This window comes from Pseudomonas sp. LBUM1653 (genome assembly GCF_059716115.1).
In genome coordinates, this window is sequence record NZ_CP166803.1 from 1,383,062 (window position 1) to 1,440,292 (window position 57,231).

General features: G+C 59.7%; 54 protein-coding genes and 1 pseudogene (2 of these 55 only partly in view). 23 read left to right on the forward strand and 32 right to left on the reverse strand.

Features of this window, described 5'->3' with window-relative positions; translation table 11 throughout:
- Positions 1-663: the 3' portion of an RNA polymerase sigma factor gene (locus ACA054_RS06215; protein WP_497688621.1), read on the forward strand. 573 nt of this gene lie to the left of the window's left edge; the window shows 663 of its 1,236 coding nt (coding positions 574-1,236); its start codon lies off the left edge, out of view; its stop codon occupies positions 661-663.
- A gap of 125 nt (positions 664-788) precedes the next feature.
- Here the strand turns inward: ACA054_RS06215 and ACA054_RS06220 are convergent, their stop codons facing one another.
- Positions 789-1,643, reverse strand: a complete 855-nt coding sequence (locus tag ACA054_RS06220; protein ID WP_497688622.1) for a LysR family transcriptional regulator — start codon at positions 1,641-1,643, stop codon at positions 789-791.
- 89 nt (positions 1,644-1,732) lie between these two features.
- Here ACA054_RS06220 and ACA054_RS06225 point away from each other — a divergent pair, with 89 nt between their 5' ends.
- Entirely contained in the window at positions 1,733-2,170 is a 438-nt protein-coding gene (locus ACA054_RS06225) for a multidrug/biocide efflux PACE transporter (RefSeq protein ID WP_497688623.1), read from the forward strand.
- A 165-nt stretch (positions 2,171-2,335) separates the two neighbouring features.
- Here ACA054_RS06225 and ACA054_RS06230 read toward each other — a convergent pair whose 3' ends face one another.
- Both ACA054_RS06230 and ACA054_RS06235 read right to left on the reverse strand, forming a co-directional pair.
- Complete coding sequence (locus ACA054_RS06230) at positions 2,336-3,949, reverse strand: inorganic phosphate transporter (protein ID WP_497688624.1); 1,614 nt, start codon at positions 3,947-3,949, stop codon at positions 2,336-2,338.
- 123 nt (positions 3,950-4,072) lie between these two features.
- Positions 4,073-5,095: a transporter gene (locus ACA054_RS06235; protein WP_497690253.1), complete on the reverse strand. Its 1,023-nt coding sequence runs from the start codon at positions 5,093-5,095 to the stop codon at positions 4,073-4,075.
- Positions 5,096-5,368: 273 nt separating this feature from the next.
- On the opposite strand from ACA054_RS06235, the gene ACA054_RS06240 reads away from it, so the two are divergent.
- On the forward strand, positions 5,369-6,994 hold the full coding sequence (locus ACA054_RS06240; RefSeq protein ID WP_497688625.1) for a methyl-accepting chemotaxis protein: 1,626 nt from the start codon (positions 5,369-5,371) through the stop codon (positions 6,992-6,994).
- 85 nt (positions 6,995-7,079) lie between these two features.
- Here the strand turns inward: ACA054_RS06240 and ACA054_RS06245 are convergent, their stop codons facing one another.
- The 10 genes from ACA054_RS06245 to ACA054_RS06290 form a co-directional block, all read right to left on the reverse strand.
- Complete coding sequence (locus ACA054_RS06245; RefSeq protein ID WP_130905159.1) at positions 7,080-7,385, reverse strand: PepSY domain-containing protein; 306 nt, start codon at positions 7,383-7,385, stop codon at positions 7,080-7,082.
- Between the two features lie 88 nt (positions 7,386-7,473).
- A complete protein-coding gene (locus tag ACA054_RS06250; RefSeq protein WP_497688626.1) occupies positions 7,474-8,601 on the reverse strand; it encodes a glycerophosphodiester phosphodiesterase in 1,128 nt (375 codons plus the stop codon).
- A gap of 89 nt (positions 8,602-8,690) precedes the next feature.
- Positions 8,691-9,986, reverse strand: coding sequence for an MFS transporter (locus ACA054_RS06255; RefSeq protein WP_497688627.1), 1,296 nt, complete (start codon positions 9,984-9,986; stop codon positions 8,691-8,693).
- A complete protein-coding gene (locus ACA054_RS06260) occupies positions 9,983-12,427 on the reverse strand; it encodes a lantibiotic dehydratase (protein ID WP_497688628.1) in 2,445 nt (814 codons plus the stop codon). The genes ACA054_RS06255 and ACA054_RS06260 overlap by 4 nt, the downstream gene beginning before the upstream one ends.
- Positions 12,428-12,430: 3 nt before the next feature.
- Positions 12,431-13,234: a peptidyl (S)-2-mercaptoglycine synthase subunit TglI gene (gene tglI, locus ACA054_RS06265; protein ID WP_497688629.1), complete on the reverse strand. Its 804-nt coding sequence runs from the start codon at positions 13,232-13,234 to the stop codon at positions 12,431-12,433.
- Complete coding sequence (tglH, locus tag ACA054_RS06270; protein WP_497688630.1) at positions 13,224-14,105, reverse strand: peptidyl (S)-2-mercaptoglycine synthase subunit TglH; 882 nt, start codon at positions 14,103-14,105, stop codon at positions 13,224-13,226. The genes tglI and tglH overlap by 11 nt, the downstream gene beginning before the upstream one ends.
- A gap of 97 nt (positions 14,106-14,202) precedes the next feature.
- Entirely contained in the window at positions 14,203-14,358 is a 156-nt protein-coding gene (gene tglA, locus ACA054_RS06275; RefSeq protein WP_497688631.1) for a 3-thiaglutamate biosynthesis pearlin carrier peptide TglA, read from the reverse strand.
- 10 nt (positions 14,359-14,368) lie between these two features.
- Positions 14,369-15,514: a M50 family metallopeptidase gene (locus tag ACA054_RS06280; protein ID WP_497688632.1), complete on the reverse strand. Its 1,146-nt coding sequence runs from the start codon at positions 15,512-15,514 to the stop codon at positions 14,369-14,371.
- Positions 15,511-16,428 carry a class I SAM-dependent methyltransferase gene (locus ACA054_RS06285; protein WP_497688633.1) on the reverse strand — a complete coding sequence of 306 codons (918 nt, stop codon included), beginning with the start codon at positions 16,426-16,428 and terminating at the stop codon, positions 15,511-15,513. The genes ACA054_RS06280 and ACA054_RS06285 overlap by 4 nt, the downstream gene beginning before the upstream one ends.
- Positions 16,429-16,441: 13 nt before the next feature.
- Positions 16,442-17,188, reverse strand: coding sequence for a methyltransferase domain-containing protein (locus ACA054_RS06290; protein ID WP_497688634.1), 747 nt, complete (start codon positions 17,186-17,188; stop codon positions 16,442-16,444).
- A 429-nt stretch (positions 17,189-17,617) separates the two neighbouring features.
- Here ACA054_RS06290 and ACA054_RS06295 point away from each other — a divergent pair, with 429 nt between their 5' ends.
- The gene (locus ACA054_RS06295; protein WP_497690410.1) at positions 17,618-17,740 is read left to right on the forward strand and encodes a hypothetical protein; all 123 of its coding nucleotides are present in this window, start codon (positions 17,618-17,620) and stop codon (positions 17,738-17,740) included.
- 23 nt (positions 17,741-17,763) lie between these two features.
- On the opposite strand, the gene ACA054_RS06300 is transcribed toward ACA054_RS06295, so the two are convergent.
- The gene (locus ACA054_RS06300) at positions 17,764-18,093 is read right to left on the reverse strand and encodes an antibiotic biosynthesis monooxygenase family protein (RefSeq protein WP_497688635.1); all 330 of its coding nucleotides are present in this window, start codon (positions 18,091-18,093) and stop codon (positions 17,764-17,766) included.
- A complete protein-coding gene (locus ACA054_RS06305) occupies positions 18,090-18,797 on the reverse strand; it encodes a CTP synthase C-terminal region-related (seleno)protein (RefSeq protein ID WP_497688636.1) in 708 nt (235 codons plus the stop codon). Before ACA054_RS06305 ends, ACA054_RS06300 begins: the two co-directional genes overlap by 4 nt.
- Before the next feature lie 15 nt (positions 18,798-18,812).
- Between ACA054_RS06305 and ACA054_RS06310 the strand changes: the two genes are divergently transcribed.
- Positions 18,813-19,754 (forward strand): LysR family transcriptional regulator, encoded by a 942-nt coding sequence (locus ACA054_RS06310; RefSeq protein WP_497688637.1) that lies wholly within the window; start codon positions 18,813-18,815, stop codon positions 19,752-19,754.
- A 5-nt stretch (positions 19,755-19,759) separates the two neighbouring features.
- On the opposite strand, the gene ACA054_RS06315 is transcribed toward ACA054_RS06310, so the two are convergent.
- Both ACA054_RS06315 and ACA054_RS06320 read right to left on the reverse strand, forming a co-directional pair.
- Positions 19,760-20,293: a DUF1003 domain-containing protein gene (locus tag ACA054_RS06315; protein WP_497688638.1), complete on the reverse strand. Its 534-nt coding sequence runs from the start codon at positions 20,291-20,293 to the stop codon at positions 19,760-19,762.
- 125 nt (positions 20,294-20,418) lie between these two features.
- On the reverse strand, positions 20,419-21,030 hold the full coding sequence (locus ACA054_RS06320) for a TetR/AcrR family transcriptional regulator (protein WP_497688639.1): 612 nt from the start codon (positions 21,028-21,030) through the stop codon (positions 20,419-20,421).
- Between the two features lie 215 nt (positions 21,031-21,245).
- On the opposite strand from ACA054_RS06320, the gene ACA054_RS06325 reads away from it, so the two are divergent.
- Complete coding sequence (locus ACA054_RS06325; protein WP_497688640.1) at positions 21,246-22,307, forward strand: MBL fold metallo-hydrolase; 1,062 nt, start codon at positions 21,246-21,248, stop codon at positions 22,305-22,307.
- A gap of 43 nt (positions 22,308-22,350) precedes the next feature.
- Here ACA054_RS06325 and ACA054_RS06330 read toward each other — a convergent pair whose 3' ends face one another.
- From ACA054_RS06330 to gap, 12 genes and pseudogenes are all read right to left on the reverse strand, one after another.
- Positions 22,351-22,668, reverse strand: a complete 318-nt coding sequence (locus ACA054_RS06330; protein ID WP_497638283.1) for a helix-turn-helix domain-containing protein — start codon at positions 22,666-22,668, stop codon at positions 22,351-22,353.
- A 146-nt stretch (positions 22,669-22,814) separates the two neighbouring features.
- The gene (locus tag ACA054_RS06335; RefSeq protein WP_497688641.1) at positions 22,815-23,783 is read right to left on the reverse strand and encodes a hypothetical protein; all 969 of its coding nucleotides are present in this window, start codon (positions 23,781-23,783) and stop codon (positions 22,815-22,817) included.
- A 4-nt stretch (positions 23,784-23,787) separates the two neighbouring features.
- Positions 23,788-25,134 (reverse strand): CoA transferase, encoded by a 1,347-nt coding sequence (locus ACA054_RS06340; protein ID WP_497688642.1) that lies wholly within the window; start codon positions 25,132-25,134, stop codon positions 23,788-23,790.
- 46 nt (positions 25,135-25,180) lie between these two features.
- Positions 25,181-25,936, reverse strand: coding sequence for a methyl-accepting chemotaxis protein (locus ACA054_RS06345; RefSeq protein ID WP_497639870.1), 756 nt, complete (start codon positions 25,934-25,936; stop codon positions 25,181-25,183).
- 102 nt (positions 25,937-26,038) lie between these two features.
- Positions 26,039-27,385: pseudogene (locus ACA054_RS06350) on the reverse strand (methyl-accepting chemotaxis protein); the annotation flags it as partial.
- A 123-nt stretch (positions 27,386-27,508) separates the two neighbouring features.
- Positions 27,509-27,910, reverse strand: a complete 402-nt coding sequence (locus ACA054_RS06355) for a YbaN family protein (RefSeq protein ID WP_497688643.1) — start codon at positions 27,908-27,910, stop codon at positions 27,509-27,511.
- A gap of 156 nt (positions 27,911-28,066) precedes the next feature.
- Positions 28,067-28,669, reverse strand: coding sequence for a biliverdin-producing heme oxygenase (locus tag ACA054_RS06360; RefSeq protein WP_497688644.1), 603 nt, complete (start codon positions 28,667-28,669; stop codon positions 28,067-28,069).
- 115 nt (positions 28,670-28,784) lie between these two features.
- Positions 28,785-31,349: a TonB-dependent receptor gene (locus tag ACA054_RS06365; protein ID WP_497688645.1), complete on the reverse strand. Its 2,565-nt coding sequence runs from the start codon at positions 31,347-31,349 to the stop codon at positions 28,785-28,787.
- Positions 31,350-31,473: 124 nt separating this feature from the next.
- On the reverse strand, positions 31,474-32,439 hold the full coding sequence (locus ACA054_RS06370) for a FecR family protein (protein ID WP_497688646.1): 966 nt from the start codon (positions 32,437-32,439) through the stop codon (positions 31,474-31,476).
- A gap of 65 nt (positions 32,440-32,504) precedes the next feature.
- Positions 32,505-33,065 (reverse strand): RNA polymerase sigma factor, encoded by a 561-nt coding sequence (locus tag ACA054_RS06375; protein ID WP_497688647.1) that lies wholly within the window; start codon positions 33,063-33,065, stop codon positions 32,505-32,507.
- 77 nt (positions 33,066-33,142) lie between these two features.
- Positions 33,143-33,607 carry a methylglyoxal synthase gene (locus tag ACA054_RS06380; RefSeq protein WP_497688648.1) on the reverse strand — a complete coding sequence of 155 codons (465 nt, stop codon included), beginning with the start codon at positions 33,605-33,607 and terminating at the stop codon, positions 33,143-33,145.
- Positions 33,608-33,762: 155 nt separating this feature from the next.
- Complete coding sequence (gap, locus tag ACA054_RS06385) at positions 33,763-34,764, reverse strand: type I glyceraldehyde-3-phosphate dehydrogenase (RefSeq protein WP_497688649.1); 1,002 nt, start codon at positions 34,762-34,764, stop codon at positions 33,763-33,765.
- A 220-nt stretch (positions 34,765-34,984) separates the two neighbouring features.
- On the opposite strand from gap, the gene edd reads away from it, so the two are divergent.
- The 11 genes from edd (at position 34,985) to ACA054_RS06440 (ending at position 48,753) form a co-directional block, all read left to right on the forward strand.
- Positions 34,985-36,811, forward strand: a complete 1,827-nt coding sequence (gene edd / locus ACA054_RS06390; RefSeq protein ID WP_020797044.1) for a phosphogluconate dehydratase — start codon at positions 34,985-34,987, stop codon at positions 36,809-36,811.
- Positions 36,808-37,758: a glucokinase gene (locus tag ACA054_RS06395; protein WP_497688650.1), complete on the forward strand. Its 951-nt coding sequence runs from the start codon at positions 36,808-36,810 to the stop codon at positions 37,756-37,758. The genes edd and ACA054_RS06395 overlap by 4 nt, the downstream gene beginning before the upstream one ends.
- 155 nt (positions 37,759-37,913) lie before the next feature.
- Positions 37,914-38,645 (forward strand): response regulator, encoded by a 732-nt coding sequence (locus ACA054_RS06400; protein WP_020797042.1) that lies wholly within the window; start codon positions 37,914-37,916, stop codon positions 38,643-38,645.
- Complete coding sequence (locus tag ACA054_RS06405; RefSeq protein WP_497688651.1) at positions 38,635-40,104, forward strand: ATP-binding protein; 1,470 nt, start codon at positions 38,635-38,637, stop codon at positions 40,102-40,104. The genes ACA054_RS06400 and ACA054_RS06405 overlap by 11 nt, the downstream gene beginning before the upstream one ends.
- A gap of 263 nt (positions 40,105-40,367) precedes the next feature.
- Positions 40,368-41,627, forward strand: a complete 1,260-nt coding sequence (locus tag ACA054_RS06410; RefSeq protein ID WP_497688652.1) for a D-mannose isomerase — start codon at positions 40,368-40,370, stop codon at positions 41,625-41,627.
- Between the two features lie 117 nt (positions 41,628-41,744).
- Positions 41,745-43,043, forward strand: a complete 1,299-nt coding sequence (locus ACA054_RS06415) for an ABC transporter substrate-binding protein (protein WP_497688653.1) — start codon at positions 41,745-41,747, stop codon at positions 43,041-43,043.
- A 155-nt stretch (positions 43,044-43,198) separates the two neighbouring features.
- Positions 43,199-44,107, forward strand: a complete 909-nt coding sequence (locus tag ACA054_RS06420; protein WP_497688654.1) for a carbohydrate ABC transporter permease — start codon at positions 43,199-43,201, stop codon at positions 44,105-44,107.
- Positions 44,100-44,945 (forward strand): carbohydrate ABC transporter permease, encoded by an 846-nt coding sequence (locus ACA054_RS06425; RefSeq protein WP_497688655.1) that lies wholly within the window; start codon positions 44,100-44,102, stop codon positions 44,943-44,945. The genes ACA054_RS06420 and ACA054_RS06425 overlap by 8 nt, the downstream gene beginning before the upstream one ends.
- A gap of 3 nt (positions 44,946-44,948) precedes the next feature.
- Positions 44,949-46,109 carry an ABC transporter ATP-binding protein gene (locus tag ACA054_RS06430; RefSeq protein WP_497688656.1) on the forward strand — a complete coding sequence of 387 codons (1,161 nt, stop codon included), beginning with the start codon at positions 44,949-44,951 and terminating at the stop codon, positions 46,107-46,109.
- Between the two features lie 223 nt (positions 46,110-46,332).
- Positions 46,333-47,679, forward strand: coding sequence for a carbohydrate porin (locus ACA054_RS06435; protein ID WP_497688657.1), 1,347 nt, complete (start codon positions 46,333-46,335; stop codon positions 47,677-47,679).
- Positions 47,680-47,898: 219 nt separating this feature from the next.
- Entirely contained in the window at positions 47,899-48,753 is an 855-nt protein-coding gene (locus tag ACA054_RS06440) for a D-hexose-6-phosphate mutarotase (protein ID WP_497688658.1), read from the forward strand.
- A 108-nt stretch (positions 48,754-48,861) separates the two neighbouring features.
- On the opposite strand, the gene ACA054_RS06445 is transcribed toward ACA054_RS06440, so the two are convergent.
- A complete protein-coding gene (locus ACA054_RS06445) occupies positions 48,862-49,722 on the reverse strand; it encodes a MurR/RpiR family transcriptional regulator (protein WP_497690254.1) in 861 nt (286 codons plus the stop codon).
- 226 nt (positions 49,723-49,948) lie between these two features.
- Here ACA054_RS06445 and zwf point away from each other — a divergent pair, with 226 nt between their 5' ends.
- The 4 genes from zwf to ACA054_RS06465 all read left to right on the forward strand — a co-directional run bounded on the left by zwf (position 49,949) and on the right by ACA054_RS06465 (position 53,779).
- Positions 49,949-51,418 carry a glucose-6-phosphate dehydrogenase gene (gene zwf / locus ACA054_RS06450; protein ID WP_046816620.1) on the forward strand — a complete coding sequence of 490 codons (1,470 nt, stop codon included), beginning with the start codon at positions 49,949-49,951 and terminating at the stop codon, positions 51,416-51,418.
- Positions 51,405-52,118: a 6-phosphogluconolactonase gene (gene pgl, locus ACA054_RS06455; protein WP_497688659.1), complete on the forward strand. Its 714-nt coding sequence runs from the start codon at positions 51,405-51,407 to the stop codon at positions 52,116-52,118. The genes zwf and pgl overlap by 14 nt, the downstream gene beginning before the upstream one ends.
- A 17-nt stretch (positions 52,119-52,135) precedes the next feature.
- Positions 52,136-52,801, forward strand: a complete 666-nt coding sequence (locus tag ACA054_RS06460) for a bifunctional 4-hydroxy-2-oxoglutarate aldolase/2-dehydro-3-deoxy-phosphogluconate aldolase (protein ID WP_497688660.1) — start codon at positions 52,136-52,138, stop codon at positions 52,799-52,801.
- Positions 52,802-53,062: 261 nt separating this feature from the next.
- Positions 53,063-53,779: an intradiol ring-cleavage dioxygenase gene (locus ACA054_RS06465; protein ID WP_497688661.1), complete on the forward strand. Its 717-nt coding sequence runs from the start codon at positions 53,063-53,065 to the stop codon at positions 53,777-53,779.
- 2 nt (positions 53,780-53,781) lie between these two features.
- On the opposite strand, the gene ACA054_RS06470 is transcribed toward ACA054_RS06465, so the two are convergent.
- The gene (locus tag ACA054_RS06470) at positions 53,782-54,963 is read right to left on the reverse strand and encodes an aminotransferase class V-fold PLP-dependent enzyme (RefSeq protein ID WP_497688662.1); all 1,182 of its coding nucleotides are present in this window, start codon (positions 54,961-54,963) and stop codon (positions 53,782-53,784) included.
- Between the two features lie 24 nt (positions 54,964-54,987).
- Positions 54,988-55,224 (reverse strand): DUF3820 family protein, encoded by a 237-nt coding sequence (locus tag ACA054_RS06475; RefSeq protein WP_003213031.1) that lies wholly within the window; start codon positions 55,222-55,224, stop codon positions 54,988-54,990.
- Between the two features lie 203 nt (positions 55,225-55,427).
- On the opposite strand from ACA054_RS06475, the gene ACA054_RS06480 reads away from it, so the two are divergent.
- Both ACA054_RS06480 and ACA054_RS06485 read left to right on the forward strand, forming a co-directional pair.
- Positions 55,428-55,895 (forward strand): ferritin-like domain-containing protein, encoded by a 468-nt coding sequence (locus ACA054_RS06480; protein ID WP_497688663.1) that lies wholly within the window; start codon positions 55,428-55,430, stop codon positions 55,893-55,895.
- Positions 55,896-56,132: 237 nt separating this feature from the next.
- Positions 56,133-57,231, forward strand: partial view of an FUSC family protein gene (locus tag ACA054_RS06485; protein WP_497688664.1) — the 5' portion only. Its footprint extends 890 nt past the window's final position; only the first 1,099 of its 1,989 coding nucleotides appear in the window; its start codon is at positions 56,133-56,135; its stop codon lies off the right edge, out of view.

The window sequence follows — 57,231 nt, forward strand, 5'->3', positions numbered from 1 at the left end:
CTGGTGTTCAACGAAGGCTATTCGGCGTCCGTCGGCGCGCAAGTGACCCGCGAAGACTTGACCCGTGAAGCGATTCGCCTGGGGCGTTTGGTGCTGGAGTTGCTGCCGGAACCGGAGGTAATGGGCTTGTTGGCACTGATGTTGTTGCACGAGTCGCGACGGCTGGCCAGGACCTGCGCGGACGGCGACTTGATTTTGCTGGACGACCAGGACCGCACGTTGTGGGACGCGCAGATGATCGCCGAAGGCTGTGGGCTGGTCGAGCGGGCATTGGGTACTCGACGATTCGGTCCGTATTGCCTGCAAGCGGCGATTGCGGCGGTGCACGCTGAAGCGCCGTCGATCGAGGAAACTGACTGGGTGCAGATCGTTGGGCTGTATGAGGTGTTGCTGCGGGCGTGGCCGTCGCCGGTGATCGAATTGAACCGGGCGGCGGCGATCTCCAGGCGCGATGGCCCGTTGGCAGGGCTGACGCTGGTCGAGGCGATTCTGGCGCGTGGTGAGCTGCTCGATTACCACCTGGCGCATTCGGCGCGGGGGGAGTTCTGTCGGCAGTTGGGAAGGGTGGAGCAGGCGCGGGCGGCCTATGAGCGGGCGCTGGAGTTGACGCAGCAAGAGCCGGAGCGGCGGTTTATTGAAGCTCGACTGCGGTCGTTGGAGTGATGTGATTTTCGCTGGCCTCATCGTCGGAACGCCGCCCGGAGCAAGCTCGCTCCCACAGTGGTTTGTGGTGCACGCCATTCTCTGTGGGAGCGAGCCTGCTCGCGAAGAGGCCAGTAGCGACACCCCTATTCCAGCATCTTGCCGAGCAACCAGCTACCCGCCGGCCCGGGCGGATGCAAGCGTGACCACAAGGCATCCACCGACACCGTTTTCGGCCAGCCGCGCACCTCCAGTTCCTGCAACGACCCTGCGCCGAAACGCCCTACCAGCCAGCGTGGCAGCGGTGCCCAACCGAATCCGCCCTGAGCCATTTCCAGCAGCATCAGGTAGCTCGGTGCCGACCAGACCCGTCCCTTGGCGCGGCTTTCGTAGGGATTGACGATGGTCGCCAGGCGCAGTTCGCGATGCTGTTGCAGCGTGTCCTGGTCGATGTTTTTCTGGTTGGCCAGCGGATGCTCGCGGGACACAAACAGGGCGAATTCCGTGCGCTCCTCCACGGTCGAGCTGACCAGGTCCGGTGGATAGCTGTCCTGCATTTCGGCGAAGGCGACGTGGGCCCGGCCGCTTTGCACCAGTGCCACCAGGTCTGCGCATTCGGCAATCAGGCATTCGAGCTCCAGGTCTGGATAACGCGGCTCGAATGCACTGAGCGCCGCTTCGAAGCGGTCGGACTGGTAAGTGTCGGAAATCGCCACGGTCAGCTTCGCTTCGACGCCTTGGGACAGTTGGCTGGCGGTCATTTCCAGGCGGCTGGTGGCGGCCAGGATCTCTTCGGCCCGTTGCAGCATGACGTGCCCGGCGGGGGTCAGGCTGGGCTTGCGGCTGCTGCGGTCGAACAGGGTCAGGTTCAGATCGATTTCCAGGCTCGCTACGGCAGCACTGATGGTCGACTGACTGCGGCCCAGCTTGCGCGCCGCCGCGGAAAACGAGCCTTGGGTCGCTGCCTGGACAAACGCCTGCAACACTTCCTGGGACGCCATGAACTATCGCCTTGATCGATGGTTATTGGTTATGAAGTATCGGTCTGAAGTTGGATCATGGCAATCATCGTCACTCAAGGAGTCAGGCCATGAGCGCCAATAAATCCATTACCGAACGTATTTTCCAGGCCATCGGTTTCGAACTGCTGGCCATCCTGATCTGTACGCCGTTGCTGGCCTGGATCATGGACAAACCGATGTTGGAAATGGGCGCTGTCACGGTTGTCATTGCCGTATTGGCCCTGGCCTGGAACGTGGTCTTCAACGGCCTGTTCGACCGCGTGCTCAAGTGTTTCGCCATTGCGCACAACGCCTGGGTCCGCGTGGTGCACGCGCTGTTGTTCGAAGGCGGACTGGTCGCCCTCGGCGTACCTTTGATTGCGTGGTGGCTGAATGTCAGTCTGTGGCAAGCGTTCCTGCTGGATATCGGCGTGCTGCTGTTTTTCCTGCCGTACACCTACGTTTATCACTGGGGGTATGACGTGGTGCGCGAGCGGTTGGTCATTCGCGCCACGTCCAACGCTTAACCCCGTAGGAGCCAGGCTTGCCGGCGAACCGGACGCTGCGGTGTATCTGCCGCACCGCATTACCGTTCTTCGCGGGCAAGCCTCGCTCCTACAAAGCGACGGCGGCGGCACATCCAGCATTGCGGTGTCAGACAGTCCGTCATCGCGGGCAAGCCTTGCGGTGTTTCAGAACAGTTGGGTGAACAGCCAGTACAAACTGCCCGACAACACAATCGCCGCCGGCAAGGTCAGCACCCAGGCCATCAGCAGGTTGCGGATGGTCTTCATCTGCAAGCCGCCACCATTGGCAACCATGGTCCCGGCCACCCCTGAAGACAGCACGTGGGTGGTCGAGACCGGCAAGCCAAACATGTCGGCGGCACCGATGGTCAGCATGGCCACGGTTTCCGCCGAGGCGCCTTGCGCGTAAGTCAGGTGGGTCTTGCCGATTTTCTCGCCCACGGTCACCACGATGCGCTTCCAGCCGACCATGGTGCCCAGGCCCAGCGCTATCGCTACGGCGATCTTCACCCACAACGGGATGAAGCGCGTGGCGTTGTCGATCTGTTGCTTGAACAGCTGCAGTTTGCTGGAGGTGTCGGCGTCGAAGTTACCGACCTTGTTCTTGTCCATCAGGCGAATGGTTTCGCTGGTCAGGTACATGTCGTTGCGCACGTTGCCCATGGCCTCGGCCGGGACTTTGGACAGCGAACCATAACCCTTCACTTCGTTGCCGATGTTGCCGGCCAGTGCCGCGAGGGCGGGAATCAGTTGCGGCGTGACTTCCTTGCTGCGTACGTAATCGGACAGGATCGGTCGCGGATCGGCCGGTGCCGGCAACGGCGCACTCTTGACCAGCGCTTGTTGGGTCACTTCGGCCACCGCGGCAAACTGCAACGCCTGATCCGCGGGCATGGTGCGGTTCAGTGCATAGGCCATCGGCAAGGTCCCGACCAGAATCAGCATGATCAGCCCCATGCCTTTCTGGCCGTCATTGGAGCCGTGGGCGAAGGACACGCCGGTGCAGGTCAGGATCAACATGCCGCGAATCCACCACGGCGGCGGGGTGTTGCCCTTGGGCTCCTTGTACAGCGCGCGATTCTTGACGAAGGCACGCAGGGCCAACAGCAGCAGCGCAGCGCAGCCGAAACCGACCAGTGGTGAGAGCAGCAAGGCGTAGCCGACCTTGGTCGCCTGCGCCCAGTCCACGCCGCTGGTGCCGTCACGCCCATGCATCAGGGCATTGGCCACGCCGACACCGATGATCGAGCCGATCAGGGTGTGCGACGACGATGCCGGCAAGCCCAGCCACCAGGTGCCAAGGTTCCACAGGATCGCGGCGATCAGCAGGGCGAAGATCATGGCGAATCCGGCGGAGGAGCCGACTTGCAGAATCAGCTCTACAGGCAACAAGGCAATGATGCCGAACGCCACCGCGCCACTGGACAGCAGTACCCCGAGGAAGTTGAAGAACCCGGACCAGACCACCGCGAAATTCGGTGGCAGCGAGTGCGTATAGATCACCGTGGCGACGGCGTTGGCGGTGTCGTGGAAACCGTTGACGAACTCGAAGCCCAAGGCAATCAGCAAGGCCACGCCCAGCAGCAGGAATGGCGTCCAGGTGGTCACCACCGTGCCGAGTTCGTTCATGTCGTGCATCAGGCTGTAGGCGGTGAACAGCAGCCCGATACTCAGCACTGCAAAAAACATAACCAGGGTGAGCACACCGGGTTTTTTATCGAATTGCGGTTTGGCGCTACTGGCGGGCGCCGGGGCGGCGGTAAAGGAGGGGGTAGCCATGCCGGACATTCCTGAGGAGGGAAGGAGTGTCGCCCATGATCGTTGCAAAATGTTACAGGGAGACTGCCCTGGATCAGGGTTTGGTTTTTTCGCGGCTAACACCGATCGAAAGATCGCTGGCGCCTACAAATCCTGGCGCTTGCGAAACGCCCAGCGCCCTGCAATCACGGTAAACGTCGCGACCAGCGCCACCAGAATCCAGAACCCTTCCGGGTCCTGTGAGAGCGGCACCCCGCCGACGTTCATGCCGAAGAACCCGGCAATGATGTTGATTGGCAAGGCCAGCACCGTCACCACCGTCAGGGTGAACAGGGTTCGGTTACTCTGTTCGTTGAGGTTGGCGGCGATTTCCTCCTGCAGCAGCTTGATCCGTTCACCCAGTGCCGTTAGGTCGTTGATGATCAACGCAAACTCCTCGGTGGACTTGCGCAGCTCCTTGACGTCTTCCTTCTGCAACCAGGGTGGCGGGCGATTGAGCAGGCGCAGCAACGACCCAGGCTCCAGTGCCAGCAGGCGTTGCAGCCGCACCAGCACCCGGCGATTGGCCCCCAGTTCAGCGCGGTTGGTCGACAGGCGCGAGGACAGCAGTTCATCTTCGATCTGATCCACGCTCAGGCTGGTCTTGCGCACGATCTGGGTCAGTACTTCGCCCTGGTCGCGCAGCAGATGCACGAGCAACTCCAGCGGCGAGCGGAAGCATTCACCGGCCTTTACCGACGAACGCAACTTGTCCACCGAATGCAGCGGTTGCAGGCGTGCGCTGATGATCAGTCGACTGCGGGCGCAGACCCACAGCGTCGAGACATCGGAGGAGGTCATGCTGCTGAGGTTGAACACCACGTCGTTGACCACCGCCAGCAACGCCGAATCGACATGTTCGATGCGCGTCGACCGAGAGCCTTCATGCAGGGCTTCAAAAAACTCGTCGGGCAGTTCCAGATGGCTCTTCATCCAGCGCTCGCACGCGGCATGGGCGAGGTTCAGGTGCAGCCAGAGAAATTGCTCGGCGTCTTGCGGTTGTTGCAGGTACTGCAATGCCCTGGCCGAATCGATCTCCTGGCCGCGCTCACCGGGGCGAAAGCTGAAACCGTAAAGCAGGCCGAACAGATCCGGATCGCGATGGCTGTGATCGATGCTGTGGTTCATGAGGGCTCGCATGGGGGGCGCCTGTCGCGTGTTTTACAGGTTCACGTGAGCCGCATCATTGCAAGGCTGGATGACGGTTTTGTGACAATCAGTTGCTGCAAAAAATTGTGCTGCCGGTGGTCGGATTTATCTCAAGAACCGCTCTGGCACGCCGATCACGCTTGGGTTAAGTTGCGCGCCCTCGGCCCTCAGCCAGGGTCGCGGACAGGGATGTCTGGACCTATTTCACGCCATTACCCGGGCGTGCCTCATTCCTGCCATGAGTACCCTTCGATGCTTTTGCAAAAGTCCTTGAGAGCGCAAGTTCTCGCCCTGCTCAGCGGTAGCCTGTTCGCGATGCTGTTGATCGCCCTGGCCTGCTTTCACTTTCTGTCCAGCGGAGTCCAGAACTACGCCAATCTGATCGAAGGCCCGCTGCACACTTCGCAATTGATCGATGAAGCCAACCTGCAGTTCAAAGTGCAGGTGCAGGAGTGGAAAAACGTCTTGCTGCGTGGCAAGCAACCGGCGGACCTGGACAAGTACTGGAAGCAGTTCGAAGACCGTCAAGGTGATGTGCAGCGCATTCTCGGTGAGCTTGCCGGACAGAAAGGGATCGAGCCGCTGCTCAAGACGCGCATCGAACGCCTGCGGGACGAACATCGCCTGCTGGGCGCGGCGTATCAGAAAGGCCGCGATGCCTTCGTGGCCGCCGGTGCCGACCCAACGGTTGGCGACAGTGCGGTCAAGGGTGTGGACCGTGCGACCAGCGATCAGATGAGCGAACTGGTCAGCGCGTTGCGCAAGCAGGGCGCCGAGCAAGCCACGTTGATCAGCGCCGCGGCCGACCGCACGGTGTGGCTGGGGATCATTGTGATGCTGGCCTCAGGGCTATTGATCGGCCTGTTGAGCCTGTGGCTGGTCAACCGCTATCTGGTCGAGCCGATCCGTCAGTTGATCGAGTACGTGGCGCAACTCAGTCATGGCCGTTTTGCCGAGCATGTGGACAGCAGCCGCCAGGACGAACTGGGGAAGCTGGCGATGGCGGCCAACACGCTGCGCGATTTCCTCGCCGAAACCTTCAGTCGTTTGCAGCGCAGTGCTTCGGACCTGGACAGCGCCAGCGGTGAACTGAACTCGATCGCCACCTTGATGGCCGGTGGCACCCACGAACAGTTCAACCGCACCGATCAGGTCGCCACGGCCATGAACGAAATGTCCGCCACTGCACAGGAGGTCGCTCGTCACGCGGTGGATGCCGCGCGCGCGGCTGACGACGCCGACCAGTCGGCCCAGCAGGGCGAAAAAGTCATGCAGGGCACCATTCACACCATCACCCGGATGCGCGGTGAAATCGCCAACACCGCCACGGTCATTCGGCAGCTGGAAACCGACAGCGGGCGCATCGGCAAAGTGCTGGAAGTGATTCGCGGCATCGCCGAGCAAACCAACCTGCTGGCCCTCAACGCGGCCATCGAGGCGGCCCGTGCCGGTGAAGCCGGGCGTGGTTTTGCGGTGGTGGCTGACGAAGTGCGCAGCCTGGCCCAGCGTACGGCGGCATCGATCATCGAGATCAACCAGATTATTGAAACCGTGCAAACGGGTGCGGTACACGCTGCCCAGGCGATCGAAAACGGTCAGGCGCGCAGCGACGAAAGCGTCGAGCAAGTGACCCAGGCCGGCGCCATGCTGGAGCGTATTACCTTGGCCGTGGAAGCCATCCGCGACATGAACCGCCAGATTGCGACCGCCGCCGAAGAGCAGACGTCAGTGGCCGAAGACATCTCGCGCAACCTCACCGAGATAACCAGCATCGCGAGCACCAATCTGGACAACGTGCAGCGCACCGAAACCGCAAGCAACAACCTGCACGGGTTGTCGGGGCAGTTGAACGAGGTGACGGCGCGGTTAAGTGCGTGATGGGTGTTGCGGGCGTCTGATCTGCACCTGGTAGATGCAAAAAAGCCGCACGATGGAAACATCGTGCGGCTTTTTGCTGTGTGCATCAGTCGTCTTTTTTGTTCTTCAGGACTTCGCCGGTGGCGGCATTCAGGTCCACGTCCCATTCAACATTTTTGGCGTCGCGCAACTCGACTTCGTACTCGTAGCCGTTGAAGTGGTTGTCCAGGTCACTGTCGGTAATCGTGGCGCCCGGGTGCAGCTTCAGCACGATCTGATTCAGTTCTTCCAGCGGTTTGATCTTGCCATCCTTAACCAACTGAGGGATCTGGTCGACGGGAACATCAGCTTGGGCCAGGCCAGCGGTGAGGGTCAGGGCGGCAGCGGTGAACAGAGCAGTCAGGGTTTTCATGGGGTTCTTTCCTTGGGTGAACTGTTTAAGTGGGATCAGATTAACTGTGGCAACTTAATTCACGCTTAAATTCCCTTGAGTCGAATGATCAATACCCGTTATTGCGCAGCACCTGCGCCACAGTCACCGCCGCCGGGCGTTTGTAGAATTTCAGCAATTCACTGGCGCGGTTGGTGAAAATCCCGTCGACGCCAGCCTCCATGACCTTCTGGTAATCCACCGCCTCATCGATGGTGTAGACGTGCACCAGCAGGCCCTGATCGTGGGTGTACTGGTTCATCCACGGTTGCACCAGGTCGGCGTAGCTCTGATCGCCACCGTGGGTCAGCGCGGCGGACGGGCCGGTGCCGATCGCGCCCTGGGCCTTGGCATAGTCGACCCAGCGCTGGAACTCGGCTTTGTCTTTCGGTTGCTGTTTGGCGTAGTAGGCGGCTTTGTCCTTGTCTCCGGATTCGGCAAAGGTCACGGTCGATTTTGGCTCGATGTTGCCTTCGCCAACCCACAGCAGCAGGATCTTCGGCACCTGCGGCATTTCCTTTTGCAGCAGTTCGAGGCTGCTCTTCTCGAACGTTTGCAAGACCACTTTGCCTTTGCCCTGACCGACGCCCAGTGCGCTTTTGGCCAGTTTCGAACCCGCGGGGCTCAACCACCCGCGATCCTGGAGTTTTTCCTTGAGGTCGCGTTCGATGCCGGGGAATTGCTTCGGCTCCTTGGTTTCGATGTACAGGCCAGGCTTGTGCAGCGGATTGCCTTGGGCGATGTCGATGATTTCATCGAGGGTGAGGATTTTCAGGCCGGCAAACCCAGGCTGCGCGCGATCCGGGTAGGCCGCGTTGAACCAGCTGCCGGCGTCCAGGGTTTTCAGCTCGGTCATGGTGAAGGCATTGGCCGGGCTGTCCTTGCGCTCGGGGAACTTGCTGGCGACGTCGGTGGTGCGTTGCAGGTTGTTGTCGTGCAGGGCGAAGAGCACGCCATCCTTGCTGCGCTGCAGGTCCAGCTCCAGGTAATCGGCGCCCAGGTCACGGGCCAGTCTGTAGGCGGCAGCGGTGGATTCCGGTGCATCGAAAGACGCGCCACGGTGGGCGATCACCGCCGGGTGTGGAATGCCCACGCGGGTGGCCAGGGCGGCGGGGCCGGGTTCGCTGGCGGCCTGGGCTTGGCCGAGGCCAAGCAGCAAACTCAGGAGCAGGGCGCTTTGGGTGAAGGTGGCCGGCATGGTCGAGATCCTTTCGCGATAGGTTTCAAAGAGGTCTCTTTTAACAATTGAACCGGACAAGCGCTATCGCCAGACCGACATAAACCTGTTCAAAGCAGGTTTTTTGCCGCGCTGCCGCGATTTTTCAGTACCCACGGTTTAAAACTCAGCCACAACAAGACCCCCGGTACCTGCAACGCGATCATCACCCCAAGTGACCACCGATAAGCCTCAACCGGGTGCCCTTGCCCATATGCTGGCCACAGGTTCAGAATTTCTCCCATCAACCACTGCAAGACGAACGCCAGCACGAATACCACCAGGTTGAACGATGAACTGACCCGCCCGGCAAGCTCAGGCGACACAGACTGAGCCACGATCGCGTAGTTCATGGTGGTGGAGGTGCCGAAGAAGCTGAAACCCATAGCAATCAGTAACGGCGATACAGGTAGTCCGCTGATCATTAGTAATTGAAATGCGATGAAGATTGAAACCCCGCCACCACACACCATGATCGGTTGCACACCAAAGCGCCGCAGGTAGTCGGTGATTGAGCCGAAGACCAGCGAACCTGCCACCATTGCCACGGTACCCCAGAGCAGGGCTTTAGCCATGTTGGACTCATTCAACTGGGCTACATCGCGTAGCCAAGGCCCCATCCATAGCGACAACACTGACATGTAGATCGCATGGGCAAATACCGAGTACAACGCCAGCCGCCAGAATACCCATGAGGAGTAAAGTGTCCCCACGGCCTTGGACATTTCGCCGAGGGTGGTGTGTTTGGGCTTGTAGGTGCGCGGCACGCTCCGATGAATGACTACGCAGACGAACAAAGTCAGCAGCGCCAGAATCAAGAACGCTTCACGCCATGTGATCCACTTGAGCAGCTCATGCAACGGCGTGGTGGACGCCATTGCGCCCAGGCCGCCCACTGATAACAGGCATGCTGTACTCAATGGCAGACGTTCGGCAGGCAACCAGATGGCACACGCCTTGATCGCGCTCATCAGCGAACCAGCAACACCTAGACCGATCAGGCCGCGACCAATGATCAGTCCCAGTTCGGTATGGGAGAAGCTGAAAATCAGCGAGCCCAACACAGCGAACAGCAACATGGGGGCCTGCACGCTGCGCGGACCGTAGCGGTCGAGCATGACACCCAGCGGAATCTGCGCTGCGGCGAACGTTAGAAAGTACACGCCGGTCAACAGGCCCAGGCTGCTGGCGGGAAGAAGCAGCTCCCGTTCCAGATCCACATAAATCAAGGCGTTTACCGTGCGAAACAGGTAGGACACAAAATGACCTAAGCCAAAGGGGATGAATATGGTCAAGAACAGGTACAAAAACGAATGTTTGGCTTCCTGATCGGCTTTTGCGCAAGAGCCTGAATTCTCATTACTCATGTCGCAATAGCCTCGCATGTGGAAAAGGTTGTGCGTATTTCACAGCAGAAACGCCCCCGCTCTTCTTCAAGCCAAAGCTCATCAGGGCACGGTCGCATTTCTGAGAACTTTACGTGGACAGCGTTCTTCAGCGCATTGGTTATGCCGTCTAAGGACAACGGGTTATCAAAGTCGAGGAAGAGCGGTTTGGGTTCGGTATCGATCTTGACGAACGCATAACGGGGCAAGCCATGATCGGCAGCCCAGGCACGCCATTGCAGAGTGTGTTCGAGCTCGTCGACCGAGCCTTTCGGCGTTGGCATGTCATCTCTGGTAAATATCCAGGAAGCGCGCTTGTAGAGGGTGCGGCCAAACCAGACACGTCGGTGCTCGTGTTTGGTCACGGTGCTGCCAGCCAAGGCGAAGCCTAGCCGGTGCATGGGAGTCGAATATACGCACAGCAAGTCTTCGTTGAACTGCCCGAGGGCGTCGATCACTTGCAGGCGATCATTCGCTCGCAGCACTTGTGCCCTACCGGCAGCAAACCGCTGACTCGCCGCGACACAACCGCCACCCGATGGCAGCACCAATTGCAAGTAAGAAGATTGCAACGGCCAGTCGATGTGCGAGCGTTGATAACTGGTAGGTGAATCCGCCAGTATCAGACGCGGTTGTTGGAAAATCGCCTCTACCTGCTGGTGTATCTGAGTATTGAACGGTCCGAACGGCGCGGCTACGGGTTGACTCAGAGTATGGACTGCCGGATGCACTTCACCCACGATGATTTCATAGTCACCGTGATTGAAGGCCTTCATCGACGCACTGGAGATCATGATGTCCGGGGAGTGGTAGTCGCTGCCAAAGACCTCGAAGCCAGTTACATCCATATCGGCGTTCAACAGGGTGATCAGACGTTCGATGTCCGCGGCACAAAGATGTACTTCAGGATGCTCCGGGAAGTCCTGCAGCAGTTGCGTCCAAGCCGTTTCCAGGCGCAGATCGAGGTCCAGGATGATTTGCGCTTCAAGTGCCGGTAACAGTGGAGCAAGGGTGTTGAGCAGGTCGAGAAAATCAACCGGCTTGCCGGGCCTGGCAGCCTGGCGCTGCTCCCAGACATCAATGAAAGCCTTATTGAGTTGATGAGCGATGGCTTTGATCAGCCACTGATTGATGCGCATCAACGGCGCCAGCTCTTCATTGACGTGGCTGAGCATGGCTCGGCCGAGGCTGATGTCCATGTTTCTTGAACAGTCCTCGTACACCGGGTAACGGCCGACATACATGGCGCCGGTCTCCCGGCTGAGGTCGACCCCTGCCTCGCCCAACAGTTGGTTCAAGCCCTCCAGGCATTCGGTCCGGCGCAACAGGTCGCCGTGAGCATAGTTATGGCGCAAGCCCTCCAATGCTTCAAGGCGCGCTCGCCAGACCTGGCTGAACTCATCGGATACCCGCGCATTGGCCAAGTATCGTTGCAGCTGCAAGATGGGGTTACGTTCACGAGGAGACATTTGCCAGCCGCGACGCACGATCCGTTTGCTCACCAAATGTTCCAGCAGCTCGTGCAGTATGCTGACCTCGACTTCAGAAAAGACGCTCAACATCTCGGCAAAAGTTGGTTCTTGACCCTGTTGTTCGCTGATGTAATGCAGTACCTGAGCGGTTTGTGGGCTGAGGCGCTGGCTTTTGCCAATCGGCATGAACAGGGTCTGTTCCTGCAGGTAGCATCCGGTATTGAGCTGCAAGGGCATACGGTCGGTGTCAGGACATTGTTGGTTGATCTGTTCAACCAACCGCTGCACCACCCAATTCTCGAAGAGGGTGTGGCGATCCTTGATCCACGCCGTGTCATCCTGGGTCAGCAGGACATTGTCCATCTGGCGGGTATCGAACCGGCCCCAGGCCAAAGGACCGAAAAAACTTGAGGTATCGTTCTTGGCACAGAAACGTTGCGCGTAACTCCAACCCAGTCGCAGCTTCTGTTTTTTGCGGGTATCGTTTCTGCCGTGCCGATCCCTGATCAGCTCACGGATACGTGTCAACGCCGACGGGTTGGATATGAACAAAGCCTCGGCTACCGCTTCGTCGTCCAGGAAGTCGATCAGCCCTTGGCGAGCGCTCTCCAGATAGGTGCTGTATTCATGATCCGTATCTTCTCGCGCCGCGGCCCGCTCCAACAAGCCGTTCCAGCGTTGCAAAGCCTCACTCAGTGGTTCACGCAGTGCTTGCGGCAGGTCTGAGGGTTGCAAGGCTTGGCCATCGTTGAGTTTGCGGATGAGTTTGCGGCAGGCCTGGGGTGAGTGTGAGTTGGCCTCTTCAAGCAACGTCGCCTTCAGCGCTTGCATTGAGCGGAAGTTTTGTTCAAAGGCGCGGCACAATGGCAGCTCGGCGAATCGGCCCAGATCCGTCAAGTGATGAATGGGAAAACCGGTCGAGCGCAGCCAGAAGTACTGTGAGCTTTCCATGGTCTAGACCGGCATCCTAATTGCGTTGAGTTGATGAAGTTTGCCGAACAGTGCAATGTCTTCGCCGCTTGGTTGGGCGGCTGTGGAACCCAGTATCTGCGTCAAGGTGACGAGTGACTGTGGTTGCTCAAGACATCTATAGAGATACGCCGCGCGCTGGCTTATTAGCGTGAATTTATGGCGGGTCTCAGGGTTGGGCAAATACACCAGGATGTGTTGGCTGGTTTCCTCCGGGCTGCTACGCCCCAGCAGGCTTTTATCACGCAACCACTGCGACAACGCATAGCTGCTCTGGTAAATGCGTGCACTGTCGGTGCGCTGATATTGGCCCGGCACCACGGCGCTGGCTTTCACCAGTCCGGTGTAGAGGTGCACACATTCGCGTTCAAGCCCCATCAGGTCACGAATCTGCGGGTAATCAGCGAGCTCCTGGCGCTTGAGTAGAAAGTCCAGGGCCGCATCGCAATAACCATAAACTCTTGGCCCAAAATCGAACCACTCTTGTTGACGCAGGAATGCCCTGGACAGTGTTGGCAGATCCACCCCGATGTTGAGCAGTGCGCGCAAAGTCAACGGGGCGCCGGTTTCCAGCGCATTGATAAAGGAATTGACCAAGCGAAATTGATAGTTTTCTACGAACCATTTCACCCTTTCAAACTGACAGGCATAGGCCTGCAGAATCACCCGCTCGTTATCAGGAAAGTGTTCCAGCCATTGGGACGCGCCCTGAGCTTCGTACAACTGCTGCTGCAGTGCTTCATCGCGTAGCAGGCGTCGCCATAGCTTCCAGACCTGCTCAGCATCCATGCGTCAGCTCCTGTACCGGTTTGGTGTAGTGGTTCCAGATTTTCTGAGCACGCCGCACATCGGTGACAATCATGTGTTCGTCGTTGGCGTCCATCACTCGTGTCAGCGCATGGTGGGCCTGCCCCTGGTATTCCAAGATGATCGCCGAGGGGCGGGTGCGAGACATGAGTTCCTGGTACAGATCCCAAACAGGTTCAGGCACACACGAGTCATGCCAGTCGTGGTAAAGCCCCTCGTGCCAGCTGCCACCCGCCAGATGCACCGAGATCACCTTGTCCAATGGCAAGGTGTCGAAGTAGTCGTGCAAGTCGAAGTTTTTCAGGTTCAGATGGTTGGTGTAGATGTTATGCAAGTCCAGGTGCAAAAAGGTGCCGGACTGCTGCACGAGCCGGGCCAAGAACTCGGCTTCACGCATTTCAGCGCCTGGGCATTGCAGGTAATAGGCGGCGTTTTCATGGGCCAATGGCATCCCATAATGCGCCTGCAAAGTCTTCGCGCGTTCGGCGCAGCGGAGCACCTCTGCATTGGAAAACTGCAGCGGGCTGCTCCAGATATCCAGCCAGGAGTTGTCGCCATAAAAACAATGGTTGGCGCCCCATGGACTGTTCAGCATCTTGGCCAGGGGCACATGACGTTGTACTGCGGCGGTTTCTTCGAGAGGGCTGAAACCAAAGTCGCAGCCGTAATTGGAATGCGCCAGTAATGTGAATTTCTCAGCCAACCGATTGATCATCGCCTGGGCCGAAGGCCTGATAATCTGCGGGCCATCCATGGGGGCCATGATGTTATCGAGAAGGATTTCCAGCACATCAACTTCGATGTCCTCAAATGGAAACCAGTCGAGGATTTCGGGGTTGTACTGGATACCCACACCAATCGGTTCGGGCTTAACGAAGTGAGCCATGTGGTTGCCCAGTCTGAGGAAGGGGGCGGCTCCCTCGATGTGAGGCCGAGGAAGCGCGGAGTGATCAGGCGAAAACTTTGCTTTCGATGATTTCGATATCGTCGAGGTCGAACTCCTCGAACGGCGCATCGTCGAGGGATTGCGGCGTGATGCTGGCAGTGGGTTCGGTGGTGAGTTCATCCGTGTTGGCGATAGCCGGGGGCACTGTAGGTTGGGTCATGACATCGTCCTTATGGGTGGTTGAAAAGGCGAATCAGGGTGGCTGCGGTGAAGCACCAGGCGATTACCCAGCCCAGGCAGGTCAACAGGAATGTGCCCCAGTAGAGCCTGCGTAATGCAGGGGAAACCGCTTCAAGCGGCGCGGTGCGCCAATGGCGCTTTACATAGTTGAAAGCGCGCTGGCGCAGACGCGGTTGCCCGAGAACCTCGGTAATGGCCAGGTACGTGTCGCCATTGAAGATGGGCAGCAGCGTCGGTACGAGGGAAATAAACGAAGCCACGATCATCACCACAAAAAGAGCGGGCAAAACCCCTTGGGTGTCACGGAACATCGCCCACAGGACAATGCCCACGCCTGCATACAGAAGGCTGACCAAGGGGCCTGCCAGAATGGTGATCACCCGTTGGTTCAGCAGCAGCTGCGACCATTGCGTCTGAACCGGACGTACCCAGCCGGTGGCCAGTAACAAGTAGATGCCGATTCCGAAATCGTTGACCTTGACCCCGTAGTGACGACAGGCCAACGCGTGCCCCAGTTCGTGAAGGGCGATAGAAGTCAAAATGACCGGGAAGTGCCAGAGCAACCAGCGGTAGCTGTGGATATAGGTCTCGCCAGCATCGGCCATGAACGTACTGAAGTGCACGCCCAGGTATACGAAACTCGCCAGGGTCATCGCCATCAGCGGAAAAATGAATGCCGCGCGGCAGCACCAAGGCGACAACCGGTAAATATGATCGAGCAGTGGCTGCGGGTTGGTTTTCACCAGATTAATCAGCAAATACTCTTTCAGCGGGCCGTAGGTTATGCCCGTGGCTGGGTCACGCAGGTCCTTTTTATGAGCGGTTTGCTCGCTGCTCAGCAGTTTCAGGTTGAGCAATTTGCGCTCGAACTGCGCAAGCTTCTCAGGACTTACCTTGATTCGATACTGAATAAGGGCGGCGCTGGCAATCTCTCGCAGGTTTCGCTGGCCATCGAAGAGCAAAGCAAGGGAGTACTCGGCCTTGCCCAGTTCAAAGCCGATATCATTGCTGGGATCGTAGAGGTTATAGCGCCAAGTGACCGAGTCTGCTGGCGGTGGCGTCACAACCAAGTCAACCCTAAAGCAGGAATGAACTTGGGCGCTCGAGTTTTCGAGAGCATGGACCGAGGCACTCATGCGCGAGCTCGCAACGCGTGGAGGCTTGGCATGTAGGATTTCTGAAGGGCCATGCGGCCTTGGGTCTTAATGCTTTCGAGGTGCTCAGTGGCACGCTGGGTACAGGCTCGCCCCAGTACGTACACCGCCCCCGGCCGAGTCGGCCCACATATGGGCTCACGGGTGGTCCGGATCGGTTCCCAACCATGCTGGCACATCAGGTACTCGATGCTGCTGGCACTCAAATAACGGCGATGGTTATGGGTTAGAAACCCTTGTTCAAGGCCATAACCTAGCGCGCGACCTTCAATCAACAGCAACCCATCCTCGGCACTGGCCCGCCGGCAAAGTTGCATGACTCGGTTGACATCATGAACATGTTCCAACGAACCATTTATGATGATCAGGTTGTAATCACCACTGGGGCTCATACGTTCGGCCCCTATCAGATCGATGTCCAGGCCTATATTTTTGCCGTATTCCACGTAGGCCCGGTCGGGATCATTGCCTCTTACTGTCCAGCCCCGTTTCGCGAAGGGAATCATCAGGCCGCCGGCGGAACAGCCGACATCAAGCATTTTGCCTTTGGTGGGAACCACATCTTGCAAGTACCGGCAAAGGTGTTCGCCGCGGCGTACCTGGTCCAGAAAGAACGCGCGCTCAGGTTCCGTATTGCCGAACAGGCTCAGGCGGTAGTATTTGTCGTAGTAAGCGTCGTAGAAAGCTTGATCGAAGCGGTATTGCTGGAAAATATGGCCGCAGTCCTGGCAACCGAGTACTGGCAATGCCACGGTTTGGTCACCGGGCCCCTGGACGCTTTCCAGCAAAACCCAATGGTCTTTGGAATTGCACAGTTCACAATTCATTTTCTGCGCGCGAAACGTGTCTGGCATCTGCAAAAGTTTCAGGTATTGTTGTTCTATAGTTGCGTTCACGATCACATTCCAGTCACTTGATGCAGAAGAAGCCTTCAAAGCAAATATACTTGAAAATACTGGTTATATCCTTGAAGCCGGCGCGAGATAACATTTCGATATTGCCGGTCGTGGAAAAAGGCTCAAGTACACCTTTCAAGCTTCTGGTTTTCGCCAGGATTTCATCGGCGCTATAGCCTTGGTCCCGCTTATAATCTATATACAGGTTGCTGAGGATGTCTTGAAAGCGTGCGTCTGGGCCGCGTACTTTTTCAAACATGATAAAAGTACCACCCCAGTTTAAAGACTCATAGATGCGATCGAACAAGGCTTGGCGAATACACGGGTGCACAAACTGGATAGTGTAATACGAAACTATCAGATCGCTTTTTTCATAGGGGAAATTCAGAATATCATCGGTAATGAAACTGACGTTATGCTGCGGCGATGCGCTCAAAAGCTCATTCGCCTTACGGGTCATGGCTTCTTCCACATCAATGCCCACCCACTTCGTCGATGCGCCATGACGCTGCGCAAGTTGCCGAGTCAGGGTTCCGGTGGAACTGCCAAGTTCGTAGCAGGTGCTATCGTTTTTTACAAAAAAGTCGCTGAGCGACAGCACGATATCGTGGCCATCCTTATATTTTGGTACGGATTTCGATACATGGGAGTCAAAGTGCTCAGGTGTCGTGCCTCCAAAACTCCATGAGGCATTGCTGGACTCTACACCATCACCAACGGTTTCATTGGGAGTGCCAAGAGATGTCGTTAGAGCAGACATGTATGTAAATTCCTTATCCGATAGTATTCGTGCTCGCCAGTGCAGCTGAGTTTTCTGTTGAAGTAAAGGCTATCCAGTTCTAATCAGTGTGTCATCATTATGCTTGTGGGAAATTAATGTTTGTTTTGTAGGGGATTTCCCAAGTCATGATATTTGACGCATTGAGTAGAGGGTTTGGTGATCTGCCACTGTTCCGTCAACGAATTTAACACCCTGGTATTGGTGAAGAGGATTGTCAGGATTCTGCTAGTACAACCCGTGCTGAATGAGGCTGAAAAATAGAGGGCGCGCCGACAGTCCGCTAAAGGCGTTACGTACCGAGGCCGGGTGATGATATTTCTAACGCCACGAAGAGGCTTTCGGGCGAATGTAGATTCGAAGTGGGCAGAAGTTCTAGCGAGGTTTGAAAAAAAGACACCAGCCAGTGTCATGGTCAAGTTGGCACTGGAACACGCCATTCCGGCGGAGTGGGTTGATCAGGTGTTCGAAGAACACCGTCAACGCCAGTACCTGCGCGGGCTTTTGTTTTCGACCATCGTTGAACTGCTGTGATGCGGCGATCCGACAAGCATGACCTACAAGTTTTGCGTGAACCCATACGCCCGCTCAACCCGACACACCCGCGTATCACACTGCGCATACCAGGTCGAACGCCCACGCTCACGAATCGCCCGGTGCTCGGGATGCTGCTTCCACGCCAGGATCGCCGCCTCACTGTCCCAGTACGACACGGTGATCCCCAGCCCGTCTACACCCCGGGCCGACTCCACACCGAGGAACCCCGGTTGTTCCCGCGCCAGCTCGAGCATCCGCTCGGCGGCGTCGCTGTAACCCTGATCCCCCTCGGTACGCAGTGAGGTGAAGATCACCGCGTAGTACGGCGCCGGCGGCGCATTGGCGATCATGACTGCTGCACCGCGCAGGCCTGGACCAGCGCCCGCACCAGCGGCGGTAGGGTGCCCTTGAGTGCAGCGCGCTCCGGTTGGAATAGTGTGGCGACAAAGAACGGATGACCGCTGAGCTCGACCGCGCGCAACCCTTGCCCGGCATCATGGCCGACAGCGTGAAGTGCGTGCTTGAGCAGTTCCCGTTCGAATTCAGGATTCACACCGTAGCGGCAGCGATAGCCCTCACGAATTTCCGAGGTTTCATACGCCTTGGCGATCTTCGAGCCTTCCAGCAAATGAATAGTGTCCACCGTCTCCACCAGTGAACACGCCAGCGGCGTGAGCAATGCCCGCGTTGCATTGGGTGCCGTCTCGCCATGTTCAGCATCCGACCAACCGAGCACGTTGCGCGCATATTCCAGGACCGCGTGTTGAAAACCGCCGCAGGTGCCGAGGAAAGGCCGCCGCTGTTCACGGGCAAAACGAATCGCCCGCAACGCTCCGTCCATGCTGCGATAAGGGCTGGCGGGCACACACCAGAAACCGTCGAACCCGCTGAGTGGCGTGTCGGCATGCAGGCTATCGGTGGCCAGCCACTGGCCTTGCACGTTTCGGCCGCTGTATTCGGCGGCCATGTCGAGCGCCACAATGATGGCCTGGTGGGCGGTGACTTGCGGGTCGTAATCGCCGATCAGGGCGATGCGAATGACGCGGTTTTCCATGGTTGACCTCGGCGCTTGTTGATTCCCGGCACCCACTATAGATTGGCGTTCACGCACTCAATATGGGCGGTTTCCCAAGTGATCAATGCAGCGACGCACTATCGACTGGACTTCCCGGACCTGGCCCTTGTTCTCGCATTGGTGCGCGGCGGCTCTCTGGCTCGGGCCTCGCAGCTGCTGAAGGTGGATGTCTCGACGGTTTTTCGCGCTGTGCGCCGACTGGAAGCCGCACTGGGCCAGCAATTGTTCGAAAAAAGCCGCGCCGGCTACCTGCCCACCACCCTGGCGCAGGCCCTGGCGGAACAGGCCGAGCGCGCCGAACAGGCATTGGAAGCGGCGAGGGTCGGCGTGGAGCAGGGCGGCGAAGTCGTCAGCGGCACCGTGCGCCTGACCTGCACCGATTCGGTCCTGCAAGGTTTGCTGTTGCCGGCGCTGGCGCAGTTCATGCCAAATTATCCGGCATTGACCCTTGAGCTCAGCACGTCCAACGACTTTGCCAACCTCAGCCGCCGCGATGCCGACATCGCCCTGCGCCTGACCCGTACGCCACCGGAGCATCTGGTGGGGCGACGCCTGGCGGGGATTTCCTACCGAGTGTGTGCCAGTGCCGGTTATCTGCAAGCGGTCGATGCGACCGATCTGGTGTCACTGACCTGGATCGCCCCAGACGACTTCCTGCCTGATCATCCGACAGTGGCCTGGCGACGCCAGGCATTGCCGGGGGTGATGCCGGGATATCGCTGCAACAGCATGCTGTCGGTCACCGAACTGGTGCGGGCGGGGTTGGGCGTGGCGGCGTTGCCGGACTTTTTGATCGGTGATGGATTGCAGCCGCTGGGCGAGCCATTGCATGGATACGACACCGCGCTGTGGCTGCTGACCCGCCCGGATTGCCGCGCCCTGCGCTCGGTGGTGACACTGTTTGATGAGTTGGGGCGGGCGCTGAAGTTGCCGTAGGCCGATCAGGCCTTTGGCGCGTCCTTGCCCACGAAATGCTGATGCATTTCCGTGGTCAGGTTTTCGATGCGCTCGGTGAGGGCTTTGGTCATTTCTGTAAGGCGGGTGTTTTGCTCAAGCAGCGCCAGCAGTTGCGCGGTGTTTTTCGCCGCTTCTGCCTGTCGTTCACTGTTGGCGATCGCCAGCGCTTCGCGGTGTTGCGCATCGGCATCGGATTGGGCTTTGTCCCGCGCTGCCTGACGGGTCTGGGCCAACAGGATCAAGGGTGCGGCATAGGCCGATTGCAGGCTGAAAGCCAGGTTGAGCAGGATGAACGGGTAGGCATCGAAGTGGGTGAAACCGGAGAGATTGAGGCACACCCAGATCACCACGATCAGCGTTTGTGCGCCGAGAAACATTGGTGTGCCGAAGAACCGCGCAAAGGCCTCGGCGCGCAGGGCAAACTTGTCATTGCCAAAGGTCGGCGCCAGATGAGCATGACGGCGATGGAAACGCAGGTGATCGACGGGGGCGTGGGTTTCGTTGCTCGTGGAGGTCATGATGCTCTCTGCAGGGCGCTGGGACTGAGGATCACTATAGCCTCAGCGCGAGTTTCATTCTGAAACACATTGCCCCGTAAAAATTGCAGCGATCAATCGTTCGAGGCCGCCGTCGAGATTGTCATTTATTGCAACTCATAGCAGGCCAGAAACATGTCCAGCGCCGACTCCACCACGGTGCCTTGCATCTCGGGCGACAAACCCGGCAACCCCATGGAAATCTGCGGCCAGAAGGCAAAGGATTTGAGCATTCCATAGACCTGTTGCGCGGCAAACTCCGGGTCGACTGCTTTCAAACGCCCATCGGCCAGGGCGGCACGAATCCACAGGGTCAGGTTTTCTTCGCGCTCACCCATTCGGGTCACCATGCTTTGCGCGCGCTCGGGAGAATGGATGGTCGCAGCGATGGCCACCCGCGCCAGATCGAGCAGATTTTCATCGCTAAGCATCTGCAGTTTTGCCGTCAGCAGGTGACGCATCTGGTCACGCAAGGGCAGGTCGGTGCGGTAGGGCGCTACCTGTTCCGCCGATACCCGGACCCATAATTGATTGAGGATTTCGGCGAACAATTCTTCCTTGCTGGGGAAGTGGTTGTACACCGTGCGCTTGGACACACCGGCAGTGGCGGCAATCTTGTCCATGCTGGTGATGTCGAAGCCATTGGCACGGAATTCGACAATCGCCGCCTGAATGATGGCTTCGCGTTTACGGTCGGTGAGGCGCTGTGGAGCTGTCATAAATACGCTTCGGCAGGAAGAAAGGAAAATTACACTCAGCAGTTTACTTGTGAAAGGCTTTGCTGCAACCTTGAAACTACACTGTGCAGTGTAATGTTTTGTTAATCCTGCCCGGTAAAAAATAGAGTGTTCGGCTGATGCGTGCGTGCCTTGGCCATTTATCGTCCCAAAATGAAAAATCGTGAAGCGTGCGGTTTTTCTGGAGTCATTCCTTCATGGCCAAATCAACTCCCCCGGCGAACAGCGCCTCCAGGCCTGAAGCTTCCCGACAGGCTCAAGGGCAGTTTCAAAACCATCGGCCGATACAGCATTTGAGCCTTGGCAAAACCCGGCGCATTCTCTGGAACGCGATGTTTCACAAACCGAGCAACACCCGCCCGACGGCGCCTGTGCCGGTGCAACCGCTGACACAAGCGGCGTTGATGGCAGCGCCCAACCACAGCGTCTATCGCCTGGGCCATTCCACGGTACTGCTCAAGCTGCGGGACAAATTCTGGATCACCGACCCGGTGTTCGCCGAGCGCGCCTCCCCCGTGCAGTGGGCCGGTCCCAAGCGTTTTCACCAGCCACCGATTAGCCTCGACCAATTGCCGCCCATTGAAGCGGTGATCCTGTCTCACGATCACTACGACCACCTGGACTATCAGGCAGTGCTCAAACTCGCCGACAAGACCAGGTATTTCCTCACCCCGCTGGGCGTGGGCGATACCCTGATCAAGTGGGGCATAGACGCTCGCAAAGTCCGCCAACTGGACTGGTGGCAGGGCACTGAGGTCGACGGCATCCAGTTCGTCGCCACCCCCTCGCAGCACTTTTCCGGTCGCGGCCTGTTCGACGGCAACAGCACCCTCTGGGCCTCGTGGGTGATGATCGACGGCGATACGCGGATCTTTTTCAGTGGCGACAGCGGCTACTTCGACGGCTTCAAACGCATCGGCGAACAATACGGCCCTTTCGACCTGACCCTCATGGAGACCGGCGCCTACAACGTCGACTGGCCCCATGTGCACATGCAACCTGAGCAAACCCTGCAAGCCCACCTCGACCTCAAGGGGCGCTGGCTGCTACCGATTCACAATGGCACCTTCGATTTGTCGACGCATGCCTGGTACGAGCCCTTCGACCGCGTCCTGGCCCTGGCCTGGGAACGCAATGTCTCGATCACCACGCCACGGATGGGCGAGGCGTTCAATGTGATGGCTGCGCAGCGTGGCACTGCGTGGTGGTATGAAGTCGAAGAGCAGGTCTACCAGGAGTGTTCAGGCCGTAGTTTCTAATCTGTGAAAGTCGGGTCGTAGCTCCAGTGCTAAAGTTGCGACCTCACTCAACCATCGCAAAATCCGCCCGCCCCACCGGATTCGGCGTAGACCCTTTCACATTCATCCCTCTACCCGGCGCAAACCCCGGGAAGAACACCAGCCCCTCCGATTCAAGCCGATACGCCAATGTCAGGCGAGTGACATCCAGCACATCCTGCCGCGCTTCGAAGCGCTCAATGGCCTGCACCGAAACCCCGGCTTCGCGGGACAACGCTTCCACGCTCCAGCCCAGCATCGCTCGGGCCTGGGCGCAGTGGGCCGGGGTGAATTGGAAGAGGGCGATACGTTCCAGGGTGATTTTCATCGCTTGAGAGGCCATGGGGTTCTCCGGGCTCGAGAGTACTGGTTTGAAAAATACTGTGTTTTTGTACAGTTGTTTTCGATCCGGATCAAACGCATTTTTCGATTTTTCTGTTTCGTACCCCTTGGCCAGACGGAAGGTCACTGTCTGTGTGGTGGGTATGACTAGTTCTCCAACCCCGGCGCCTCCCGCACAATAAAGTGATCCAGATTCTCGATGTTGGCGCTGAACACGCCGAACCTCTGCTCGGGGTTTTTCTTGCTTGGCACCTGCTGCAACGCAGGCTGGACGCCATAAAAGAAGCAATACAATTGCCGCCCGCTCTCGATGGCGTGCTTGATCTCCTCCAGGAACGCCTTGCGTTTGCGGTAGCTGTCGATCAGCTTCTTGCTCAGGTAAACGTTGACCGGGTACGGCTTCTTCTCGAACCAGACCTTCTGCTCGAAATCGATGCGAAAGCTCTGGGTGTAATCCTTGATCTGCTTGATCTTGCCCCAGTAAATCAGCCCCTTGTTGTCTTGCAGGTACTCGATCTTCTTGAAAAACGAGGCATAAGGCGCTGTGTGCTCGCCAATCTTCAGCGGCATGCGCTTGAGCAGCGCCTTGTCCTCGAAGTTCGACACGAAGCATTCCACCGGATGGGCGAAGACACTGGTCTTGTCCGGTGCCGGCTCGCGGCCGGGCTGCTCGACGCTGCCGACCGGCGAAGCCGCTGATGGCGCAGCTCTTTGCAGATCGGCAACCACAGTCGGGTGCGACGACTTACGCACATACTCACGCCGACTCAGCAACAATTCCGACGGGAAATGTTCCTCGCGACTGTCGTCCGTTTCCTCGCCGTCCGACGCTACAGCCGAAGGCGGGGTCTTCAGGCTCACATAAGGACAGCCTTCGACATGCCGCGTACTTGGCAGATTCTTGAAATGCGGCGTGCGCACGTAGTTCACGTTTTTGGCGTTGAACGTGCCCAACACGTTCGCCCCATCAAACGTCAGGCGACAAGTATCGTTGGGGCACTGGAAATGTTCTTTCGCGGAATCGAACGCCATCGTCTCGTCGAAATTCAGATCGCGCACGTCATAGATCGACAGTTTTTCGTCGAGGCCGAGGCAATAGGCGAGGTCGAATTTCATGCTGTTACCACTGCGCGCGATGTGAACCCAATTCAGACGCCGCCAGCGTCCACTGCACCGGGGTCCCGGTGATCTTCAGCGGCACGTGCAAGCGATGTGCCGGGCCCCATGGAGTTTGCTCGAGCAGCATTCCCTGATCGTGCGCATCTTCGGCCCGCAACGGCTCGTCGCTCCCCAGGCCATTGTCGATCAACAGCTTCGCCGTACGCGCCAACGACAGCCGCGCCGAACCACCCTGTCCGTTGTTCAAGCGTCCAGCCAACAACTTGATCGCACTGGCCGCCATCAAATAGCCGGTGGCGTGATCGAGTGCTTGCAGTGGCAAGGGCGTCGGTTTGTCCGCATGCGTAAGGTGCATACCCGTGTCAGCGATGCCGCTGCTCATCTGCACCAGGCTGTCGAAGCCACGACGGTTCTGCCACGGGCCGCTCCAGCCGTAGGCGTTGAGGCAAACGTCGATCAGGCCAGGGTTGCGTTGCTGCCGTTCAGCGACACCGTAACCCAGACGCTCCAGGGCATCGGCGCGGTAACCGTGGAGCACGATGTCGGCGTCCTTGAGCAGGCTTTCGAATACACAGCGATCGGTTTTATCGTGCAGATCCAGGCGTGCGCAACGCTTGCCCAGCGTCATCTCCGGCACCACCCCCGGTTCGATCCAGGAGGGTGGGTCGATGCGCAGTACATCAGCGCCCAGGCCCGCGAGAAAGCGGCTGGCGACGGGGCCTGCGAGCACGCGGGTCAAGTCCAGCACCTTGATCCCGGCCAGTGGTTGCGCCACCGAACCTTGCCAGGGTGTGCTGCGCGGGTTGTGGCCGGCGATGAACTGAATCAGCGGTTCGGCGTTGACCGCGAGCCCTTGCGGATGGACTTGCCACTGTTCCCAAGTGCGCATTTCGGCGGCACAGCCACCGGCATCGACCACGGCCTGCTCCAGATCGCTCTTGGACCATTGCGCCACTTTGCTTGCCACCGCCTTACGGTCGATGCAAGCGCCCAGCACGGATTCAACGGCGGCGCGGTGATGGGGTGCATTGGTGTGCAGGCGGATCCAGCCATCCTTGGCGGCGTAGTCACCGGCGATCGGGTCCCACAGCGGCGGGACTTTCCAGCCTAGCGGGCGGATCGAACTGGAGAACCAGAAGGAGGCCAGGCGCCGGTCGACTTCAAGGCCGGGCAAGCGTCCGGTTTGCTGGTGCAGCAATTCGCTGACAGCCTGGCCGGCGGCGGCGATGCTGGCGCAAGCCAGGTCGGTGACGGCAAACGCCGAGGGCAGGGCGCCGCTGGAGGTGAATGCAATAGGGGTATGCGGCATGCCGAGTTCGGCTTGAATGGACGTGAGTAAATCAGTCATCGAAGGGCCCTCCGGAACGAGAGCCCGAGCATAAATCAAAAAACGGTCATACCCGGAATTGATCCATCAATTTCATCTGCTGGGTGGTCAGGGCATTGAGCTGGCTGCTGATCTGCGCCGATTCGGTGGCTTGTCCGGTCAGGGTTTCGGTGACGGTACGGATTGCCGAAACGTTGCGGTTAACCTCTTCGGCGACCGCGCTTTGCTGTTCGGCGGCGCTGGCGATCTGCAGGTTCATGTCGCTGATTACCGTGACCGCGTCACTGATTTTGCTCAAGGCCTGGACCGCTTGCTGGATCTGCCCGGCGTTGCTGTGGGCCTGGGTCTGGCTCGAGTGCATGGTGGCGACCACGCCGCGGGTGCCGCTCTGGATGCGTTCGATCACCAGGCGAATTTCTTCCACCGAGTCCTGGGTGCGTTTGGCCAGGTTGCGCACTTCGTCGGCGACCACCGCAAAACCGCGACCGCTCTCGCCGGCACGGGCGGCTTCAATCGCCGCGTTGAGCGCCAGCAAGTTGGTCTGTTCGGCAATGCTGCGGATGACTTCCAATACCGAACCGATCTGCTCGCTGTTGACCGCCAATGCCTCGACTTCAGTCACGGCCTTGCTGACTTCGTCGGCCAGTTGATTGATGTCGCGTGTGCTGCGCTCGATGATCTGCATGCCATCGCGGGCCGACTGGTCGGCACCCTTGGCCGCGCTGGCGGCGTTCGACGCGCTGTTGGCGACATCGTGGGCGGTGGCGCTCATTTCATTGGACGCGGTGGCGACCTGGTCGATTTCGCGAAATTGCACCTGCATGCCTTCGCTGGTCTGGCGGGCGATTTCCGAAGACTGGTCGGCGGTGCCGCGCGCATCGGTAATGCTCTGCTTGATCTGCGCGATGGTCGGCTGCAGCTTGTCGAGGAAACGGTTGAACCAGCTGACCAGTTCGCCCAGTTCATCATTCTTGCTGTAGTGCAGGCGCTGGGTCAGGTCGCCGTCGCCACTGGCAATCGCCTTGAGCATTTGGGCCACGCTGTCGATCGGCCGGGTGATGCCCGTGGCTGTGAGCCAGATCAGCAGCAGACCGATCAGCCCGGCAATAATCGCCACGCCCACCGCTTTGATCGTGCCGCTCTGCTGGGCGTCGTCGAGTACCGCTTGCAGCTTTACCGAATCGGCTAGCAGCACTTGCTTGGGCAGGTCGATCACCACGGCCCACGCCTTGGCGTCGGCAATCGGACTGACCGGGTACACCGCCCGAATCAGGTCGCCCTGTTCGAGAATCTTCGGCGCACCGCTGGCGAGCAATTGCAGGATGTCCTTGCCGTCCGCACCCAGGGTGTCACCGATGCTCTTGCCCACTTTCGCCGGGTCGACACTGTATGCCGCCATCACCCCGGTGCCGGAAACGATAAGCATGTGGCCGGCGTTGTTGAACAACTCACGCTGGGAGTCGACCGCCGCCGCTTGCAGCGCGTCGAGGGCGATGTCGATACCGACCACGCCGATGGACTTGCCATCCACCAGCAACGGCACGGAAATGGTGGTCATCAACACTTCCTTGCCGCCAACGGTATCGGCATAAGGGTCGAGCAGGCAGGTGCGCTTGCTGTCCCGAGGGCAGGTGTACCAGACGTTGTAGGGCGTGCCGCTGAGGTTCAGGGTGGTTTTGGTCATGTCCTCTTCGACCATGATCGTGTTCAGCGCTTCCCCCCCGGCACGGCTCCAATAGGTCGCGAAGCGGCCGATCTCGTTGGACTGGCGGGCGGCGTCACTAACGAACTCGCTGTCTCTGCCGTCCAGGCCGTTGGGTTCGAAAGCCAGCCAGATGCCCAGCACTTTGCCGTTGCGTTCGAAGGCGGTTTTCAGGCTCTGGTTCAACTCTTCGCGCAGGGCACCGGGCTCAAGCGAACGCTTGGCGGCCATGTCGCGCATGTCCTTGATCTGGTCCGCCAGGGCGGTCACCACCGTCAGGGTTTCACCGAACGTCTTCTGCACCCGCACCGCTTGCTCGGCAGCTTTGGCCTGGAGCAGGTTCTGCACACTGTCGGTGAGCATTCTGCTGCTGGAAGCGCTGACCAGTTCATCGTTCTGATTGGTCTGGTAGAGGTTCATGCCTACTATCGATGCGACCACGCCAAGCAGGCACAGACCGGACAGCAGGACGATTTTCAGGCGGATGGACAGTGAGTCGAACATAGGGCGAGCTCGCGAATGGATGAAGGGTTGGCTGTGAGCCTTTGCGGCTCGACTCGCCAAATCCATTCAGCGCCATTCAATGCACATCGGCTTGGGGCACAGATTGCATGAGGGGGCTGCCGACGAACGGTCATGGTTGAACGTTTGCGCGGAAAAATGTGCCGAAAAGGGGACTGAAAACGGGGAATATCACGGCGAGGTTGACCGGGGTTGCGCCAGTGATTCCGGTCGCGACCAGATCCACAGATTGCCCAGGCCCATGCCGGCCATCGCCAGGTAGATCGGCCAGCCGTGATCGAGCATTACCAGCATCAACGTGGCGCATAGCAGCATGCTGACGGTGGCGCTGACCTTGGCCCGGCGCGCGATGATTTTGCCGTTGCGCCAGTTACTGAGAATGGGGCCGAACAGCCGATGGTTTTCCAGCCAGGCACTCAAGCGCGGCGAGCTTCGGGTGGCAGCCCAGGCGGCCAGCAGGATGAATTCGGTGGTCGGCAGGCCGGGTATGACGATGGCGACCAGGCCGATTGCGAGGCTGACGTAGGCCAGCAGGCCGAAGAGGAGGCGGGCGATTTTGGAGGAGGCTGGCATGGGCTCAGGGGGCGTGAGGCGGTCGGGATCTTACAGACTTGCTCGGTCCATTGTGGGAGCGAGCCTGCTCGCGAATGCGGTGTGCCAGTCGACATAAATGCCGGAGGTGCCGTCCTCTTCGCGAGCAGGCTCGCTCCCACAGGGGATGGTGTTTCTTCAGGCGAGTTCTGGGGCGTAAGCCTGCTCCAGCAATACCGTAAAGCGGTTGAAGGCATCGATGGCGCCTTTGTCCAGCTCGGCTTCTTCCTGCGTACTGAGCTCGAGCCCGTCCAGAGTCTTGACGAAGCGCTTCCAGCCTTCAGCGCGGCCACCGGCCGGTTCGCCAAGGTGGCGGGCACCGAAGGTTTCGCTCAGGCCAAGGCCCACGGCACGCTTGATCAGAAACGCCGCACCCAGCTTCGAGCCTTCGGAGACGAAGATCCAGCCCAGGGCCTGGGCCTTGGTCGGGTTCTGCAACGCACCGGCAACCGGCGCCGGCACTTCGGTGTCGAGGTCTGCCAGGTCCGCCTTGGCCGCATCGGCACGGCAACGGGCTGGCAGGTCCGGAACGATGGCCGTCAGTTCGGCGTCGTTGTACAGCGCCACCAGTTCCGACTGGAACAGGTATTGCGCCACCACGAAGCGGGCGAAACTGGCCTGGGTTGCAAAGGGTGCATGGGCTTTGACCAGTGCATCGAGCTTGCTGTGCGGCTCGTTGGTGACCTGGTTCAAGCGTTGCGAACGCAGGGTGGGGCGTTGAGCGGTGTCCTGGGTGATCATGGCAAATCCTTGGGAAAGAAGAGGCGCTTGGTAACGAGACGAATGAGCAGGTGCATGACAGTAAAAAATCCTCACCGAGCGGCTGTTACAGCGCCGCGCGGTGAGGTGCACGGGTTCAGATGTCCCAGACCAGATTGATCGCGAAGTTGCGTCCAGGCTGAGTCAGGCGATCGAGGTTGGCTGGCTGTGTGACCGAGGCTTCGCCGACGGTGTCGTAGCCGCGTACGTCATCCCACTGCCAGTACTTCTTGTCGGTCAGGTTGTACAGGCCGGCGTTGACGGTCAGGTCGTCGGTCACCTTGTAGAAGCCCGCCAGATCGAGCACGCCGTAACCCGGTGTCTTGAACTGGGTGCTGGTGCCGTCAGGGGTGTTGAAGCTGGTGCTGTCGACCCGGGTCTTGCGTTTGACCAGGGTCCAGCTCAGCAGCGCGCCGTATTTATCCTGGTCATAGCCCAGGCCGAATACACCGGTCAGCGGGTTAATGCTGTTGAGCGGCTCGCCGCTGTCATCGTTGCGACCATACAGGTAAGCCACCGAGCCCTGGGTGTAGAGGCCACTTGGCGCGCCGAAGGTATCCAGGTTCAAGCGTCCCTTGAGCTCCAGGCCCTTGATGGTGGCGTGCTTGATGTTGTTGCTCTGGAAGGTGGTCTCGGTGTAACCGGGGGTAATGGCGTTCTCGTCGATGAAGTCGCGATATTTGTTGTAGAACACCGCGACATCGAAAGTGCCGGCCTCGAACTGCCCGCGCAGGCCGGTTTCATAACTCTTGCTCTTTTCCGGTTCGAGGTCGGGATTGGGCGCGACCTGATAGCCGCCAGACAGGTTTTCGAAGCGTCCATAAAGGGCTTTGGCACTCGGCGTACGGAAACCTTCAGCGTACTGGCCATACCAGGTGTAGTTGTCGTTGAAGCGGTAGGTGGTGCCGAATTTCGGCGACAGACGATGCCAGGTCTTGGTGTCCTCGTTGACCTCGCCGTTACCGCTCTGGTCGGCCGTCGCCAGGAACTCATCGGTCAGGTGTGGCTTGAGCTGGGTGTAGTCGTAGCGCAGGCCGGGCATGAAGGTCCAGTCGTTCCAGGCGATCTGGTCCTGGGCGAACAGGCTGTAGGTGTTGATGGTCGGGTCCGGAAAGTCGCTGGCCGGGGTCAAGGTGTCGGCAGCGCTCGCAGCGCCGATGACGCGGCAAGCACCGGCTACGGTCAGGCAGGTGCCGCTACCGGTACGCAGGCCGGTGACTTTGTCCTGCTTGATGGTGGTGCCGTAAGTGACGACATGGTCCGTGTCGGCAATGGCAAACGCCTTGTCAGCCTGGGCATCGAATACCCATTGGCGGTCCTTGTAGGTGGTATCGCGGTGACGCAGCACCGTGCGCGCCGGCGCGTAGATTTCTTCGGTGCGCTGGTCGGTCTTGGCGATCTGGTAATTCAACGTCCACTTGATGCTGTCAGCCAGGAGGCTGTCCAGCGCGAAGCGGTGATCCAGGCCGAAGCGCTCGCGGGTGATGGTGTCGTTGCCGGTGCGCGATTGGTAGAAGCCGAAGCCGCTTCCTGCGTTGAACGGGCCACCCACGGCGCTCAGCTGATTGGTGTCGCGATCGTCTTTGTAGTGCTCGTAAGTCAAGCCAAAGCGCGCATCGTCGGCGTAGTTCCAGCCCAACTTGGCCAGTACGTTGGTGGTGCGCACGTCCTCGGGGTTGGCTTCAGTGCGGTCCAGGCCGGTTCCACCAGTCTCGCCGTAGGACTCCGTTTCATGGCCGTTGCGCTGGCTGAGGTGCAACAGACCGTCGAAGTCGCCGGTGCGCCCGGCCACGGTGCCGGAGGTGAGCCAGCTGTCATCGGCCGAGCTGTAGCCGGTCTTGAGGCGTGCACCGACGTCCTGGCCTGGCTTGATGATGTCGTCCGGGTCCAGCGTGTAGTAGCTGACCGCGCCACCAATGGCGCTGCTGCCATACAGCACCGAAGCCGGACCGCGCAGGATTTCCACGCGCTTGACGATTTCCGGGTCGACATAGTTGCGGTTGGTCTGAGCGTACGGACCATTGAAAAAGCCGTCGGGGACCTGGACACCGTCGACCTGGGTCAACACGCGGTCACCGTCGATGCCGCGAATGTTGTAGCCGGAAAGGCCCGCGCGGGTTCCGGTGCCGCCTACCGACACGCCCGGTTCGTAGCGCACCAGATCCTTGATGCTGTTGACGTTGTTGTGGTCGAGCTCTTCGCGGGTGTGGACGGTGACGGTGCTGGGCACGCTGCTCACGTCCTGTTCCTGGCGCGTGGCGCTGATAGTCACCTGTTGCAGGTTGAGCGTGCCGGCATAATTGCGCGGCTCGAGAATAATGTTGTTGGTGCTCAGGATGCGATAGCTCAGGTTGGTCCCCACCAACAGGCGCTCAAGGGCTTTTTCCGGCGGCAGCGATCCGCGCACGCCCGGTGAGTCCATGCCTTGCGCCAGTTCGGCCGAGAAGCCGACCTGCCAGCCGGTCACGGCGGTAAACGCATTGAGTGCCGACACCAGTGACTGTGGCGCAATGGTGAACGCGTAATCGCCCATTTTGCGCGCCGGCTGCTCGGAGGCCGTGGCGGCCATGACCGGCGCAGCACCGGCCATCAGGATGGCGGCGGTCAGCAGCGACAGTACGCGGGAAGGTGAAGTGGCTGGGCGGGTAAGGCGAGAGGACATCGATAGCGCTCCGTGTCGCACGAATCTTTATAGGTGCTGATTGGCATTCATAGAGATGCGAATCAATTGCATTGGCTATAACGAGACGTACGAGCTTTGGCTATCGAGTAAAAATAATTCTCATTTAGTTCAGGATGACCAGCGCAGGGTATTCCTTGAGCTGTGCCGAGGTGATGTGAGCCAGCGAGCGGACCACGTCCAGCGGCTGATCGAGACGGTAATTTCCGGTCACGGCGACATTCGCCAACTGCTCGTTGTTGTTGATGATCCAGCCCGGATAGTAGCGACGAAGCTCCGCCAGCACCTGGTTCAGCGGGCAGTTTTCGAACACCAGCCGACCCTGCACCCAAGCCAGATCGGTGGCGGCATCCAGTTTGGCCGGGCGGTCGAAACCGTTAGGGCCGATGCGGATACTTTCCCCGGCTGTCAGACGCACCTGCGCATCATCGCGGGTGGCGCGCAAATCGACATCCCCACGCTGCACCCTAACCTGTGTCACGCCGTCGAGATAACGCACGGCAAATGCCGTATCTCGGACACTCGCCGTGACCAGACCCGCGTCGATCTCCAGCGGCAGACCGCGATGAGGCTGGACTTCGAAAAACGCCTCGCCCTTATACAGGCGGGCCACGCGCTTCTGATCGTTGATGGTGCTGGAAAATGCCGAATTGGTGTTGAGCAGGACTTTCGAGCCGTCCTCCAGTTGCAGGCGCTGGCGTTCCCCGACCACGGTCAGGTGATCGGCCTGCAGGCGCATCGGCAGATTGCTGAAGCTGAACAATCCGAGGATCAGCACGGCGGCTGTGGCCAACGGCTTCCAGTGCGGGCGCAGGCGCGACAGCACGGTGACTTTTGCTGGCCGCGCCGCCAGGCTTTGCGCGCATTGCGCGACTTGCACACCGTTCCAGATCGCCTGGGCCTTGGCGAACGCCTCGGCGTGCGCCGGGTCGGCTGCGAGCCATTGGTGGAATTGGCGGGTCTGTTCTTCGCTCGGGCTGTCCAGCACGATCAACCAGTCCAGGGCCTGGTCCATCGCCTCGGCAGTGACCTGCGCCGGTGAGGGCGAAGGGGAGCGGTGGGTGTCCGTCACGGTGTTTCCTCGGCGTGTCTGTTGAGGAGCAGTTTCAAGCTACAAGCTACAAGCTGCAAGTACGGTTAGGCGTTCGGCTCGCCGTTTTTCGCTTGTGGCTTGTAGCTTGAAGCTTGCAGCTGCCTCTCTGCGACGCCGATGCAGATGGTCATGATCAGCTTCAGCTCCTTCTGCACCGTACTGAGCGAGACGCCGAGTTTCTCGGCGATCTCCAGATAGCTGTGGCCGTGCAGGCGGCTGAGGATGAAAATCTGCTGCTGGCGGGCGCTGAGTTGACTGAGGCGCACATTCAAACGCTCGAGCAGTTGTTCGGCATGGGCGGCGTCCTCGGCGCTGCTGGCGGGGGCGGCGACGCTTTCCACAACCTCCAGTGGCACATCGTCGACCATGGTTCGCGAGTGGATGCGCCGCGCACGCAAATGGTCCAGCGCCAGGTTGCGGGCGGTCTGGAAAACAAAGGGTTCCAGGTGATCGATGGCCCGCTCGCTGAGCGCACGAGTCACGCGCAGGTAGGTCTCCTGCAAGAGGTCTTCGGCGGTGCTGTGATTGTTGACCATCCGCTCCAGCGTACGCAGCAGAGAGATTCGCTGGGTGATGAAGACGTCGTTGAAGCGCGATTGACTCACGGGAGGACCTGATCCATTTCGAGCTAATGATAATGCTTATCATCCGCTCGAGGGGTCAAGTATTGATTTGTGAAGGTTTATGCCCGACCCTGCAAATACATTGCGTAATCCGGAATCCGATGCCCGTGCGCCTGATCCATCAGCGGGCTGCTGAGCAGGTAGTCGGCACTGCATTCGTTGCACGCCACCGGGATGTTCCAGACCGCTGCGACCCGTAGCAATGCCTTGATGTCGGGGTCGTGTGGCTGTGGTTCGAACGGGTCCCAGAAGAACACCAGCATGTCGACCCGTTGCTCGGCGATTCGCGCGCCGAGCTGCTGGTCACCGCCCAACGGGCCACTGATCATGCTCTCCACGGGCAGGTCCAGGCGTTGTTGCAACAACAATCCGGTGGTGCCGGTGGCGACCAGTTCATGCTGAGCCAGTTGGTCTTTGTGCCGCTCGGCCCATTCCAGCAGAAACACTTTGCAGTGGTCATGGGCGACCAGGGCGATGCGCTTGCGCGCCGCGATGGTCTTTTGGGTAAAGCTGATACCGATCATGGGTGCTCCAAAGGCGAAAACGATCTCGATGACGCCATCACTTTGTAGGAGCGAGGCTTGCCCGCGAACCAGACGCTGCGGTGTGTCTGTAATACCGCGTTATCGTTTTTCGCCGGCAAGCCTGGCTCCTACGGAATCGGGTGTGACGTGCAGAATTATTCCGCGTTGCACAGCGCCAGGCAGTTATCGAGCATGCGGTTGGAGAAGCCCCATTCGTTGTCGTACCAGGCCAGCACCTTGAGCAGCTTGCCGCTGGACTTGGTGTGGTTGGCGTCGAAGATCGACGACAGCGGGTTGTGGTTGAAGTCGCTGGAGACCAGCGGCAAGGTGTTGTAGCCGAGGATTTTCGAGTGCTGGGCGGCTTGCTTGAGCAGTTCGTTGACTTCTTCCTTCGATGCTTCGCGCTTAAGCTGCACGGTCAGGTCGACCAGGGAGACGTTGATCACCGGCACGCGCACCGCCATGCCAGTCAGTTTGCCCGCCAGTTCCGGCAGCACCAGGCCGACCGCTTCGGCAGCCCCGGTCTTGCTCGGGATCATGTTCTGGGTGGCCGAACGGGCGCGGTACGGGTCGCTGTGGTAGACGTCGGTCAGGTTCTGGTCATTGGTGTAGGCATGGATGGTGGTCATCAGGCCGCTTTCGATGCCCAGTTCGCGGTGCAACACCTGGGCCACCGGGGCCAGGCAGTTGGTGGTGCACGAGGCGTTTGAAATAATCTGGTGCGACTGGCGCAGAATGTCGTGGTTGACCCCGTACACCACGGTGGCGTCGGCGCCTGTGGCCGGGGCCGAGATGATCACTTTGCGTGCACCGGCCGTAATATGTGCGGCGGCTTTGGCGCGGTCGGTGAACAGACCGGTGCATTCGAACACCACATCAATCTTTTCTGCGGCCCAGGGCAGGTCGGCCGGATTGCGGATGGCGCTGACCGAAATGCGGTCGCCGTTAACGGTCAGGCTCTCCTGATCATGCTGGACATCGGCTTCGAACGTGCCGTGAACCGTGTCGTACTTGAGCAAGTGCGCATTGATTGCGCTGTCACCCAGGTCGTTGATGGCGACGATCTGCAAATCCTGGCGATAGCCTTGGGTATAGAGTGCTCGGAGGACGTTACGACCAATACGGCCAAAACCATTGATTGCGATTCGTAGAGTCATTTATCAGCGCCGCCGTCGTTTTGTTGTTGGAATTACAAGATTATTCGCAAAAAAATAGAAAACAAGCCTTTTTAATGGCAATATTTTGTTCAATCTACAACGAGTGACCTGAATCAACTGGTCCAACCGATCAAGAAAACCGTCTGTCATCCCATCGACACCGGCTTTTGATCAGCATAGACAATCAGGTCGCCACATCCGTTAGCCTGGAGTTCTACACATGCATCCCCGCGTCCTTGAGGTCACCGAACGGCTTATCGCCCGCAGTCGCGCCACGCGTGAGGCTTACCTTGCACTGATTCGCGATGCCGCCAGCGACGGCCCGATGCGCGGCAAGCTGCAATGCGCCAACTTCGCCCACGGCGTGGCCGGTTGCGGCAGCGACGACAAGAACAGCCTGCGGATGATGAACTCCGCCAACATCGCAATTGTTTCGTCATATAACGACATGCTCTCGGCGCACCAGCCGTACGAAGTCTTTCCTGAGCTGATCAAAAAAGCCCTGCGCGAAATCGGCTCCGTCGGCCAGTTCGCCGGCGGCACCCCGGCCATGTGCGATGGCGTGACCCAGGGCGAGCCGGGCATGGAGCTGAGCCTGCCGAGCCGCGAAGTGATCGCGCTGTCCACCGCCGTGGCGTTGTCCCACAACATGTTTGACGGCGCGCTCATGCTCGGCATCTGCGACAAGATCGTCCCGGGCCTGATGATGGGCGCGCTGCGCTTCGGTCATCTGCCGATGATCTTCGTGCCGGGCGGGCCGATGGTGTCGGGTATTTCCAACAAGCAGAAAGCCGACGTGCGCCAGCGCTACGCCGAAGGCAAGGCCAGTCGCGAAGAGCTGCTGGAGTCGGAAATGAACTCCTATCACAGCCCCGGCACCTGCACCTTCTACGGCACCGCCAACACCAACCAGTTGCTGATGGAAGTCATGGGCCTGCATTTGCCGGGCGCTTCCTTCGTCAACCCGAACACGCCGTTGCGTGACGCCCTGACTCGCGAAGCGGCGCATCAGGTAACGCGTATTACCAAACAGAACGGCGACTACCTGCCGATCGGCGAAATCGTCGATGAGCGTTCGTTGGTCAACTCCATCGTCGCCCTGCACGCCACCGGCGGCTCGACCAACCACACCTTGCACATGCCGGCGATCGCCATGGCGGCAGGTATCCAGCTGACCTGGCAGGACATGGCCGACCTCTCCGAGGTGGTGCCGACCCTGAGCCACGTCTACCCGAACGGCAAAGCCGACATCAACCACTTCCAGGCCGCGGGCGGCATGTCGTTCCTGATCCGCGAACTGCTGGATGCCGGCTTGCTCCACGAAAACGTCAACACCGTGCTGGGCCACGGGCTGCGCCGCTACACCATGGAGCCGTTCCTCGATAACGGCGAACTGGTCTGGCGCGAAGGCATCACCGAAAGTCTCGACGAAAGCATCCTGCGTCCGGTCGCCCGGGCGTTCTCGCCAGAGGGCGGTTTGCGTGTGATGGAAGGCAACCTCGGTCGCGGCGTGATGAAGGTTTCGGCCGTGGCATTGGAAAACCAGATCGTCGAAGCGCCGGCCATGGTGTTCCAGGATCAGCAGGACCTGGCCGATGCGTTCAAGGCCGGTTTGCTGGAGAAGGATTTTGTCGCGGTGATGCGCTTCCAGGGCCCGCGTTCCAATGGCATGCCGGAACTGCACAAGATGACACCGTTCCTCGGCGTGCTGCAGGATCGCGGCTTCAAGGTTGCACTGGTCACCGATGGGCGCATGTCCGGTGCGTCGGGGAAAATCCCGGCGGCCATCCACGTCAGCCCTGAAGCTTACGTGGGCGGACCTTTGGCGCGGGTGCAAGAGGGCGATATCATCCGCGTCGATGGCGTCAAAGGCACCCTGGAGCTTAAGGTGGACGCCGAAGAATTCGCAGCGCGCACGCCGGCCAAGGGCCTGTTGGGCAACAACATCGGCACCGGTCGCGAACTGTTTGGTTTCATGCGCATGGCCTTCAGCTCGGCAGAGCAGGGGGCCAGCGCCTTCACTTCTGCCCTGGAGACGCTTAATTGAAACTGGCTTTGGTCGGTGACATCGGTGGCACCAACGCACGGTTCGCGTTGTGGAAAAACCAGCAGCTGGAATCGGTCCAGGTGCTGGCGACGGCCGACCACGCCAGCCCGGAAGAGGCAATCAGCCTCTACCTGAGCGGGCTGGGTTTGGCGCCGGGTTCGATCGGCTCGGTGTGCCTGTCGGTGGCAGGCCCCGTGAGTGGCGACGAATTCAAGTTCACCAACAATCACTGGCGCCTGAGCCGCAAGGGATTTTGCGAGACCTTGCAGGTGGAGCAGTTGTTGCTGGTCAACGACTTCTCGGCCATGGCCCTGGGCATGACCCGTTTGCAGCCGGGCGAATTCCGCGTGGTGTGCGAAGGCACGCCGGAGCCGTTGCGCCCGGCGGTGGTGATTGGCCCGGGCACTGGTTTGGGTGTCGGCACTTTGCTTGATCTCGGTGAGGGGCGTTTTGCCGCGCTGCCGGGGGAGGGCGGTCACGTCGATCTGCCGCTGAGCAGTCCGCGCGAGACTCAACTGTGGCAGCACATCTTCAACGAGATCGGGCATGTCAGCGCCGAGACGGCGTTGAGCGGCGGCGGCTTGCCCCGAGTCTATCGGGCGATTTGTGCTGTGGACGGTCATGAGCCAGTGCTGGAAACCCCGGAGGCGATTACGGCTGCCGGGTTGGCGGGCGACCCGATTGCCCTGGAAGTGCTTGAACAGTTCTGTTGCTGGCTTGGTCGCGTGGCTGGCAACAACGTGCTGACCACCGGTGCGCGCGGTGGTGTGTACATCGTTGGCGGGGTGATTCCGCGCTTCGCCGATTTCTTCCTCGAAAGTGGTTTCGCCAGGTGCTTTGCCGACAAGGGTTGCATGAGCGATTACTTCAAGGGGATCCCGGTGTGGCTGGTGACGGCGCCGTATTCCGGGTTGGTTGGTGCGGGGGTAGCGCTGGAGCAGACCTGACACCGAGTCGCCCCATTCGCGAGCAGGCTCGCTCCCACAGGATTGTCGACAACCTTGTGGGAGCGAGCCTGCTCGCGAAGAGGCCCGCACAGACACCAAAGATTTACGCTCGATCAGGCATAATCCGCCCAATTCAAACAACAAGGACGCCGCCCGTGAGCTCAGTCAACAAGTCGATTTTGTTGGTCGATGACGATCAAGAGATACGCGAGTTGCTGGACACCTACCTGACCCGCGCCGGTTTCCAGGTGCGTACCACGCCCGATGGCGCAGGTTTTCGCCAGGCCCTCAACGAGGCCCCCAGCGACCTGGTGATCCTTGACGTGATGCTGCCGGACGAAGACGGTTTCAGCCTGTGTCGCTGGATTCGCCAGCACCCGCGCCAGTCGCAGGTGCCGATCATCATGCTCACCGCCAGCTCCGACGAGGCCGACCGGGTCATCGGCCTGGAACTGGGGGCCGACGACTACCTTGGCAAACCTTTCAGCCCCCGCGAATTGCAGGCGCGCATCAAGGCCTTGCTGCGCCGGGCGCAGTTCGGTCAGGAGCGCTCCGGCAGCGAAGTGCTGGCCTTCGATGACTGGCGCCTGGATATGGTCAGTCACCGCCTGTTTCACATTGATGGCGAAGAGGTGATTCTGTCCGGTGCCGACTTCGCCCTGTTGAAGCTGTTTCTCGATCACCCGCAGGAAATCCTCGACCGCGATACGATCGGCAACGCCACCCGTGGCCGGGATCTGATGCCGCTTGACCGCATCGTCGACATGGCGGTCAGTCGTTTGCGCCAGCGCTTGCGCGATACGGAAAAACCACCGCGACTGATTCGCACCGTACGGGGCAGCGGCTATCAGTTGGCAGCCAGTGTGGTTGCCTCCAATGGTCACTGATTTTTTGCGCAAGCTTGCCGGCCGCGTGCCGGTGCCGCGCTCGCTGCTCGGGCGCATGTTGCTGCTGACGTTACTCGCGGTGTTGTTCGCCCAGACATTGTCGAGCGTGATCTGGGTCTCCCAATTGCGTGCGACCCAGCTTGAGGGCCTGGTCACCAGCGCGCGCAGCCTCGCTCACTCAATGAACGCCAGCGTCAGTTACCTGCGCTCGTTGCCGGTGGCGTATCGCCCGTTGGTGCTCGACCAGCTGCGCAGTATGGGCGGCACGCGGTTCGTGGTGACGCTCAATGACAAACCCTTGGGCATGGAAGTGTTGCCGATCACGCCACGCAAAGAGGCGGTGATCAAGGCGGTGGATCAGGTGCTGCGCCAGTCCCTCGGGCAGGACACCGACATCTCGGTGACCTTTGTCAGCCCCGAAGACCTGCGGATCTTCAATGGCGGTCTCAAGCTCGACGAACTGCCGCGCTCCTGGGCGCACTACGCGTTGACCCTGGAGCCGGTGAACCCGCCGGTGCTGGTCACGCAGATCCAGATGGCGCCGGGAGAATGGCTGTACATCGCCTCGCTGTTGCCCGAACCCTACACCAGCCTCGAAGAACAGGGCCTGCCAGCGCAGCAAGTGTGGTTCATCGTGCTCACCAGCGGCTTTTTGCTGTTGTTCATCGGCCTGCTGGTGCACTGGCAAAGCCGGCCGCTCAAACGCTTGGCGCGGGCGGCGCGGGACCTGTCACTGGGTGCCGACGTCGAGCCGGTGGCCGAAGGCGGCGGCAGTGAAGTGGTCGAAGTCGGCCGCGCCTTCAACACCATGCGCGAGCGCATCAGCCGCTACCTGACCGAACGCAGCCAGTTGTTCAGCGCGATTTCCCACGACTTGCGCACCCCCATCACCCGCTTGCGACTGCGCGTCGAGTTGTTGGAAGACGAAAAGCTGCAAGCCAAGTTCGGTCGCGATCTGGATGAGCTGGAGCTGCTGGTCAAGGGCGCACTGCAATGTGTGAAAGACACCGACATCCACGAGAACATCGAGCAGGTGGACCTCAATCATGTGCTTGAGTGTCTGGTGGAGCCGTACCTGTCACCCAACGGTAACGGCCGCGTGACCCAGCAAGGACGTGCCCTGGCGGCCTATCCGGGCAAACCGCTGGCGCTCAAGCGTTGCATAGGCAACCTGATCGACAACGCCTTGAAGTACGGACAGAACGCCCACCTGCACATCGATGATGACGACAGTGCGTTCGTCCTGCATGTCGATGATGAAGGGCCGGGGGTTCCCGAGCAGCGGCTGGAGCAGGTGTTCGAGCCGCACTTTCGTTTGGCCGGGCAGCAGCAGGGGTATGGATTGGGCTTGGGGATTGCGCGCAATATTGCCCATAGCCATGGCGGTGAAGTGAGCCTGCAGAATTTGCGTGAGGGCGGGTTGCGGGTGACCCTTCAATTGCCCCGCAGTGTTGACTAAAACTGTGGCGAGGGGATTTATCCCCGTTGGGCGGCGAAGCCACCCCAAAGTCTGCAATTGAGGTGTATCAGGTAAACCGAGTGCAATGGTTTTGCGACTGCTGCGCAGCCGAGCGGGGCGGTGCGACGTTTCGCTAAATCCCCTCGCCACAATTCGGGGGTGATTGTCACAACTTGGTGACATAACTCGCCCCCTTCGTTACAAGCCCGCCACCGCCCGTTGTTTAGACTGCCCCTCAGTCATAACAACAAAAAAGGCACCTCATGGACTCCTCTCAACCCGCCTTCAGCAGTTGGCTGAACGCACCGGCCCATCAGCAATGGCTCGCCGCCGAAGGCTTGCGCCTGCTGGCCTTCGCCAAGGCATCAAAACTCCCTGAGGGCTTCGGCAACCTTGATGAAAAGGGACGCTTGCCGGCCGACACGCAAGCACAAACCATGAACACCGCACGCATGACCCACAGCTTCGCCATGGCGCACATCCAGGGCCTGCCGGGGTTTGCCGAGCTGGTGGATCACGGCATCCAGGCCCTGCGTGGTCCGTTGCGCGATGCCGTGCACGGCGGCTGGTTCGCGGTCGCCGGACACCGCGACGGCAACACCGGCAAGAATGCCTATCTGCATGCCTTCGTGGCCCTGGCCGCCAGTTCCGCGGTGGTCGCACGCCGGCCCGGCGCGCAGGCCTTGCTCGATGACGCGATCGACATCATCGACAGCTGTTTCTGGAGCGAAGAAGAAGGTGCCATGCGCGAATCCTTCAGCCGCGACTTCAGCTGCGAGGAAGCCTACCGTGGCGCCAACAGCAATATGCACGCCACCGAAGCCTTCCTCGCCCTGGCCGATGTCACCGACGACAAGCGCTGGTTGTGCCGCGCCCAGCGCATCGTCGAGCGGGTGATTCATGGTCACGCCGCCGCCAATGATTATCTGGTGATCGAGCATTTCGACTGCGACTGGCAGCCACTGCGCGAGTACAACCACGACAACCCGGCCGACGGTTTCCGTCCCTACGGCACCACGCCGGGTCACGGTTTCGAATGGGCCCGATTGCTATTGCATCTCGAAGCAGCGCGGGTGCGCGCCGGCATGCTCACCCCGGGATGGCTGGTCACTGACGCGCAAAAACTGTTTGAGCAGAACAGCCTCCTCGGCTGGAACATCGACGGCGCACCGGGCATGGTCTACACGCTCGACTGGGACAACAAGGCGGTGGTTCGCCATCGCCTGCACTGGACCCATTGCGAAGCCAGCGCTGCTGCCAGTGCCTTGCTCAAGCGCACGGGCGATGAGCAATACGAACACTGGTACCGACTGTTCTGGGAATTCTGTGACCGTCATTTCATCGACCGCGAATGCGGCAGCTGGCACCACGAACTCGACCCCTTGAACCGCCCAAGCGGCGATATCTGGGCCGGCAAACCCGATCTCTATCATGCCTGGCAAGCTGTCCTGATCCCGCGCCTGCCGCTGGCGCCGAGCATGGCCAGCGCGCTGGCAGCATTGTCCCAGAGCGGTTCTATGTAACCATGCGGTGACATTCGCGCGTCCCTTCGTTACCTGCGAAGGGGCGTCTCCTGTTTAAAATCCTCTGCAGCGCAAGCACCAGACTTGCATGCATAACAACAAGAAAGGTACTCCTAGATGAATGCGATTTCTCGCCTCGCTACTGTCATTTCTCTCGCCTCCCTGTCGGCGCTCCCTCTCAGTGTGCTTGCCGCCGAATCCAAAGGTTCCGTGGAAGTCGTGCATTGGTGGACGTCGGGTGGTGAAAAAGCAGCGGTTGATGTCCTCAAGGCTCAAGTCGAAAAAGACGGCTTCACCTGGAAGGATGGCGCAGTCGCCGGTGGTGGCGGTTCCACGGCCATGACCGTTCTCAAGAGTCGCGCCGTAGCGGGTAACCCGCCGGGCGTTGCGCAAATCAAAGGGCCGGACATCCAGGAATGGGGCAGCACTGGCCTGCTCGCCACCGACACGCTGACAGAAGTCGCCAAAGCGGAAAACTGGGATGGCCTGCTGTCCAAAAAAGTCTCCGATACTGTGAAGTACGAAGGCGACTACGTGGCCGTGCCGGTGAACATTCACCGCGTCAACTGGCTGTGGATCAACCCCGAAGTGTTCAAGAAAGCCGGGATCGACAAAGCCCCAACCACCCTCGAAGAATTCTATGCCGCAGGTGACAAGCTGAAAGCCGCCGGCTTCATTGCGCTCGCCCACGGCGGCCAGCCTTGGCAGGACAGCACCGTGTTCGAAGACGTGGTGCTCTCGGTCATGGGCGCCGACGGTTACAAGAAAGCCCTGGTAGACCTGGATCAGAAAACCCTCTCGGGCGCCGAGATGACCAAGGCCTTTACCGAGCTGAAAAAAATCACCACCTACATGGACCCGAACCGCGCCGGTCGTGACTGGAACATCGCCGCTGCCGACGTCATCAACGGCAAGGCCGGCATGCAGATGATGGGCGACTGGGCGAAAAGCGAGTGGACCGCGGCGAAGAAAGTCGCCGGCAAGGATTACCAGTGTGTGGCGTTCCCGGGCACCGAAAAAGCCTTCACCTACAACATTGACTCCCTGGCAGTGTTCAAGCTCAAGGCTGATCGCAAGGGCGACATCGCTGCCCAGCAGGACCTGGCCAAAGTGGCGTTGGGCACCGACTTCCAGAAAGTCTTCAGCATGAACAAGGGTTCGATCCCGGTTCGCACCGACATGCTGAACGAGATGGACAAGCTCGGTTTCGATTCCTGCGCCCAGACCGCCGCCAAGGACTTCCTGGCTGACGACAAGACTGGCGGCCTGCAACCAAGCATGGCGCACAACATGGCCACCTCCCTGGCCGTGCAAGGCGCGATCTTCGACGTGGTCACCAACTTCATGAACGACAAGGACGCAGACCCGGCCAAGGCCAGCGCCCAACTGGCGTCGGCGGTCAAAGCTGCCCAGTAATCCCTGACGCCGAGCAATCCCTGTGGGAGCGAGCCTGCTCGCGAAAGCGGTCTGACATTCAACGTGGATGTCGACTGATATACCGCCTTCGCGAGCAGGCTCGCTCCCACATGGGATCTGCGTGCGCCTTCATTTCTCTAACCTGGATTATCCCGATGAGCTCTGTGGCGGTTTTCAGCAAAGCCTCACCGTTCGATGCGCTGCAACGCTGGTTACCCAAGTTGGTACTCGCGCCGAGCATGCTGATCGTGTTGGTTGGCTTCTACGGTTACATCATCTGGACATTCATACTGTCCTTCACCAACTCCAGCTTCATGCCGAGCTACAAGTGGGTCGGCCTGCAGCAATACATACGCCTGATGGACAACGACCGCTGGTGGGTCGCGAGCAAGAACCTGGCCCTGTTCGGCGGCATGTTCATCGGTATCAGCCTGGTGCTGGGCGTGTTCCTCGCCGTGCTCCTGGACCAGCGCATCCGCAAGGAAGGCTTCATCCGCACCATCTACCTGTACCCGATGGCGCTGTCGATGATCGTCACCGGTACCGCGTGGAAATGGCTGCTCAACCCAGGGCTCGGCCTGGACAAGATGCTGCGTGACTGGGGCTGGGAAGGCTTCCGCCTGGACTGGCTGGTGGATCAGGATCGCGTGGTCTATTGCCTGGTGATCGCTGCTGTGTGGCAAGCCTCCGGGTTCGTGATGGCGATGTTCCTCGCCGGCCTGCGCGGTGTCGATCAGTCGATCATCCGTGCCGCGCAAGTCGACGGTGCGAGCCTGCCGACCATCTACCTGAAGATCGTTCTGCCGAGCCTGCGTCCGGTGTTCTTCAGTGCCTTCATGATCCTCGCGCACATCGCGATCAAGAGCTTCGACCTGGTGGCGGCGATGACCGCCGGTGGTCCCGGCTACTCGTCCGACTTGCCAGCGATGTTCATGTACTCCTTCACCTTCAGCCGTGGCCAGATGGGCATCGGTTCGGCCAGCGCCATGCTGATGCTCGGCGCCGTGCTGACCATTCTCGTGCCGTATCTGTATTCCGAGCTGCGAGGCAAACGCCATGACTAATCAACTCGGCAAACCAACCCTGAGCTTCAGCCGCATCGCAATCTACGCCACGCTGCTGTTGGCCGCTGCGGTGTACCTGATTCCGCTGATCGTAATGCTGCTGACCAGCTTCAAAACCCCGGAGGACATCCGCACCGGCAACCTGCTGAGTTGGCCGACCGTGATCGACGGCATCGGCTGGATCAAGGCCTGGGACGTGGTGGGCGGCTACTTCTGGAACTCGGTGAAAATCACCGTGCCGGCGGTGTTGATCTCGACCTTCATCGGCGCGATGAACGGCTACGTGCTGTCGATGTGGCGCTTCCGTGGTTCGCAGTTGTTCTTCGGCCTGTTGCTGTTCGGCTGCTTCCTGCCGTTCCAAACCGTGCTGCTGCCAGCCTCGTTCACCCTCGGCAAGTTCGGCCTGGCCAACACCACGACGGGGCTGGTGCTGGTGCACGTGGTCTACGGCCTGGCGTTCACCACGCTGTTCTTCCGCAACTACTACGTGAGCATTCCGGACGCGCTGGTCAAGGCCGCGCGGCTCGATGGCGCGGGCTTCTTCACGATCTTCTGGAAGATCCTGCTGCCGATGTCGATCCCGATCGTGATGGTCTGCCTGATCTGGCAGTTCACCCAGATCTGGAATGACTTCCTGTTCGGCGTGGTCTTCGCCAGTGGCGATGCCCAGCCAATTACCGTGGCCCTGAACAACCTGGTCAACACCAGCACCGGGGCCAAGGAATACAACGTTGATATGGCCGCCGCGATGATCGCCGGGCTGCCGACACTGCTGGTCTACATATTCGCTGGCAAGTATTTCCTGCGTGGGCTGACGTCCGGCGCGGTCAAGGGGTAGAAGATGGCAACTCTCGAATTACGCAACGTCAACAAGACCTACGGCGCCGGTTTGCCGGACACCCTGAAAAACATCGAACTGAAGATCGATGACGGGGAATTCCTGATCCTGGTCGGCCCGTCCGGCTGCGGCAAATCCACCTTGATGAACTGCATCGCCGGCCTGGAAACCATCAGCGGCGGTGCGATCCTGGTGGACGATGCCGACATCAGCGGCATGAGTCCGAAAGATCGCGACATCGCTATGGTGTTCCAGTCCTACGCGCTGTACCCGACCATGAGCGTGCGCGACAACATCGCCTTCGGCCTGAAGATCCGCAAAATGCCAACCGCGGAAATCGACGAAGAAGTCGCTCGGGTTTCCAAGCTGTTGCAGATCGAACACCTGCTCAGCCGCAAGCCGGGCCAACTGTCAGGTGGCCAGCAACAGCGCGTGGCGATGGGCCGTGCGTTGGCGCGGCGGCCGAAAATTTATCTGTTCGACGAACCGCTGTCCAACCTCGACGCCAAGCTGCGGGTCGAGATGCGCACCGAAATGAAACTGATGCACCAGCGCCTGAAAACCACCACGGTGTACGTGACCCACGACCAGATCGAAGCCATGACCCTGGGCGACAAGGTGGCGGTGATGAAGGACGGGATCATCCAGCAGTTCGGTACGCCGAAAGATATCTACAACAACCCGGCCAACCTGTTCGTGGCGAGCTTCATCGGCTCGCCGCCGATGAACTTCATTCCCCTGCGTTTGCAGCGCAAGGACGGTCGTCTGCTGGCGTTGCTCGACAGCGGCCAGGCCCGTTGCGAGTTGCCGCTGGGGATGCAGGACGCCGGTCTGGAAGACCGTGAGGTGATCCTCGGCATGCGTCCTGAGCAGATCGTTCTGGCCAACGGTGAAGCGAACGGTTTGCCGACCATTCGCGCCGAGGTCCAGGTCACCGAACCGACCGGTCCCGACACCCTGGTGTTCGTCAATCTCAACGACACCAAGGTCTGCTGCCGCCTGGCGCCCGATGTCGCACCGGCTGTGGGCGAGACCCTGACGTTGCAATTCGATCCGGCGAAAGTGCTGCTGTTCGATGCCAAGACCGGTGAACGCCTGGGGGCTGCCGGCCTGCCGAAAACCGAATCACACACTGCCAACGTCGCCCAATTCAAAGGCCGCTGAAGATCAAGAAATGTGGTGATCAATGTGGGAGCGAGCCTGCTCGCGAAAGCGGTGTGTCAGACGACATCTGTGTTGAATGCCAGACCGTATTCGCGAGCAGGCTCGCTCCCACAAGGGGCACCTCCCACCTGTGGAATCCGTGGTGCGTGACCTGTCGTGCATTGCAACCGATGTAACCGCGTTAAATAAAAACAGTTAATAACAATAAGACGAGGAAATAGGGATGAAGAAGAACAACAACGCTCAGCTTATCTGCCAGTTGTCAGCCGTTGCGGCAATGATGCTGGCCGGTAGCGTGCACGCGGCTGATGCGTTTAGCGCCGACTCCGAATGGATGACCGGCGATTGGGGTGGCGAACGAACCAAGCTGATCGAACAAGGCATCGACATCAAGATGGACTACGTCGGTGAAGTAGGCGGCAATCTCCACGGCGGGTTCAATGATGACAAGACCGCGCGCTACAGTGATCAGTTTGGCCTGGGCGCGGCATTGGACTTGGAGAAACTGTTCGGCTGGGACAACACCCAGGCCAAGATCCAGCTCACCAACCGTAACGGTGAAAACATCTCCAATGACCGTATCGGCGATCCGCGTGCTGGCACCTTGAGCTCCTCCCAGGAAGTCTACGGCCGTGGGCATATGGTCCGGCTGACCCAGCTGTGGATCAAGCATCAGTTCTTCGACAATAAACTCGACATCAAGGCCGGTTACTTCGGTGAAGGTGAAGACTTCAACAGCTTCCCGTGCGAATTCCAGAACCTGGCGTTCTGCGGCTCCCAGGTGGGCAACTGGGCCACCAACATCTGGTACAACTGGCCGGTCAGCCAGGCGGCGATCCGCGTGAAGTACAACATCTCGCCTGAGTGGTACGCGCAGATCGGCGCGTACAACCAGAACCCCTCGCAACTGGAGCACGGCAACGGCTTCAAGCTCAGCGGTAGCGGTACCGAAGGCACCGTCCTGCCGGTCGAACTGGTGTGGTTGCCTAACCCTGGCAACCTGCCGGGCGAATACCGTGTCGGTTACTACAAAAGCACTGCCAGCGCCGATGACGTCATTGAAGACGACAACGGCAATGATGCGGCCACCAGCGGCAATGCCTATCGCAGCCACAGCAGCAAGCACGGCTACTGGTTCGTTGCACAACAGCAACTCACCAGCCATAACGGTGACGCGACCCGCGGTCTGAACATTGCCGCCAACGCCACTTTCCACGACAAGGACACCAACATCGTCGACAACTACCAGTCGCTGATGTTTGTGTACAAAGGGCCGTTTGATGCGCGTCCGAAAGATGACCTGGGGATCGGTTTCGCCCGTATCCATGTCAACGATGACGTGAAGAAAAATGCCGAATTGGTCAACGCTTCCAATGGCGTCAGCGACTACAACGATCCGCTGTTCTCGCCGCTGCGTGACACCGAATACAACTACGAGCTCAACTACGGTTTTCACGTTACCAACTGGCTGACCGTGCGTCCCAACCTGCAATACATCACTCACCCAGGTGGCGTGGATGAAGTCGATGACGCTTTGGTCGCCGGCCTGAAAATTCAGTCGGTGTTCTAACGCGACTGCGATAAGCTCCTCTCTATGTGCGCATTTTGCGGACGGCCATGGCTGTCCGCTTTTTTTTGTGTGGCGAGGGGATTTATCCCCGTTGGACTGCGCAGCAGTCCCATTTTTCAGGGCCGCTTCGCAGCCCAGCGGGGATAAATCCCCTCGCCACAGTAGACCGTCACTACATTGATTCGCTGAGTACCTCCATGATTTTCAGGACCGTGGCACATGCTTGAGCATCCGCTACAACGCTTCTTCAAATCCTTGCGTGAACGGCCGGTGTTTGCCTGGGAGCGCTATCAGAAGCGCGACGTGTTGGTGATTGATCATCCGCTGTGTCAGGCGGTGTTCAGTCGTCAGGGCGCGCAGTTGCTGCACTTTCAGCCCAAGGGCCAGAAACCCTGGCTGTGGTGCGCGGCGAAGTGGCCGCAGGTCGGGGCCATTCGCGGTGGCGTGCCGGTGTGCTGGCCATGGTATGGCCGTCATCCAAGCGAAAACGCCTGGCCGTCCCATGGTTGGGCACGGTTGCTCGACTGGAAACTGATCGACAGCAGCAGCGATGACGATGGCGTGCGCCTGCACTGGCAGCTTGAGCTGTGCGACTGGCAGGTAGACCTGCACGCGCACCTCGGTGAACGCATGGAATTGCGCCTGAGTACCGAGCATCACGACAGCCTCCCATGCCAATTGAGTCAGGCGTTGCACGCTTACTGGCGTATTGGCGATGTCGGTGAGGTAGCGCTGTCTGGGCTTGATGGCGCGCAAGGTTACGACCAGTTGAACCGGCAGATTTGCCAGCAGGAAGGCGAGTTGCGCGTGGAGGGTGGCTGCCAGCGGGTGTTCCAGCATGACGGCGAACTGCAGCTCAATGACCACGCATGGCAGCGGGCGTTGTGCATTGATACCGGGGATACGGCAGACACGGTGGTGTGGCATCCGGGTTCGCGGCCGTTGTTGGGGGTGAGCTGGAACGAGATATCCGAATTCGTTTGCGTAGAGGCGGCAAGCGGCGGCACCGATAGCCTGAGCCTGGCGCCGGGGGAGCGGGCGCATTTGAGTTTGCAGGCACGGATTGGCGTGTAGGGATCGTTCCCACGCTCTGCGTGGGAATGCCCCTAGGGACGCTCCGCGTCCAGTGACGCGGAGCGTCACGGGCTGCATTCCCACGCAGAGCGTGGGAACGATCATCTATCAGTTGAACTCATCCCCCACCGGATACCGGCTGGCATTCAAACTCTCTTTGATCTTGCGCAAATGCGGCTGGAAATCCACCCCTCGGCGCAAGGTCATGCCGGTGGCGAGTACGTCGAGCACCGTCAGCTGGATGATCCGCGAGGTCATCGGCATGTAGATGTCGGTGTCTTCCGGCAGCGGAATGTTCAGGCTCAAGGTACTGGCCTTGGCCAGGGGCGATCCCTCGGCCGTTAAACCCAGCACCGAAGCACCGTTCTCCCGGGCGATGCGCGCCACTTCCACCAGTTCGCGGGTACGGCCGGTGTAGGAAATGATCACGAACAACTCGCCGGTATGCGCCACCGAGGCAATCATGCGCTGCATCAGCACATCGGCATGGGCGGTCACGGCCAGGTTGAAGCGGAAGAACTTGTGTTGCGCATCCAGGGCCACTGGGGCCGAGGCGCCGAGGCCGAAGAAATGGATCTGCCGGGCCTGGATCAACAGGTCGACGGCGCGGCTGATCAGGCTCGGGTCCAGGGCCTGCAAGGCACTGTCCAGGGACGCAATGGCGCTGCCGAAAATCTTCTTGGTATACGCTTCCGGATTGTCGTCGGCTTCGACCGCCCGGCTGACGTACGCGGCGCCACTGGCCAGGCTCTGGGCCAGTTGCAACTTGAGCTCGGGGTAACCGCTGACGCCGAACGAACGGCAGAAACGGTTGACCGTCGGCTCACTGACCGAAGCGGCCTGGGCGAGGGCGGCGATGCTGAATCGGGTGGCCTGCTGTGGATTGAGCAGGATCACCTCGGCCACTTTGCGCTCAGCCTTGTTCAGCTCTTCAAGGCGATTCTGGATCTGCTCCAGTAAATTTCGCACGCGGTCCATATAAGTATCCTTTACACCTGCGCCAACAAGCGCGCGGCTAATGCAAAAAGGGCCTTTGATGAGGCCCGTAACGGTGGCCTATCCTACTGATGGCTCCGACCGACCACCACTCGGAATCTGTATTTTGCGAAAATGTTGTGGTTATTACTACATTTTCCCTTGAGTGATGCCTTGAAAAAAGGTATTTGTAGCTTAACTTGATAAAAGAACAAACATCATGCCTTCGATTACGGTTGAACCGTGCACCTTTGCCTTGTTCGGCGCTTTGGGCGATCTAGCCCTGCGCAAGCTGTTTCCTGCCCTTTATCAGCTCGATGGCGCAGGCCTCTTGCACGAGGATACGCGGATCATCGCGCTGGCCCGGGAGCCTGGCAGCGAGCAGGAGCACCTGGCGTTCATCACTTCCGAACTGCGTCGCTACGTCGGTGCCAAGGAGCTGGACGAAGCCGTGCTCGAGCGTTTCCTCGCACGCCTGAGCTACCTGCACGTCGACTTCCTCAAGTCCGAAGACTACGTGGCCCTGGCTGAAGCGGCCGGCAGCGCGCAACGGGTCATCGCCTATTTCGCCACGCCGGCAGCGGTCTACGGCGCGATCTGCGAGAACCTGGCCAAGGTCGGCCTGGCTGAAAACACCCGCGTGGTGCTGGAAAAGCCCATCGGTTCGGACCTGGAGTCCTCGCGCAAGGTCAATGACGCCGTGGCGCAGTTCTTCCCGGAGAACCGCACCTATCGCATCGACCACTACCTGGGCAAGGAAACCGTCCAGAACCTGATCGCCCTGCGTTTCGCCAACAGCCTGTTCGAAACCCAGTGGAACCAGAATTACATCTCCCACGTGGAAATCACCGTGGCCGAGAAGGTCGGCATCGAAGGCCGTTGGGGCTACTTCGACAAGGCCGGCCAGCTGCGGGACATGATCCAGAATCACCTGCTGCAGCTGCTCTGCCTGATCGCCATGGACCCGCCGGCCGACCTGTCCGCCGACAGCATCCGTGACGAGAAAGTCAAAGTGCTCAAGGCGCTGGCACCGATCAGCCCGGAAGGCCTGACCACTCAGGTGGTGCGTGGCCAGTACATCGCCGGGTACAGCGAAGGCAAACCGGTGCCTGGCTACCTGGAAGAACCCAATTCCAACACCCAGAGCGACACCGAAACCTTCGTCGCACTGCGTGCCGACATTCGCAACTGGCGCTGGGCGGGCGTGCCGTTTTACCTGCGCACCGGCAAGCGCATGCCGCAGAAACTGTCGCAGATCGTCATCCACTTCAAGGAACCGTCGCACTACATTTTCGCTCCCGAGCAGCGCCTGCAGATCAGCAACAAGCTGATTATCCGCCTGCAACCGGACGAAGGCATTTCCTTGCGCGTGATGACCAAAGAACAAGGCCTGGACAAGGGCATGCAGCTGCGCAGCGGTCCGTTGCAGCTGAATTTTTCCGACACCTGGCGTAGCGCACGGATTCCCGATGCCTACGAGCGGTTGTTGCTGGAAGTGATGCGGGGCAATCAGAACCTGTTTGTCCGTAAAGATGAAATCGAAGCCGCGTGGAAGTGGTGTGACCAGTTGATCGCCGGGTGGAAAAAATCCGGTGATGCGCCCAAGCCGTACGCGGCCGGGTCCTGGGGGCCGATGAGTTCCATTGCTCTGATCACGCGGGACGGGAGGTCGTGGTATGGCGATATCTAATTTGAAACTGCCGCAGGGCGTTAGCGCTCATGCGTTCAAGAGCCCGGTCCTGCTGGCTGAAAGCCTGGCCCTGAACGTGGCCAAACAACTGAGCGATGCCATTGACGCCCAAGGCACGGCGACCCTGGTGGTCTCCGGTGGCCGGAGCCCGGTGGCGTTCTTCCAGCACCTGGCCAAGCAGGCGCTAGACTGGTCGAACGTGGTGGTCAGCCTCGCTGACGAGCGTTGGGTGCCGGTCGAGCATGCCGACAGTAATGCCGGTCTGCTGAAAAAGTATCTGTTGCAAGGGCCAGCGGCCAAGGCTCAGTTCCTGAGCTTGTACAGCGCCAGCGCCAACCTTGAACAAGCCGCCGAGCACGCCGATCGTTTGCTCTCCGAACTGCCGGTGATCGACGTGCTGGTACTGGGCATGGGGGATGACGGCCACACCGCATCGCTGTTTCCCGGCAGCCCGAATCTCGCCGAAGCCTTGCAGGCTGACGGCACTCGTCGTTGCTACCCGATGCTGGCGCCGACGGTGCCACACCAGCGTCTGACCATGAGCCGCGCGCTGCTGGCCTCGGCCAAACACAAGATCCTGTCGATTTCCGGTCAGTCCAAGCTGACCACCCTGAGTTTCGCGCTGGCCGGTGACGATGTCGCCGAAATGCCGGTGCGCGCATTTCTGCAACCCACGTTAGAGATTTACTGGTGCCCATGAGCCAAGGAACAGCCGCTATGAAAAACCCATCCCCGACCGTTTCCATGGCGGACAAAGTTGCCCTGATCGACAGCCTCTGCGCCAAGGCGCGGATCCTGCCGGTGATTACCATTGCCCGCGAGCAGGACATCCTGCCGCTGGCCGATGCCCTCGCGGCCGGTGGCCTGACCGCCCTGGAAGTGACCTTGCGTTCGCAGTTCGGCCTCAAGGCCATCCAGGTCCTGCGTGAGCAGCGTCCGGAACTGGTGACCGGTGCTGGCACCGTACTTGATCGGCACATGCTGGCCGCGGCGGAAGCTGCGGGTTCGCAGTTCATCGTCACGCCAGGCATCACTCGCGACCTGCTCGAAGCCAGCGTCGCCAGCCCGATTCCTCTACTGCCCGGTATCAGCAATGCCTCGGGGATCATGGAAGGCTACGGTCTGGGCTATCGCCGCTTCAAACTGTTCCCGGCAGAAGTCAGTGGTGGCGTCGCGGCTATCAAGGCCCTGGGCGGCCCGTTCGGCGAAGTGAAATTCTGCCCGACCGGCGGCGTGGGACCTGCCAATATCAAGAGCTACATGGCGTTGAAAAACGTCATGTGCGTGGGTGGTAGCTGGATGCTTGATCCGGAGTGGATCAAGAACGGCGACTGGGCCCGCATTCAGGAATGCACCGCCGAGGCCTTGGCGCTGCTGGACTGATCCGCTTTACCTGACACTTCGTTGTGTGTTCTACGGCTTTACGGTGCGCTTGGTCGGTGCACCGTTTTTTTTGCCCGCAAAAAAAACGTGTGGGAGCGAGCTTGCTCGCGATGGCGGTGTGTCAGGCGACAAAAGGGTTGAATATTTCGGCCTCTTCGCGAGCAAACCCGCTCCCACAAGGACATCATGCGATACATAGTTACCGCATCTCGAATTTAGCCCAGTGCTAGCCTGCGTTCATCTTATGGAAGAGAGAACGTCATGGACGACAACACCTCTGCGGCACCGGTTTATTTGCTGTCACCCGAACAAATAGCCGGCCCGTATTTTCGCAATCCGAAACTCATCAGACGAAACATCAGCGAAAGCGCCGAAGGTGTTCCTTTGGTGCTGCGTTTGAACATCGTCGATGCCATGACCGCTCAGCCGGTCACCGATGCGCTGGTGGACATCTGGCACTGCAATGCACGCGGGGCGTATTCGGGCTGGAGCAAGGTCAACCCGGACCTGGAGGTCGACGCTGGAGACATTGGCGCGATCCCGCGTACCGACGACGACACCTACCTGCGTGGCGGGCAATTCACCGATAAAAAAGGCATCGCCCGGTTTACCACGATCTGTCCGGGGTTTTATGCCGGACGGGCCTTGCACATTCACGTCGCCGTGCGCATCACCAGTGGCAACAACTATCTACAGGAGCGCCACGTCGCGTGGGTCGGGCAGATGTACTTTCCCGGAGTGGTCGCGCGCTCGGTGCTCAATGCCCGGGAATATCGCGGTCGGGCCAGCGCGCCATTGAGCAACGATCAAGATTTTTATTATCAGAACATGGGCGGTGAAGCCTCGACCCTGAACATCCATACCCTCGGCCGCGACTCGAATGAAGACGGCTTTTTCGGGCACATGACTATCGGCATCGACACCTTTGCGGTGTCGACGCAGATCAAGCCCGAAGACTTCGACAAATACACCGTGTGACCTCAGCGCAGTTCGGTCAACGCCGTAGTCAACAACATCATGTCGGCCGCAGTGCTGGTCAGCCCCGGCGTGATGCGGATACACGGACCACACGCCGCACCGCTGCGCACGACGGTGAACAGGTTGTAGTCGCGCAGCAACCGCTCGACCATTGACTGTTGGTGGGCATGGGCGGTAAAGCGCATCGACGTGATACCGCAATACAACCTTGGGTCATCCGGCGTCATGACCTCGATGCCCGGCAGCTCGCGTGCCGGCCTGACCCACAGGTTGCGCAAGTAGTTGAGTCGTGCACCCTTGGCGGCGGAACCGCCCATCGCATGATGCTCCTCAATGACCAGCGGCAGGGTCAGCAATGCCGGAATGTTCGGCGTGCTGTACGGCGTACGGGCGCGGATATCGGTAGCCGTGAAGTGCATCTCGCCCATGTCCGGGTCGATGTCGGCCAGGCGCTCATGGGCGATAAAGATGAAACCCAGGGTCAGCGGCGCACCGATCCACTTGTGCAGGTTGTAGGCAGCGAATTCGATGCCCAACTCATTGAGGTCGAATTCGAACTGGCCCAGCGCATGGGCGCCGTCGAGGATCACGTCGATGCCGTGTTCCCTGGCGGCGGCTGCAATCGCCTGCACCGGCATTACCAGGCCGGTGCGGTGGGTAACGTGGGTCAGGGCCATCAACTTGAGTCGCGGGTAACGCGTGAAGGCTTCGCGGTAGGTGGTCAGCAGGCTGTCGAAACTGGCGGGATGCTGGTGTTCGATCTCGATCACTTCGACACCGCGGTTGCGCGCCAGCCAGCGCATGGCGCCCTTGACTGTGTCGTACTCCAGATCGCTGAACAGTACCTGGTCGCCTGGCCGTAAGCGGTTGTAGTTGCGGATCAGCGATTGCAAACCGTCCGTCGCGTTGCGGGTGAGGGCGACGCTTTCTGCGGCAACACCAATCAACCCGGCCACCTGCGCGCTGATCTTCTGGCTCTCGCCCTGTTCGAAACGCTGACGCACATAGACCGAGTTGCTGCGGTTGATCAGCTCGATATTGCGTTGATATTCCTCGACCACCGTGCGCGACATACGCCCGAAATAACCGTTCTCCAGATTGATCGGGCCATGTTGCACATCGTAGCGGTCGGCAAAGGTTCGCCAAAAAGCTTCATCACGGGCGCGGCGGGTGTTGTCGGGCATGGGTTACTCGATGAGTGGGCGGTTTCAATGACGGGGCGCGGGTTTGCCATGTTTGGCGCGCAAGGGTTCGAGTAACTCTGACAAGCCGTTGTGATCGATTTCCTGCATCAGGGCCAACAAGCCGCCCAGTTCGCCATGGGGAAACCCTTCACGGGCGAACCAGTTGAGATAAGGGCCAGGCAGGTCGGCAATGATTCGCCCTTTGTATTTGCCGAAGGGCATTTCACGGGTGATCAGGAGTTCGAGCTTTTCAGGATTCATCAAATAGTCGTCTTGATTCAAACAGTCTGGAAAATACAGGCATTCTGCATGCAGGCCAAATGACAGATCATGCAAAAAAAGCGGACATGGATTTCTATTTAAACTGTAAGTTATTGAAATTAAATATAAAAAATATCAATTCAAAGCTGGCATGCAGGGTGCAACACCTATTGCATCTTTCATCAACCCGCGAGGAATTGAAAATGACCGACATGAATAAAGAAGCCATCTCTGTACTCAACGACCTGATTGAAACCAGCAAGGACGGTCAGGAAGGGTTCAAGACTTGCGCTGAAGACATCAAGCACCCTGAACTTAAATCCGTGTTTGTGCAACGTTCCGCAGACTGCGCCAGTGCGGCCGCCGAACTGCAAGCGGCGGTGCGTTCCATGGGTGGCGATCCAGAAACCTCCACCAGTGTCAGCGGTGATTTGCATCGCCGCTGGGTCGATGTGAAGTCGATGTTCACCGGTAAGGACGAAGAGGCTGTACTGAACGAAGCCGAGCGTGGTGAAGACCATGCACTGAAGGCTTATCGGGAAGCCATGGAAAAAATCAACAAGCACAACCTGGTGGGCATTCGTGACATCGTTGAGCGTCAGTACCATGGCGTACAACGCAATCACGATCAGGTAAAAGCCCTGCGTAACCAGGCTCGCGCGCGCTCGTAAGCGTCCGTTAGCTGTCAAAAACGCCAGCCAGTCTGGCGTTTTTTTGTGCCCCGCCATTAACACTGCAATAACCCTTGTAGGAGCTGCCGAAGGCTGCGATCTTTTGACTGCTTTGAACCCGCTGAAGAGCAAGATCAAAAGATCGCAGCCTTCGGCAGCTCCTACAGGGCCCGCGTTTTTTGACGGTCCGTGGGTGAAGCCGTCTATCGTTAAATCGTCTTTTCAAGAGTCCATTTCGTGCCAATCACCCTGCAGGCTTTGTTCGCGCCTGACCGCCGCGCCGTGCAATTCGCGATCAAGACTTTGATCGGCGGGGGCGTGGCGCTGTGGCTCGCGTTGCGCTGGGGCCTGGAGCAACCGGCCTGGGCGTTGATGACGGCCTTCATCGTGGCCCAGCCGTTGTCCGGGATGGTGCTGCAAAAAGGGCTGGCGCGGCTGCTGGGGACATTGGTCGGGACCATCATGTCGGTAGTGTTCATGGGCGTCTTCGCCCAGACGCCCTGGCTGTTCCTGTTGGCCCTGGCGTTGTGGCTAGGGCTGTGTACCGCCAGTTCAACGCTGTTGCGCAGCGCCTGGTCCTATTCATTTGTGCTGGCCGGTTACACGGTGGCGATCATTGCCTTGCCGGCCATCAATCATCCGCTGACGGTATTCGATCAGGCGGTGGCGCGTTGCACGGAAATCTGCCTGGGGATTATCTGCGCCACTGCCAGCAGTGCCTTGCTCTGGCCGCTGCGGGTCGAACGACAATTGGCGGATCAGGCCCGGGCTGCCTGGCAAAGCGGCATCAACGCCGCGCGGGCGACCCTGGCCGGTGATGGTCAGGCGCGTAAAGGGCTGCTGGAAATCCTTGGAAGAATCGTCGCGGTGGACGCCCAGCGTGAACACGCCTGGTTCGAAGGCAGCCGTGGCCGGCAGCGCGCGCGGGCCATCAGTGGCTTGAGCCAGAAGCTGTTGATGCTGCTGCGTATTGCCCGATCGGTGCGTCGGCAGTGGAAGCAGTTGGAACCGCTGGAATCAGCGCAATTGCAACCGTGGATGAACGAGGTTCAGGAGGCGCTGAACAATGCCGATACCGCGACCTTGCAAGCCTTGCGCCCGCGCTTGCTCGATGCTTCCCATGATCCGGGCATCAGTTCTGCGCAGAGTTATTGCCTGGTCCGTTTCACCTTGTTGATGGATACCGCCATGGCGGCGAACGCGGCGTTGAAAGCAGTAGAGCAGGGCAGTGAAACACTCGACCCGCCGAGAACCCTGACACCGCACCGCGATCTGTCCCTGGCCCTGGTTTTCGGCGCCCGCAGCGCACTGGCTTTCCTGGTGGTGTCGTGCTTTT

Bases quoted from the DNA above. Each gene is read 5' to 3' on its own strand.
- ACA054_RS06220 (WP_497688622.1), bottom strand. From the start codon at position 1,643: ATGGCGTCCCAGGAAGTGTTGCAGGCGTTTGTCCAGGCAGCGACCCAA.
- ACA054_RS06225 (WP_497688623.1), top strand. From the start codon at position 1,733: ATGAGCGCCAATAAATCCATTACCGAACGTATTTTCCAGGCCATCGGT.
- ACA054_RS06230 (WP_497688624.1), bottom strand. From the start codon at position 3,949: ATGGCTACCCCCTCCTTTACCGCCGCCCCGGCGCCCGCCAGTAGCGCC.
- ACA054_RS06235 (WP_497690253.1), bottom strand. From the start codon at position 5,095: ATGAACCACAGCATCGATCACAGCCATCGCGATCCGGATCTGTTCGGC.
- ACA054_RS06240 (WP_497688625.1), top strand. From the start codon at position 5,369: ATGCTTTTGCAAAAGTCCTTGAGAGCGCAAGTTCTCGCCCTGCTCAGC.
- ACA054_RS06245 (WP_130905159.1), bottom strand. From the start codon at position 7,385: ATGAAAACCCTGACTGCTCTGTTCACCGCTGCCGCCCTGACCCTCACC.
- ACA054_RS06250 (WP_497688626.1), bottom strand. From the start codon at position 8,601: ATGCCGGCCACCTTCACCCAAAGCGCCCTGCTCCTGAGTTTGCTGCTT.
- ACA054_RS06255 (WP_497688627.1), bottom strand. From the start codon at position 9,986: ATGAGTAATGAGAATTCAGGCTCTTGCGCAAAAGCCGATCAGGAAGCC.
- ACA054_RS06260 (WP_497688628.1), bottom strand. From the start codon at position 12,427: ATGGAAAGCTCACAGTACTTCTGGCTGCGCTCGACCGGTTTTCCCATT.
- tglI (WP_497688629.1), bottom strand. From the start codon at position 13,234: ATGGATGCTGAGCAGGTCTGGAAGCTATGGCGACGCCTGCTACGCGAT.
- tglA (WP_497688631.1), bottom strand. From the start codon at position 14,358: ATGACCCAACCTACAGTGCCCCCGGCTATCGCCAACACGGATGAACTC.
- ACA054_RS06280 (WP_497688632.1), bottom strand. From the start codon at position 15,514: ATGAGTGCCTCGGTCCATGCTCTCGAAAACTCGAGCGCCCAAGTTCAT.
- ACA054_RS06290 (WP_497688634.1), bottom strand. From the start codon at position 17,188: ATGTCTGCTCTAACGACATCTCTTGGCACTCCCAATGAAACCGTTGGT.
- ACA054_RS06295 (WP_497690410.1), top strand. From the start codon at position 17,618: ATGGTCAAGTTGGCACTGGAACACGCCATTCCGGCGGAGTGGGTTGAT.
- ACA054_RS06300 (WP_497688635.1), bottom strand. From the start codon at position 18,093: ATGATCGCCAATGCGCCGCCGGCGCCGTACTACGCGGTGATCTTCACC.
- ACA054_RS06305 (WP_497688636.1), bottom strand. From the start codon at position 18,797: ATGGAAAACCGCGTCATTCGCATCGCCCTGATCGGCGATTACGACCCG.
- ACA054_RS06315 (WP_497688638.1), bottom strand. From the start codon at position 20,293: ATGACCTCCACGAGCAACGAAACCCACGCCCCCGTCGATCACCTGCGT.
- ACA054_RS06320 (WP_497688639.1), bottom strand. From the start codon at position 21,030: ATGACAGCTCCACAGCGCCTCACCGACCGTAAACGCGAAGCCATCATT.
- ACA054_RS06325 (WP_497688640.1), top strand. From the start codon at position 21,246: ATGGCCAAATCAACTCCCCCGGCGAACAGCGCCTCCAGGCCTGAAGCT.
- ACA054_RS06330 (WP_497638283.1), bottom strand. From the start codon at position 22,668: ATGGCCTCTCAAGCGATGAAAATCACCCTGGAACGTATCGCCCTCTTC.
- ACA054_RS06335 (WP_497688641.1), bottom strand. From the start codon at position 23,783: ATGAAATTCGACCTCGCCTATTGCCTCGGCCTCGACGAAAAACTGTCG.
- ACA054_RS06340 (WP_497688642.1), bottom strand. From the start codon at position 25,134: ATGACTGATTTACTCACGTCCATTCAAGCCGAACTCGGCATGCCGCAT.
- ACA054_RS06345 (WP_497639870.1), bottom strand. From the start codon at position 25,936: ATGCAGGTGCAATTTCGCGAAATCGACCAGGTCGCCACCGCGTCCAAT.
- ACA054_RS06355 (WP_497688643.1), bottom strand. From the start codon at position 27,910: ATGCCAGCCTCCTCCAAAATCGCCCGCCTCCTCTTCGGCCTGCTGGCC.
- ACA054_RS06360 (WP_497688644.1), bottom strand. From the start codon at position 28,669: ATGATCACCCAGGACACCGCTCAACGCCCCACCCTGCGTTCGCAACGC.
- ACA054_RS06365 (WP_497688645.1), bottom strand. From the start codon at position 31,349: ATGTCCTCTCGCCTTACCCGCCCAGCCACTTCACCTTCCCGCGTACTG.
- ACA054_RS06380 (WP_497688648.1), bottom strand. From the start codon at position 33,607: ATGATCGGTATCAGCTTTACCCAAAAGACCATCGCGGCGCGCAAGCGC.
- gap (WP_497688649.1), bottom strand. From the start codon at position 34,764: ATGACTCTACGAATCGCAATCAATGGTTTTGGCCGTATTGGTCGTAAC.
- edd (WP_020797044.1), top strand. From the start codon at position 34,985: ATGCATCCCCGCGTCCTTGAGGTCACCGAACGGCTTATCGCCCGCAGT.
- ACA054_RS06405 (WP_497688651.1), top strand. From the start codon at position 38,635: ATGGTCACTGATTTTTTGCGCAAGCTTGCCGGCCGCGTGCCGGTGCCG.
- ACA054_RS06410 (WP_497688652.1), top strand. From the start codon at position 40,368: ATGGACTCCTCTCAACCCGCCTTCAGCAGTTGGCTGAACGCACCGGCC.
- ACA054_RS06415 (WP_497688653.1), top strand. From the start codon at position 41,745: ATGAATGCGATTTCTCGCCTCGCTACTGTCATTTCTCTCGCCTCCCTG.
- ACA054_RS06420 (WP_497688654.1), top strand. From the start codon at position 43,199: ATGAGCTCTGTGGCGGTTTTCAGCAAAGCCTCACCGTTCGATGCGCTG.
- ACA054_RS06425 (WP_497688655.1), top strand. From the start codon at position 44,100: ATGACTAATCAACTCGGCAAACCAACCCTGAGCTTCAGCCGCATCGCA.
- ACA054_RS06430 (WP_497688656.1), top strand. From the start codon at position 44,949: ATGGCAACTCTCGAATTACGCAACGTCAACAAGACCTACGGCGCCGGT.
- ACA054_RS06435 (WP_497688657.1), top strand. From the start codon at position 46,333: ATGAAGAAGAACAACAACGCTCAGCTTATCTGCCAGTTGTCAGCCGTT.
- ACA054_RS06440 (WP_497688658.1), top strand. From the start codon at position 47,899: ATGCTTGAGCATCCGCTACAACGCTTCTTCAAATCCTTGCGTGAACGG.
- zwf (WP_046816620.1), top strand. From the start codon at position 49,949: ATGCCTTCGATTACGGTTGAACCGTGCACCTTTGCCTTGTTCGGCGCT.
- pgl (WP_497688659.1), top strand. From the start codon at position 51,405: ATGGCGATATCTAATTTGAAACTGCCGCAGGGCGTTAGCGCTCATGCG.
- ACA054_RS06460 (WP_497688660.1), top strand. From the start codon at position 52,136: ATGAAAAACCCATCCCCGACCGTTTCCATGGCGGACAAAGTTGCCCTG.
- ACA054_RS06465 (WP_497688661.1), top strand. From the start codon at position 53,063: ATGGACGACAACACCTCTGCGGCACCGGTTTATTTGCTGTCACCCGAA.
- ACA054_RS06470 (WP_497688662.1), bottom strand. From the start codon at position 54,963: ATGCCCGACAACACCCGCCGCGCCCGTGATGAAGCTTTTTGGCGAACC.
- ACA054_RS06475 (WP_003213031.1), bottom strand. From the start codon at position 55,224: ATGAATCCTGAAAAGCTCGAACTCCTGATCACCCGTGAAATGCCCTTC.
- ACA054_RS06480 (WP_497688663.1), top strand. From the start codon at position 55,428: ATGACCGACATGAATAAAGAAGCCATCTCTGTACTCAACGACCTGATT.